51 protein-coding genes, 3 tRNA genes and 1 other RNA gene (2 of these 55 running past the window's edge) are annotated in these 56,246 nt (G+C 64.0%); 35 read left to right on the top strand and 20 right to left on the bottom strand.

Annotation, left to right across the window (positions count from 1 at the left end; genetic code table 11):
- Nucleotides 1-479 carry the 3' portion of a diguanylate cyclase gene (locus tag WBP07_RS08185; protein WP_395395412.1) on the top strand. 229 nt of this gene lie to the left of the window's left edge, so 479 of the gene's 708 nt are visible here — the last part of the coding sequence; the start codon falls outside the window, past its left edge; it ends in the stop codon at nt 477-479.
- A 72-nt stretch (nt 480-551) separates the two neighbouring features.
- On the opposite strand, the gene glmU is transcribed toward WBP07_RS08185, so the two are convergent.
- The gene (glmU, locus tag WBP07_RS08180; protein WP_395395410.1) at nt 552-1,928 is read right to left on the bottom strand and encodes a bifunctional UDP-N-acetylglucosamine diphosphorylase/glucosamine-1-phosphate N-acetyltransferase GlmU; all 1,377 of its coding nucleotides are present in this window, start codon (nt 1,926-1,928) and stop codon (nt 552-554) included.
- A 59-nt stretch (nt 1,929-1,987) separates the two neighbouring features.
- On the opposite strand from glmU, the gene WBP07_RS08175 reads away from it, so the two are divergent.
- On the top strand, nt 1,988-2,710 hold the full coding sequence (locus tag WBP07_RS08175; protein WP_395395409.1) for an HAD hydrolase-like protein: 723 nt from the start codon (nt 1,988-1,990) through the stop codon (nt 2,708-2,710).
- Here WBP07_RS08175 and WBP07_RS08170 read toward each other — a convergent pair.
- Nucleotides 2,683-3,369 (bottom strand): response regulator transcription factor, encoded by a 687-nt coding sequence (locus WBP07_RS08170; protein WP_395395408.1) that lies wholly within the window; start codon nt 3,367-3,369, stop codon nt 2,683-2,685. The genes WBP07_RS08175 and WBP07_RS08170 overlap by 28 nt on opposite strands.
- 229 nt (nt 3,370-3,598) lie before the next feature.
- Between WBP07_RS08170 and WBP07_RS08165 the strand changes: the two genes are divergently transcribed.
- Both WBP07_RS08165 and WBP07_RS08160 read left to right on the top strand, forming a co-directional pair.
- Entirely contained in the window at nt 3,599-6,031 is a 2,433-nt protein-coding gene (locus WBP07_RS08165; protein WP_395395407.1) for a TonB-dependent receptor, read from the top strand.
- Between the two features lie 257 nt (nt 6,032-6,288).
- Nucleotides 6,289-7,167, top strand: a complete 879-nt coding sequence (locus tag WBP07_RS08160) for an oxaloacetate decarboxylase (RefSeq protein ID WP_395395405.1) — start codon at nt 6,289-6,291, stop codon at nt 7,165-7,167.
- Between the two features lie 279 nt (nt 7,168-7,446).
- On the opposite strand, the gene WBP07_RS08155 is transcribed toward WBP07_RS08160, so the two are convergent.
- On the bottom strand, nt 7,447-10,290 hold the full coding sequence (locus tag WBP07_RS08155; RefSeq protein WP_395395404.1) for a M16 family metallopeptidase: 2,844 nt from the start codon (nt 10,288-10,290) through the stop codon (nt 7,447-7,449).
- Nucleotides 10,291-10,429: 139 nt separating this feature from the next.
- Nucleotides 10,430-11,212: a phosphoribosylaminoimidazolesuccinocarboxamide synthase gene (purC, locus tag WBP07_RS08150; protein WP_395395403.1), complete on the bottom strand. Its 783-nt coding sequence runs from the start codon at nt 11,210-11,212 to the stop codon at nt 10,430-10,432.
- Nucleotides 11,213-11,455: 243 nt separating this feature from the next.
- Here purC and WBP07_RS08145 point away from each other — a divergent pair, with 243 nt between their 5' ends.
- Nucleotides 11,456-12,043 (top strand): GNAT family N-acetyltransferase, encoded by a 588-nt coding sequence (locus WBP07_RS08145; protein WP_395395402.1) that lies wholly within the window; start codon nt 11,456-11,458, stop codon nt 12,041-12,043.
- Nucleotides 12,044-12,065: 22 nt separating this feature from the next.
- Here WBP07_RS08145 and WBP07_RS08140 read toward each other — a convergent pair whose 3' ends face one another.
- A complete protein-coding gene (locus tag WBP07_RS08140; RefSeq protein ID WP_395395401.1) occupies nt 12,066-12,539 on the bottom strand; it encodes a low molecular weight protein-tyrosine-phosphatase in 474 nt (157 codons plus the stop codon).
- 259 nt (nt 12,540-12,798) lie between these two features.
- Here WBP07_RS08140 and WBP07_RS08135 point away from each other — a divergent pair, with 259 nt between their 5' ends.
- Genes WBP07_RS08135 through WBP07_RS08125 form a run of 3 tightly spaced genes read left to right on the top strand, consistent with a single transcriptional unit; the run spans nt 12,799 to nt 16,015 of the window.
- A complete protein-coding gene (locus WBP07_RS08135) occupies nt 12,799-14,739 on the top strand; it encodes a pilus assembly protein TadG-related protein (RefSeq protein WP_395395400.1) in 1,941 nt (646 codons plus the stop codon).
- On the top strand, nt 14,736-15,365 hold the full coding sequence (locus tag WBP07_RS08130; RefSeq protein ID WP_395395398.1) for a TadE/TadG family type IV pilus assembly protein: 630 nt from the start codon (nt 14,736-14,738) through the stop codon (nt 15,363-15,365). The genes WBP07_RS08135 and WBP07_RS08130 overlap by 4 nt, the downstream gene beginning before the upstream one ends.
- The gene (locus WBP07_RS08125; RefSeq protein ID WP_395395397.1) at nt 15,362-16,015 is read left to right on the top strand and encodes a TadE/TadG family type IV pilus assembly protein; all 654 of its coding nucleotides are present in this window, start codon (nt 15,362-15,364) and stop codon (nt 16,013-16,015) included. Before WBP07_RS08130 ends, WBP07_RS08125 begins: the two co-directional genes overlap by 4 nt.
- A 178-nt stretch (nt 16,016-16,193) precedes the next feature.
- Here WBP07_RS08125 and WBP07_RS08120 read toward each other — a convergent pair.
- The 4 genes from WBP07_RS08120 to WBP07_RS08105 all read right to left on the bottom strand — a co-directional run bounded on the left by WBP07_RS08120 (nt 16,194) and on the right by WBP07_RS08105 (nt 19,411).
- Nucleotides 16,194-16,270, bottom strand: a tRNA-Pro gene (locus WBP07_RS08120).
- A gap of 56 nt (nt 16,271-16,326) precedes the next feature.
- Nucleotides 16,327-16,402: transfer RNA gene (locus tag WBP07_RS08115), tRNA-Ile, on the bottom strand.
- Between the two features lie 61 nt (nt 16,403-16,463).
- A complete protein-coding gene (locus tag WBP07_RS08110; RefSeq protein WP_395395396.1) occupies nt 16,464-17,468 on the bottom strand; it encodes a polysaccharide deacetylase family protein in 1,005 nt (334 codons plus the stop codon).
- 47 nt (nt 17,469-17,515) lie between these two features.
- Complete coding sequence (locus tag WBP07_RS08105) at nt 17,516-19,411, bottom strand: sensor histidine kinase (RefSeq protein WP_395395395.1); 1,896 nt, start codon at nt 19,409-19,411, stop codon at nt 17,516-17,518.
- Nucleotides 19,412-19,722: 311 nt separating this feature from the next.
- On the opposite strand from WBP07_RS08105, the gene WBP07_RS08100 reads away from it, so the two are divergent.
- Complete coding sequence (locus WBP07_RS08100; RefSeq protein WP_132385696.1) at nt 19,723-20,190, top strand: Lrp/AsnC family transcriptional regulator; 468 nt, start codon at nt 19,723-19,725, stop codon at nt 20,188-20,190.
- 46 nt (nt 20,191-20,236) lie between these two features.
- Here WBP07_RS08100 and aroQ read toward each other — a convergent pair whose 3' ends face one another.
- From aroQ to WBP07_RS08080, 4 genes are all read right to left on the bottom strand, one after another.
- Entirely contained in the window at nt 20,237-20,674 is a 438-nt protein-coding gene (aroQ, locus tag WBP07_RS08095) for a type II 3-dehydroquinate dehydratase (protein ID WP_395395394.1), read from the bottom strand.
- A 184-nt stretch (nt 20,675-20,858) separates the two neighbouring features.
- Complete coding sequence (locus WBP07_RS08090) at nt 20,859-21,272, bottom strand: holin family protein (protein ID WP_395395393.1); 414 nt, start codon at nt 21,270-21,272, stop codon at nt 20,859-20,861.
- A gap of 118 nt (nt 21,273-21,390) precedes the next feature.
- The gene (locus tag WBP07_RS08085) at nt 21,391-21,606 is read right to left on the bottom strand and encodes a hypothetical protein (RefSeq protein WP_395395392.1); all 216 of its coding nucleotides are present in this window, start codon (nt 21,604-21,606) and stop codon (nt 21,391-21,393) included.
- 204 nt (nt 21,607-21,810) lie between these two features.
- Nucleotides 21,811-21,887, bottom strand: a tRNA-Pro gene (locus tag WBP07_RS08080).
- 352 nt (nt 21,888-22,239) lie between these two features.
- On the opposite strand from WBP07_RS08080, the gene yajC reads away from it, so the two are divergent.
- From yajC to secF, 3 genes are read left to right on the top strand one after another with little or no spacing between them, the layout of a single operon-like run.
- Nucleotides 22,240-22,575 (top strand): preprotein translocase subunit YajC, encoded by a 336-nt coding sequence (gene yajC / locus WBP07_RS08075; RefSeq protein ID WP_395395391.1) that lies wholly within the window; start codon nt 22,240-22,242, stop codon nt 22,573-22,575.
- Between the two features lie 37 nt (nt 22,576-22,612).
- Nucleotides 22,613-24,229, top strand: a complete 1,617-nt coding sequence (gene secD, locus WBP07_RS08070) for a protein translocase subunit SecD (RefSeq protein WP_395395389.1) — start codon at nt 22,613-22,615, stop codon at nt 24,227-24,229.
- 13 nt (nt 24,230-24,242) lie between these two features.
- Nucleotides 24,243-25,229, top strand: a complete 987-nt coding sequence (gene secF, locus WBP07_RS08065) for a protein translocase subunit SecF (RefSeq protein WP_395395388.1) — start codon at nt 24,243-24,245, stop codon at nt 25,227-25,229.
- A gap of 83 nt (nt 25,230-25,312) precedes the next feature.
- Here the strand turns inward: secF and WBP07_RS08060 are convergent, their stop codons facing one another.
- On the bottom strand, nt 25,313-25,798 hold the full coding sequence (locus tag WBP07_RS08060) for a DUF6456 domain-containing protein (protein WP_395395386.1): 486 nt from the start codon (nt 25,796-25,798) through the stop codon (nt 25,313-25,315).
- Between the two features lie 108 nt (nt 25,799-25,906).
- Between WBP07_RS08060 and WBP07_RS08055 the strand changes: the two genes are divergently transcribed.
- Complete coding sequence (locus WBP07_RS08055; RefSeq protein WP_395395384.1) at nt 25,907-26,479, top strand: helix-turn-helix domain-containing protein; 573 nt, start codon at nt 25,907-25,909, stop codon at nt 26,477-26,479.
- A 23-nt stretch (nt 26,480-26,502) separates the two neighbouring features.
- Complete coding sequence (locus tag WBP07_RS08050) at nt 26,503-27,738, top strand: glycosyltransferase (RefSeq protein ID WP_395395382.1); 1,236 nt, start codon at nt 26,503-26,505, stop codon at nt 27,736-27,738.
- A 3-nt stretch (nt 27,739-27,741) separates the two neighbouring features.
- On the opposite strand, the gene WBP07_RS08045 is transcribed toward WBP07_RS08050, so the two are convergent.
- Nucleotides 27,742-29,523, bottom strand: a complete 1,782-nt coding sequence (locus tag WBP07_RS08045; RefSeq protein WP_395395380.1) for an ABC-F family ATP-binding cassette domain-containing protein — start codon at nt 29,521-29,523, stop codon at nt 27,742-27,744.
- A 203-nt stretch (nt 29,524-29,726) separates the two neighbouring features.
- Between WBP07_RS08045 and WBP07_RS08040 the strand changes: the two genes are divergently transcribed.
- The 4 genes from WBP07_RS08040 (at nt 29,727) to WBP07_RS08025 (ending at nt 32,643) form a co-directional block, all read left to right on the top strand.
- Nucleotides 29,727-30,035 (top strand): PepSY domain-containing protein, encoded by a 309-nt coding sequence (locus WBP07_RS08040; protein WP_395395378.1) that lies wholly within the window; start codon nt 29,727-29,729, stop codon nt 30,033-30,035.
- 161 nt (nt 30,036-30,196) lie between these two features.
- Complete coding sequence (locus tag WBP07_RS08035) at nt 30,197-30,874, top strand: response regulator transcription factor (RefSeq protein ID WP_132385684.1); 678 nt, start codon at nt 30,197-30,199, stop codon at nt 30,872-30,874.
- 121 nt (nt 30,875-30,995) lie between these two features.
- Nucleotides 30,996-32,312 (top strand): sensor histidine kinase, encoded by a 1,317-nt coding sequence (locus WBP07_RS08030; RefSeq protein ID WP_395395758.1) that lies wholly within the window; start codon nt 30,996-30,998, stop codon nt 32,310-32,312.
- A gap of 127 nt (nt 32,313-32,439) precedes the next feature.
- Nucleotides 32,440-32,643 carry a hypothetical protein gene (locus WBP07_RS08025; protein ID WP_395326869.1) on the top strand — a complete coding sequence of 68 codons (204 nt, stop codon included), beginning with the start codon at nt 32,440-32,442 and terminating at the stop codon, nt 32,641-32,643.
- Nucleotides 32,644-32,726: 83 nt separating this feature from the next.
- Here the strand turns inward: WBP07_RS08025 and WBP07_RS08020 are convergent, their stop codons facing one another.
- On the bottom strand, nt 32,727-33,026 hold the full coding sequence (locus WBP07_RS08020; RefSeq protein WP_395395376.1) for a chorismate mutase: 300 nt from the start codon (nt 33,024-33,026) through the stop codon (nt 32,727-32,729).
- 109 nt (nt 33,027-33,135) lie between these two features.
- On the opposite strand from WBP07_RS08020, the gene WBP07_RS08015 reads away from it, so the two are divergent.
- From WBP07_RS08015 to WBP07_RS08000, 4 genes are all read left to right on the top strand, one after another.
- Nucleotides 33,136-34,152 carry a polyprenyl synthetase family protein gene (locus tag WBP07_RS08015; RefSeq protein ID WP_395395374.1) on the top strand — a complete coding sequence of 339 codons (1,017 nt, stop codon included), beginning with the start codon at nt 33,136-33,138 and terminating at the stop codon, nt 34,150-34,152.
- A 232-nt stretch (nt 34,153-34,384) separates the two neighbouring features.
- Nucleotides 34,385-35,314: a hypothetical protein gene (locus tag WBP07_RS08010; protein ID WP_395395372.1), complete on the top strand. Its 930-nt coding sequence runs from the start codon at nt 34,385-34,387 to the stop codon at nt 35,312-35,314.
- A gap of 37 nt (nt 35,315-35,351) precedes the next feature.
- Nucleotides 35,352-36,437, top strand: coding sequence for a linear amide C-N hydrolase (locus WBP07_RS08005; protein WP_395395371.1), 1,086 nt, complete (start codon nt 35,352-35,354; stop codon nt 36,435-36,437).
- A 137-nt stretch (nt 36,438-36,574) separates the two neighbouring features.
- Complete coding sequence (locus WBP07_RS08000; RefSeq protein ID WP_395395369.1) at nt 36,575-37,336, top strand: hypothetical protein; 762 nt, start codon at nt 36,575-36,577, stop codon at nt 37,334-37,336.
- A 34-nt stretch (nt 37,337-37,370) separates the two neighbouring features.
- Here WBP07_RS08000 and WBP07_RS07995 read toward each other — a convergent pair whose 3' ends face one another.
- Entirely contained in the window at nt 37,371-39,329 is a 1,959-nt protein-coding gene (locus tag WBP07_RS07995) for a putative bifunctional diguanylate cyclase/phosphodiesterase (protein ID WP_395395367.1), read from the bottom strand.
- A 137-nt stretch (nt 39,330-39,466) separates the two neighbouring features.
- On the opposite strand from WBP07_RS07995, the gene hrpB reads away from it, so the two are divergent.
- From hrpB to WBP07_RS07955, 8 genes are all read left to right on the top strand, one after another.
- Nucleotides 39,467-41,920: an ATP-dependent helicase HrpB gene (hrpB, locus tag WBP07_RS07990; RefSeq protein ID WP_395395365.1), complete on the top strand. Its 2,454-nt coding sequence runs from the start codon at nt 39,467-39,469 to the stop codon at nt 41,918-41,920.
- Between the two features lie 45 nt (nt 41,921-41,965).
- Nucleotides 41,966-42,244 carry an ETC complex I subunit gene (locus tag WBP07_RS07985; protein ID WP_395395363.1) on the top strand — a complete coding sequence of 93 codons (279 nt, stop codon included), beginning with the start codon at nt 41,966-41,968 and terminating at the stop codon, nt 42,242-42,244.
- 144 nt (nt 42,245-42,388) lie between these two features.
- Nucleotides 42,389-42,483, top strand: an RNA gene (ffs, locus tag WBP07_RS07980) — signal recognition particle sRNA small type.
- A gap of 126 nt (nt 42,484-42,609) precedes the next feature.
- On the top strand, nt 42,610-44,535 hold the full coding sequence (locus WBP07_RS07975; RefSeq protein ID WP_395395361.1) for a DNA polymerase III subunit gamma/tau: 1,926 nt from the start codon (nt 42,610-42,612) through the stop codon (nt 44,533-44,535).
- Between the two features lies 1 nt (nt 44,536).
- The gene (locus WBP07_RS07970) at nt 44,537-44,872 is read left to right on the top strand and encodes a YbaB/EbfC family nucleoid-associated protein (protein WP_395395359.1); all 336 of its coding nucleotides are present in this window, start codon (nt 44,537-44,539) and stop codon (nt 44,870-44,872) included.
- 361 nt (nt 44,873-45,233) lie between these two features.
- Nucleotides 45,234-47,636 (top strand): endopeptidase La, encoded by a 2,403-nt coding sequence (gene lon, locus WBP07_RS07965; protein ID WP_395395757.1) that lies wholly within the window; start codon nt 45,234-45,236, stop codon nt 47,634-47,636.
- A 220-nt stretch (nt 47,637-47,856) separates the two neighbouring features.
- A complete protein-coding gene (locus WBP07_RS07960) occupies nt 47,857-49,032 on the top strand; it encodes a diguanylate cyclase (RefSeq protein ID WP_395395357.1) in 1,176 nt (391 codons plus the stop codon).
- Between the two features lie 325 nt (nt 49,033-49,357).
- Nucleotides 49,358-50,383: an aspartate-semialdehyde dehydrogenase gene (locus WBP07_RS07955; protein ID WP_395395756.1), complete on the top strand. Its 1,026-nt coding sequence runs from the start codon at nt 49,358-49,360 to the stop codon at nt 50,381-50,383.
- A 94-nt stretch (nt 50,384-50,477) separates the two neighbouring features.
- Here WBP07_RS07955 and WBP07_RS07950 read toward each other — a convergent pair whose 3' ends face one another.
- Nucleotides 50,478-50,729, bottom strand: a complete 252-nt coding sequence (locus WBP07_RS07950) for a hypothetical protein (protein WP_395395355.1) — start codon at nt 50,727-50,729, stop codon at nt 50,478-50,480.
- Between the two features lie 151 nt (nt 50,730-50,880).
- Here WBP07_RS07950 and WBP07_RS07945 point away from each other — a divergent pair, with 151 nt between their 5' ends.
- From WBP07_RS07945 to WBP07_RS07925, 5 genes are all read left to right on the top strand, one after another.
- On the top strand, nt 50,881-51,444 hold the full coding sequence (locus WBP07_RS07945; RefSeq protein ID WP_395395353.1) for a DedA family protein: 564 nt from the start codon (nt 50,881-50,883) through the stop codon (nt 51,442-51,444).
- Nucleotides 51,445-51,505: 61 nt separating this feature from the next.
- Nucleotides 51,506-52,042 carry a DUF1993 family protein gene (locus tag WBP07_RS07940; RefSeq protein ID WP_395395351.1) on the top strand — a complete coding sequence of 179 codons (537 nt, stop codon included), beginning with the start codon at nt 51,506-51,508 and terminating at the stop codon, nt 52,040-52,042.
- Complete coding sequence (locus tag WBP07_RS07935) at nt 52,039-52,485, top strand: GFA family protein (protein WP_395395349.1); 447 nt, start codon at nt 52,039-52,041, stop codon at nt 52,483-52,485. The genes WBP07_RS07940 and WBP07_RS07935 overlap by 4 nt, the downstream gene beginning before the upstream one ends.
- A gap of 94 nt (nt 52,486-52,579) precedes the next feature.
- Nucleotides 52,580-53,278 carry an alpha/beta fold hydrolase gene (locus WBP07_RS07930; protein ID WP_395395755.1) on the top strand — a complete coding sequence of 233 codons (699 nt, stop codon included), beginning with the start codon at nt 52,580-52,582 and terminating at the stop codon, nt 53,276-53,278.
- A 286-nt stretch (nt 53,279-53,564) separates the two neighbouring features.
- Entirely contained in the window at nt 53,565-55,403 is a 1,839-nt protein-coding gene (locus WBP07_RS07925) for a M2 family metallopeptidase (protein WP_395395347.1), read from the top strand.
- Between the two features lie 69 nt (nt 55,404-55,472).
- Here WBP07_RS07925 and WBP07_RS07920 read toward each other — a convergent pair whose 3' ends face one another.
- Both WBP07_RS07920 and WBP07_RS07915 read right to left on the bottom strand, forming a co-directional pair.
- A complete protein-coding gene (locus WBP07_RS07920) occupies nt 55,473-55,874 on the bottom strand; it encodes a hypothetical protein (protein WP_395395345.1) in 402 nt (133 codons plus the stop codon).
- A 219-nt stretch (nt 55,875-56,093) separates the two neighbouring features.
- Nucleotides 56,094-56,246: the 3' portion of a TonB-dependent receptor gene (locus WBP07_RS07915; protein ID WP_395395343.1), read on the bottom strand. It continues 2,664 nt past the right edge of the window; only the last 153 of its 2,817 coding nucleotides appear in the window; its start codon lies beyond the right edge, outside the window — the gene reads right to left on this strand; it ends in the stop codon at nt 56,094-56,096.

Raw genomic sequence — 56,246 nt, 5'->3', positions numbered from 1 at the left:
TGGGCGATGCCCGGCCGCGCCTCTGCCAGTCGGAGAAGACTTCGGCGCATGCCGTGCCGGGTGATGCGGTGATGGTCAGCAGCGCGGTGTGCGACGCTCATTTCGGCAAGGGGTACGCGCTGGTCGACCTTGGCCGTGGCGATCTGGCCGAGACGGAACTGCGCCGGGCCACCGAACTGGCGCCGGACAATGCGCATTACGCCAATGAATATGCGGAACTTTTCAAGTCTCGCCGGCAGTTCCAGGAAAGCTACGACTTGTTCGCGCGGGCATGGTCCGTAGTGGACAAGGATACCAAGGGGCCGGACGCGAGCATTGCCGCGCGTTCCCTGCGGGGCATGGGCTTCAACCTGATCGAGCTTGGCCGACTGGACGAGGCCAAGAAGATGTTCACCCAGTCGCTTTCCTACGATGCGGCCAATGCTGCAGCCAAGACCGAGCTGGACTTCATCGCCCAGCGTCAGGCTATCGGTTCCTGATTTTCTGGCGGTTCCAGGGCCCCTGGTGAGGGCGGTCGCGAAGACTATCGCGGCCGCCCTTACTCACCCGGCTTACTTGCCGCCAGCGGCCTTCTCGGCCTTTTTCTTCTTCATCGCATCGTGGAAGCGGTCGGCCCAGCCGGGCTTGACCAGCTGTTCGCCGCGCACGAGGCGAAGCTCGCCATCGGCAACGTCGCGCGTGACGGTGCTGCCCGCTGCGACGATGGCGTCCGCACCGATCTTTACCGGGGCGACGAGGGCGCTGTTGGATCCGATGAAGGCCCGCTCACCAATCACGGTGCGGTATTTGAAATAGCCGTCATAGTTGCAGGTGATCGTGCCGGCGCCGAGGTTGGCCTTGGCGCCCACGGTGGCGTCGCCCACATACGTCAGATGGTTGGCCTTGGCGCCTTCGCCCAGTTCCGCGTTCTTGATCTCGACGAAGTTGCCGACCTTCGAGCCCTTGCGCAGCAGTGCGCCGGGGCGGAGGCGGGCATAGGGGCCGACGGTGGCACCGGTCTCGATGGTGGCGCCCTCGATGTGGGAGAAGGCGTGGATCGTCACGCCGTCCGCCACGGTCACGCCGGGGGCGAAGATCACGTTGGGCTCCACGGTGACGTCGCGGCCCAGCTTGGTATCCCAGGCGAAGAACACGGTTTCGGGGGCGATCAGCGTCACACCGTCCGCCATGGCCTGCACGCGGCGGCGGGCCTGCCAGCGGCCTTCGGCTTCAGCCAGTTCACCGCGGCTGTTGATGCCGCCCACTTCGTCGGGATCGTCGGTGACGATGACGGCGCAGGTGCGGCCGTCCAGCGTGGCGACATTGACGATATCGACGAGGTAGTACTCGCCTTGGGCATTGTCGTTGCCGACACGGGCCAGCAGGTCGAACAGGTCCGCCGACTTCACCGCCATCAGGCCGGAGTTGCACAGGCGGCAGGCGCGCTGTTCGTCGTTGGCGTCCTTGTATTCGACCATCATGGCGATGCGGCCATCGTCGTGGGCGAGCACGCGGCCATATTGCAGCGGGTCTTCCGGTTCGAAGCCGAGCACGACCACGGCGGGCGCGTCGGGCGCGTGAAGCCGATCGATCATCGCGCGCATCGTTTCGGTGCGGACGAAAGGCACGTCGCCATAGAGAATCAGCACGTCGCCGGAAAAGCCGGTGAGGGCTTCTTCGGCCTGCTGCACGGCGTGGCCGGTGCCAAGCTGCGGATCCTGCACCGCGATCGTCGCGCGGCTGCCCAGCGCCTTTTCAAGCTGTTCGCGGCCATGCCCGGCAACAACCACCTGCCGGGCAGGCGAAAGGGCGGCGGCGCTTTGCAGAAGATGTTCCAGCATCGGCCGACCGGCGACGGGATGAAGGACCTTGTGCAGATCGCTTCTCATGCGGGTGCCCTTGCCGGCGGCGAGGACGACGATTGCGAGCGGATTGGAATTTTCGACCATGTTCATCACTTGCCAGCAAATTGTTGCGGTTTCTACTTCGGCAGGCCACTGAGGGGCGGATGACGCAATTCCCCTTCGACGTGGTCGGCTTCGATCTTGACGGTACTTTGCTCGATACGCTGGGCGATCTGGCGGTGGCGCTCAACCATGCACTGGCGCTGGAGGGACGGCCTCCCATCGCAGTGGACGCGGTGCGCGATCTTGTCGGCGGCGGTGCCAGGAAGATGCTCGCCAAGGGGCTGGAAGTCACCGGTGGCGGCGTTTCGGACGCGCGCCTCAGCGAGCTTCACCACGCGCTGATCGCTTACTACGCGGATCATATCGCCGCGACCACGCAGCTTTATCCGGGCGGTGCGGAAATGCTGACCGGCCTTGCCGCGCGCGGCGTGAAGCTGGCGGTGGTGACCAACAAGCTGGAATCGCTGGCGGTCAAGATCTTCGCGGAACTGGGCCTGTCCGACCGCTTCTTCACCGTGATCGGCGGCGATACGCTGGGCCCCGGCCGCGCCAAGCCGAAGCCGGACCTGATCGAACTGATGCTGGAGCGTGCGGGCAGCACCGACAGGCCGCTCCGCGCCGCTTTCGTGGGCGATACGACTTACGACACCGGGGCCGCGGCGGCGGCCGGTATCCCGTGCATCGCCGTCAGCTTCGGGTTCAACGACAAGCCCGCCCAGGAACTGGGCGCCACCGCGGTGATCGATCATTTCGACGAACTGATCCCGACGCTTGAAGGGCTGGGCCTCGATCTGCCTCAGGCTTCCATGTTGTCGAAGACGTAACCGAACGACCGCACCGTCCGCGGCAGGTGCGGCACCTGCATCGTGCGCAGCTTGCGGCGCAGGCGGCTGACCCATGAATTGACCGTGCGCTCGTCGCAGACCTCCACGCTCTTGCCCAACACTCCGATCAGTTCGCCGCGCGTGAACACGCGGTTGGGATTGCGCGCGAAGTGGTTCAGCAGGCGCTGCTCGTTCGACTGGAGCGGCACCACCAGGCCCTTGTAGCGCGTCAGGTGCGAATCGGGCTGGATCACCAGTTCGCCGATCTGGATCGCCGGCGCTTCCTTGCGCGCCGCCGAAACCGGCTGGTAGATGCGCAGCCGCTGCACGAGCGCCTTGGGGGTGAGCGGGCCGATCAGATAGTCGTCCGCGCCGGCTTCCAGTGCGCGCGCCTGCACGCGCGGATCCGGCTCAGGCAGGATCATGGTGATGTGGAGCGGGTGATCGTTGATACGATCGCGCAGCAGCCCGCAAAGCTGCAGGCCCGACATTTCGGGTAGAAGCCAGTCCACGAAGACCCACGTGGGGCCGCGTAGCGCACGGGCGCATAATTCTGTCGCTTCAACCACTTCCGCCTCGAAGGTGAGGAAGTTGTCGCGGATGGCGCTGACGTGGGCCAGGTCGCCCGAAGTCAGCACGATGTCGCCGGATTTGATCATTACATCCTGCAATTCGATGGAAATGATCTGGCCACATAGTGGCACTAGGCCCGCCACACACGTGTCAAATTTTTCATGTTTGGCCTGTCACATTCCGGTCAAGAAAATCACAAGAAAGCAACACGGTTCTGACCTGACGCGTGCCTAGTCAGCCCCCTGCCGCCCCGATGGGCGGGCCCAAGTGCTGCGACTGCACAAGGGAAATTGAAAAGAATTCAGGGAGTTTCCAATGATTCGCCACGCCATCCGTCTGGCGGCCACTTGCAGCATCGTTGCGCTGGCCCAGATGCCCGTTGCCGCGTTCGCAGCAGACGCCGCACCGGAGGCCGCCGCCGCCGACAGCGGTGAATCGGCCCCCATCATCGTCACCGCCACCAAGCGCGAAACCGATCTTCAGAAGACCCCGATCGCGATCGCCGTGGTTTCCAGCGCCGACCTCGAAAAGCAGCACGTCCAGAGCCTGATCGACCTTGCCAGCGGCTCCGTGCCTTCGCTGCGCGTCGCCACGTTCGAAGCGCGCCAGTCTGCCCTTACCGTCGGCATCCGCGGCATCGTGCCGTTCGACGCCAACCAGACCGCGCGCGACCAGGGCGTGGGCGTCTACCTCGACGGCGTCTACCTCGGCCGCCAGCAGGGCCTGAACGCCGCGCTGTTCGACGTGCAGCGCATCGAAGTCCTGCGCGGTCCGCAGGGAACGCTGTTCGGCCGCAACACCGAAGGCGGCGCGCTCTCGATCGTGACCAAGGCGCCCACCGGCGAATTCGGTGGCCGCGTGGAAGCCGGCATCGGCAACTACGGCCAGCGCACCGGCGAAGCGCACATCGACTTCCCCGAATTCAACCACATCTCGATCAAGGTCGACGGCGTCTACCAGCACCAGGACGCCACGGTTAAGAACCCGCTCGATAGCGAAAAGGGCTGGAACTACTACGACCGCGTCGGCGGCCGCATCCAGGCTCAGTGGAAGCCGGTCGATGGCTTCACGGCGAACATCTCGTTCGACAAGTCGCGTGACGACAACACGCCGATGTACAGCCAACTGATCAACTATAACCCGAACAACTACACGGTTTCCACGCTGGCGCAGATTGCGGCCAACGGCGGAAAGGCGCTGCCGGGAACCATCTCGCCGCTTTCTCCGCTGGTCCAGGTGACCGGTGACAAGCGCGTGAAGACGGCCGCTGTCGGCGTGCCCCAGCAGGTCAGCACCGACCGTACGCAGGGCATCATGGGCAACCTCAGCTACGATCTGAACTCGGCCCTGACGCTGCGTTCGATCACCGCATGGCGCCAGGTCGACACCGACCAGTACGACAACTCGGGCGGCCCGGAGCGTACCGTGTTCCTGCCGAACGCCAAGTTCAGCCGCTACTCGCTGTCGTTCCTCGACCAGCACCAGTTCAGCCAGGAATTGCAGCTCGTCGGAAGCCTGCCGCAGGTCGACTTCGTCGCCGGCGCCTACTACTTCAACGAGCATGCCAGCGAATACGCGGCAACGCCCAGCTCGAACCTGTGGAACGCGGACGGCACCGGCTACACCGTGCTCAGCCCGATCGTGACCGGCGCGGTGACCTCGAGCAACCAGGGCTGGGATAACAGCTCGCTGTTCATCCAGCGCGACAGCTACGCCAAGGCGCAGAGCATCGCCGCCTTTGCGCAGGCCACCTACACTCCGGCTGGCCTCGACCAGATCCATCTGACCGCCGGCGGCCGCTACACGCATGACAAGCGCGACGGTACGCTCGACATGGTGAACGGCGTCACCAAGGATTACACCTTCCACTCGCGCAAGGACCGGTTCGACCCGATGGTCACGCTGGCCTTCGACGCGACCCCGGACATCAACCTCTACGCCAAGTATGCGACCGGCTACCGCGCCGGCGGCGCTAACGACCGTTCGCAGACCTTCTCGGCTTTCGGTCCGGAAACCGTGAAGTCCTATGAAGTCGGCGCCAAGATGATGTTCCTGGATCGCAAGGTTCGCCTGAACCTGGCCGGCTACATCATGGATCGCGACGGCACGCAGGTCGACTTCGACAACGTCAACAACGATCCGACCAGCCCGTACTTCAACCTGCATACGCAGGAGACGCTGAACGCACCGGGCACGACGAAAATCCGCGGCGTCGAAGCCGAACTGAACGTCAATCCGATCGATCACCTGTCGATGGGCGTGTCTTACGCCTACACCTACACCAAGGTGCCGAAGACGCTGAACCCGTTCCTCAGCACCGATACCAACCCGGTCTACCAGAACGTCTTCATTGTCTACACGCCGAAGAACGCGGCTTCGGGCTTCATCGACTACAGCATCCCGGTCGGTGCCGGCGATGAGAGCGTGCAGTTCCACCTGGACGCCGCCTATGCCGATCCGCAGTACAGCTTCGAGGACGAAAGCACGAAGACGCAGAGCAGCTTCATCGTCAATGGTCGCGTCGCCCTTGCCGATATTCCGCTCAACGATGGCGGTTCGAGGCTGACGGTCTCGCTCTGGAGCCGCAACCTGTTCAACGAAACGCACATCTATCGCCGTTCGGCCGCCAACTCGACGTACACGAGGGACCCGAAGACTGGCGCATTGAGCTATGCGGGCGTGCTGGGCGACTACGGCAACTTCAACCCGCCGCGCACGTTCGGCGTGGAAGGCACCGTCCACTTCTGATCTCCGACTTGGGCAGGCCCTCCCTCAGGGCCTGCCGGCAGGACCTGCCTGCATTCCTGCACGCGGCGAGACTTCGGTCCCGCCGCGTGTTTTTTTGCGGGGGCGATCAACGCACCTTTGCGGGGGCGATCAACGCACCTTTGCGGGGGCGATCAACGCCCTGGCGATCCTCCCCGTGCTTGCCGGTATCGCGCGATCGTGCGAGCCATGCTTCCCATAAACGGCCGGAATGGCTGCGAGGACGGGAGACGAATGCGATGCCGACACCGGGTGAGAAGCTGCGCGCGCTGATCGAGAGCGGGGAGCATTTCGTGGCGGCAGAGGCCTATTCGGCGCTCACCGGTCGCGCCGTCCAGCATGTCGGTTTCAAGGCGGCCTATATGGGCGGGCATGCCTGCTCCGCCTTCCATTACGGCGTGCCGGACAACGGCATCTTCTCGCAAGTGGAGATGATCGATCAGTCCGCCCGCATCGCGCAGGCCATCGATATTCCGCTGATCGTCGATGCCGATACCCTGGGAGAGACGGTGGCCGATGCCTACCACTTCACCCGCCGCTACGCCGCCGCCGGGATCGCCGGCTACCACGTGGAGGACGAGGTCAATCCCAAGCACTCCAAGCATGTGAACGGCCTCTGCTCGATCGAAGACATGCAACTGCGTATCGAGGCGGGCGTCAAGGCGCGGGGCGATTCCGGCCTCGTCATCATCGCGCGCTGCGATGAACTCTATACCAGCGCCAATGGCGGCGGCGGGACCGGTTCGATCGAGGAAGCGGTCCGGCGCGGCCATGCCTATGCAGAGGCGGGGGCGGACGCCATCGTCTTCGCCAGCGCGCCGCCCGAGCAGCAGGTTGAAGTGATCCCGCAGATGAAGATTCCGGTCTGCACGCTGGGCTTCAACCTGCCGAACACCGCGTTCACGCTTTCGACCGGCTGGGGCTGGGTTTCTGCGGCGGTCGGCCATCTGGCCATGGCGCGCGAACTGATGGAGACGGGATCGGTGAAGAGCGCGATGAACGCCTTCGCCAACTTCCCGGAGAAGTACGACCTTATCGATCAAAACCTCTACGACGACCTCATCGTCGAATGGGCCGAACGGACCGGACGTCCAACGCGGCCCAATCACGCGCGCTAGAGTGATGGCAGGCGAGCGCTAGACCTGCCGCGCCGGCTTGTCCGCAGCGATAAGAACAAGGGCAAGGCCAAAACCAAAACCAGGGCCAACCCAATACACCCCGTCATCCCCGCGAAGGCGGGGATCCCGCTTTTCTTCTCTACGCAGCCAACCGGCGCGACCTCGCTTTTGATCGTAAGGTCGAAGAAAAAGCGGGGCCCCCGCCTTCGCGGGGGCGACGAGATTTGTGGACAAATGCTGATTTCCGGCGCGCAGCCTTCCGTCGGTTGCGTCCGGCCCTTACTTCGCCGGCTCCGACACACCCTCGGGCAGCGCCAGCACTTCCAGCCCCTGCGCCGGATCGAGATAGCGGCGGGCCTCCGTCTGCACATCGGCGGCGGTCAGGGCCAGCAGACGGTCGCGCGCGCGGTTGAAGCGGTCGATCCGGTCGGCCTCGGTCTGCGCACGGTCAACCAGCGAGAGCCAGCCACCGTTGCTCTTGAGCGCATTCTGATAGGCCTCCACCAGCGGCTGACGGGCACGCTGCAACACATCGTCACTGATGGGAGCCTTGCGCAGAGCGGCCATCACATCGTCGATGGCCTTGCGCGTCGCGGGCACGTCGGCAACGTCGATCGAGGCGACCACGGCGAACGTGCCGTAGCCCTTCCAGTGGCGCGAGAGAGAAACCCCGGCGGTGGGCGAATAGGCCTTGCCCAGCGCTTCGCGCAGGCTGTCGGTCAGTTCGATGCGGACCACGCGTTCCAGCAATTGCAGTTTCAGCGTTTCGACGGGGTCCGCATCGTCGCGCGTCGGCCAGGTCACGCGCAGCAGCGCCTGGTCCGCAGGGCCGGTGTGCCGGACCACGCGCGGCTTGCGATCGGCCGTGAACGTGCGCGTCGGCTGGTCATCGTAAGGGCGAAAAGCCGGTTCGCGCGCGGGCAGGGCGCCCAGCGTGTCGGCGACCATGGCAATGGCCTTTTCCTCGTCCATGTCGCCGACGATGCCGATCTCGATCGCGCCATGCTCCAGCCGGTCGCCGATGTCGCGGTGCAGCTTGGCGTAAGTGAGGGCGCGGTAATCCTCCACTTTGCCAAGGCTGAAGCGGGGGTCGTTGTCGGAAACGATCGCGCCCAGATCGGCCTGGATTGCGGAGCCCGGCGTTGCGCGCAGGCGGGCGAAGTAGTTGTTGATCTGCTGGCGATACTGCACCTCACCCTCGGGCCGGAAGCCGGGGTCGGTGATCATGGCCGTCAACAGCTGCAACTGTAGTTCCAGATCGCGCGGAGTGGTGCCGGCCTGCGCGACGAAACTGGCCTCTCCCGACGCCATGCCGAAGCCCAGCGTATGGCCGGCCATGATCGTGTCCAGCTCATCCCGGCTGTGCTTTCCAAGGCCGCCCTCGTCGATATAGGGCACCATCTCGGTCGCGCGGGGGTTTTCCCGCGTATCGAGCATGTCGCCGCCATCGATGGAGAGGCTGACGTCGATGCGATCCTTGACGATGTCCGTATGCTTCAGGTTGAGCATCACGCCATTGGCAAAGCGCACTTCACGGATGCCCAGCACGGCATCGTGCGTATCGGAAACGACCGTGCCGGGTTTGCCGAAATCGGTATAAGCAAAGGCGGCGGCAACGCCCTGCTGTTCGGCGGGGATCGGAGCCTGCATCGCCTGCTTCCAGGCATCGCGGAGGGTCTTCTCACCCCCGGCGGGTGCGGTACGCCCTTCGAAACGGATCAGCGGCTTGTCCAGCGCCAGCGCCTCTCGCTTCAATGCGGCCAGCACGGCATCCGGCGTAACCTGCGGCGCGAAGGCGACGAAGCGATCCAGCACCGACTGCGGCGTTCCGGGCACCTGCCGGTCTTCCACCAGCGCCAGCGCGGCGGCGGCCAGCGCGGCATTGCTGCGCGTATTGGCAGACCCGGCGGCATCGACAAGCGCGGCGCGCAGTTGCGCAACCTGCTCGGCGATTTCGGCCTCGCTGAAGCCATGGGCAAGCGCGCGGCGATATTCGCGCGTCGCGGCTGCCAGGCCCGCCGCCCATTGGCCATCCACGCTGTCGATGATGAGGCGCGTCGAACGGGCGGCCTTGAAGACATCGCCCGTGCCGAATCCGGCCCCCCGGAACGGCGGTTCGGCGAAGCGGGAAAGGCGCTGAAGGCGGCGGTTCACGATGTCGTAGCCGATGGAGCGCAGCAGGTTTTCCTGCCGCTGGGCCACGCTGTCAGGCTCGTCCAGCCATTTGCCGTTGCGTTGGATTACCAGCCGTTCGGATAGCGCCGGATCGATCCACACGCCGGTGCGGTCCCGATCTTTCGCGTCGACCGGACCAGCCCCCGGCTGGGGCTCTGCCGTGCGCGGCTGCCAGTTGTCGAACCGGGCGTGGATCGCGGCCTCCACGGCGTCCGCATCGAAATCGCCGATCACCACCAGCGTCGTATGCAGGGGCACGTATTCGCGTTCGTAGAAAGCGCGGATCGATTGCGCGCTGGCGGCGTTCAACGTCTCGGTCGTGCCGATCGGAAACCGGCGGACATAGCGCGACGCGGGGTAGAAGAAGCCTGACGAAGCGACGCTGTTGCGATAGGCGAAGGTGTTGCGATCGCGCATTTCGGAAAAGATGACGCCGCGTTCGCGGTCCACGGCGGCTTGGGAGATCGTAAGCTCGCTGGCGGTCTCGCGCATCAGCATCAGCGCCGTGTCCAGCAGGTGCTGGTCCGCGCGCGGCAGGTCCAGCTTGTAGACGGTCCGCTCGAACGAGGTGGAGGCGTTGGTGTCGGCGCCGAAGGCTAACCCCTCACGCTCCAGCAAAGGCACCATCTGCCCCTCCGGCACATGCGTGGAGCCGTTGAACGCCATGTGCTCCAGGAAATGGGCGAGGCCTTGTTCGGCATCGGTTTCGTCCAGCGAACCGGCGGCGATTTCCATGCGCACCACAGCGGTTCCGGCGGGCGTGGCATTGTGCCGGATCACATAGCGCATGCCGTTGGCAAGCCGGCCGAAACGAAAGTCCGGATCGACCGGCACGTCGCTTTTCTCGAAAGCCCAGCTGGTATCGTCGGGACGCGGAGCAGGGGCCTGCTTCGCAATGGCGGGCGTCGATACCGTAAGGAGGAGTGCGGTAATGAGAATTGTTCGCATGTAACGCTACTGTCCGAGCAGGCTTCTGAAAACAAGGGCGCGGTGTGCGGGGCGGCGCGGCTTTTGTGAAGTTAAAATGCAAGAAAGCCCGGCGCACCTTGCGGTGGCCGGGCTTTCTCGTGCATCGGTTTCCCGACCCTTACTTGCCGCGCAGCTTGCGGTGCTTCGACAGGTCGAGAACTTCGCTGGGCTCGTTGTCGTCCTGCAGCAGGCCAAGGCGACGGGCCACTTCCTGGTAGGCTTCTTCCTCACCACCCAGGTCGCGGCGGAAGCGGTCCTTGTCCAGCTTTTCGCCGGTGTGCATGTCCCACAGGCGGCAGCCGTCGGGGCTGATCTCGTCCGCCAGGATCACGCGGCTGTAGTCGCCATCCCAGATGCGGCCGAATTCAAGCTTGAAGTCGACAAGACGGATATTGATCGCCGCGAACATGCCGCACATGAAGTCGTTCACGCGGATCGCCATCGACGAGATGTCCTGCATCTCTTCGTTGTTGGCCCAGCCGAAGCAGGCGATGTGCTCTTCGGCGATCATCGGATCGCCCAGCGCGTCGTCCTTGAAGTAGTATTCGATCAGCGTGTGGGGCAGCGGCTCACCCTCGGGAATGCCGAGGCGCTTGGAGATCGAACCGGCGGCCACGTTGCGCACCACCACCTCGATCGGAATGATCTCGACCTGACGGACCAGCTGCTCGCGCATGTTGAGGCGGCGGATGAAGTGGTTGGGAACGCCGATGTGGTTCAGGCGCGTGAACACGTACTCGCTGATGCGGTTGTTGATCACGCCCTTGCCCTGGATCGTGCCTTTCTTCTGCGCGTTGAACGCAGTGGCATCGTCCTTGAAGTACTGAATCAGCGTGCCGGGTTCGGGGCCCTCGTAGAGGATCTTGGCCTTGCCCTCGTAGATCTGGCGGCGACGGGACATGCGTGTTCGTCCTTAGATGGGTAAAAGAGCAAGCCCCGGCGCGGCGGCATCGCTATGCGACTGCGCGGCCGGGGCGTTCGAGCGCGCATATAGTTCAATGGGGGGCAAAAGCAAACCGGGTTGACTTCGTGGGCTGCCAAAGCGGGGCAGGGCGTGCCCCGGGGCGGGATTGCGACCGCGCCTGAGGCCGATTATCCTGTTGCGCGGGGCCGATTTTCCAGGCCGCCGAGAGATCCTCTAACGATGACCGTAACGATCCGGGCCCTGACTGGCAGCGAAATTATGGCCGCATTGGACGATCTGGCGCGTCTGCGGATCGCGGTTTTTGCCGAGTGGCCCTACCTTTACGACGGCGATTTCGCCTATGAGCGCGATTACCTTGCCGCCTTTGCGGCGGCCCGCGACGCGGTTCTGGTGGCTGCGTGCGAGGGCGACAGGATCGTCGGCGCCGCAACGGCTTCGCCGCTTTCCGCACAGGAGGCCGCCTTGAGTGCTCCCGTCGAACGCGCCGGACACGACCCGTCCAGATTGTTCTATTTTGGCGAATCGGTGCTGCTGCCGGCATGGCGCGGGCAAGGGATCGGTCACGCCTTCTTCGATCACCGGGAAGCGCAGGCCCGCCGCTGCGGCGCCGGTGGCGCGATTTTCGCGTCCGTTGTCCGTCCTGCGGACCATGGGGACCAGCCGGCCGACTATCGCGCGCTGGATGCCTTCTGGGACAAGCGAGGGTACCGGCCGATACCCGGGCTGACCTGTACGCTCAGCTGGAAGGACCATCGCGAGGCGGCCGAGAGCGTCAAGCCGCTGCAATACTGGATGCGCGATCTCTAGAGCGTTTTCCAATCAGGTGGGATCACCTGATGACTCGGATTGCCGAGACCAGATTGTGCGCCGCTGTGCTTACCTGATCCCAGGTGGCGACGAACCCTTCCGGCCCGCCGAAATAGGGATCGTCCACATCGCGTCCCTCCAGCCCCGGCACATGATCCAGCAGCATGGACAGCCGCGCATGCGGTGATGCGGGAGCGAGCTTGCGCAGGTTGGTGAAATTGCTGCGGTCCATCGCGATGACATGGTCGAAACGCGCGAAGTCCGCCGCGCTGACCTGCCTTGCGCGATAGCCTGAAATGTCGATCCCGTGGCGCAGCGCCTCTGCCTGCGCGCGTGGGTCAGGGCCGTTGCCGATATGCCAGGATCCGGTTCCCGCCGAATCGATCGCGAGGTCCAGTCCGGCCGCCGCCGCTTCATGACGCATCGCCGCTTCGGCGAGGGGCGATCGGCAGATGTTGCCAAGGCAGACGAAGAGGAAGGACGGGTAGGAGGGCATGGCTACGGCCTAGCGCCGGGCATTGCACGGCTCAACGAGGAAATCCCCGCAGGCGATGGCATGCCTCCTCTGCGGGTTGCAATTCCGCGCCGAAGCGGGGCCGGAGGATCAGGTCATTCACGGTTAATTTGGCGTTTCCCGCACTTGGGAAGACTTCGTGGAGGGTGGGTTGAATAGACCGGCGAAGGGTTTCTTAAGTAATCTCATCTAAGGAACTCCTTGAATCCCGTGAGTTCCCTCCAGCACGACTGGTCCAGCGATGCGTCATCAGAAAAGCCCGATACAACGCCTGCCGGAAAGGCTGCTGCGGGATACCGCCGGCAACATTCTGCCGCTGGCGGCGATAGGCATGGTCGTGGCCGCTGCCGTCGTGGGTTCGGGTATCGACCTGAGCCGCAACTACAAGGTGCGAAACCAGCTCCAGGCGGCGTGCGACGCGGCCGTGCTGGCCGGGCGCCGCACGGTTACGACGGCGGGCTTCGACACGGCATCGCAAACGGCCGCCAACAACTATTTTGCCACCAACTTCGACAGTTCCTCGCAGGAAACGACGGGTACCTCGTTCCTTGCCTCGTCGGACGATGAAGGCAAGACCGTAACCGGCACAGCCTCGACCACGCTCAACACGCTGGTCATGCGCCTGTTCGGATTCAACAGCTTCAACGTCTCGGTCTCCTGCGCCTCTTCGATGGGTGTGGGCAATGCCGATGTGATGATGGTGCTGGATACCACCGGGTCGATGGGCTCGAACAAGGTCAGCAACGGGCAGACGCGACTTGCCGCGCTGCAGGATGCGATGAAGAGCTTCTACACGACATTGAAAGGCGCCACCGCGAATACCAACGCGCGCGTTCGTTTCGGCTTCGTGCCTTATAGCACCTCGGTGAACGTAGGCAGGCTGCTCTACGATCTCAATCCGAACTATTTGGTCGACAGCTTTGCCTATCAGACGAAGCAGGCGCGTTTCCTTGACTTCACGAGCGCGACTCTGGGTACCTCGTCGACGAACAACGCGACCCCTGGTACTCTGGGGGACGACGTTATGTACAATACGACGAAATACAATAGCCTCAGTAAATGCCAGAAGGCCTTGCCGTCGGCGGGCACCTCTACCAGCACTGGTACAACGACCTCGGCCTATACTTCGGTATCCGGCAGCGATCCGAACATGACCGTTGTTCGCACGATAACCACAAGTCCGGCGCAAACGGTTTATGCGTGCCAGGGGTCCGGCAGTAGTTATTATATCTATTCCCACACGCAGACACAGGGTGCAGTAACCACGCAAAACTGGACCAAAGTCAAGTTTGCAATCGGTGCGCCGACTACAAATTCGACCTTCTATGACTGGATCTGGCAGAAGGCCACGCTGTCGACGAACGTTTACAAGAGCTTCTCCGCTACGCCGATCTATACTGGCAACAAGGGCGCTGCAGTTAGTACGACGTGGGGCGGGTGTATTCGCGAACGCAAAACCTACAATACGTTCAGCTACTCAGTGGCCGGCGGCATGTCGCCATCGAATGCCTACGACGTAGATCTCGACACCACGCCGACCAACGATGACACTCGCTGGGCGCCGCTGTGGCCTGAGGTCGGGTATGAGCGGTATAGCAGCAGTGGCGCGGACACGACGACGTCTCCGACCTCCTACGGCGCGACATCGCCTTCCAGCGCTCCCTGTCCGGCCAAAGCGCAACTGCTGACCGAGATGTCGCAGGCCGATTTCAATACCTATACCAACTCGCTCGTGGCGACCGGCAACACCTACCTCGATATCGGCATGATCTGGGGCGGTCGGATGATTTCGCCCAGTGGGATTTTCTCGACCAACGTCAATACCGCGCCCACCAACGGGGGCGAGGTTGCACGCCACATCATCTTCATGACCGACGGCGTCATGGAGCCGAGCAACTCCGTGAATCAGGCCTGGGGTATCGAATGGTGGGATCGAAACGTTACGACTGATGGCACTACCGACGATGCTAAGCGCCATACCGCCCGCTTCCTGGGGGTGTGCCAGGCGATCAAGGCCAAGGGCGTCCGCGTCTGGGTGATCGCCTTTACCTCGGATTTGTCGGACGATCTGAAGACTTGTGCCTCGACCAACAGCTCCTACGTCGCCAGTGACGCGACGCAGCTGAACACGGCTTTCCAGGAAATCGCCAAGCAGGTCGGCGAACTGAGGCTGACCCAGTGATCCGGCCCGCGCTCCCTGGCGCCGCGACCATCGCCCGGCTGCGCCGCCGGGCGGCAGGGCTGGGTGAAGACCGGTCCGGCGCGACCATCGTCGAATTCGCCATGACCGCGCCGGTGCTGCTGGTGCTGCTGATGGGCATCTTCGACATCGGCCACATGGCCTATGTCAACGCGGTGCTGCACGGCGCCGTCGAGGAAGCGGCGCGCAACGGCACGCTGGAAGCTGTCAGTACCACCGCGCAGGATGATAAGATCCAGGCCATGGTTGCCCGCGTCGCACCCGGAGCCACGGTTTCGTCGACGCGCAGCAGTTACTACGACTTCACCGACATCGCGCGGCCCGAAGTTTGGAACGACCTGAATAACAATGGCGTTTGCGACAACGGCGAATCCTACACTGACGAGAACAAGAACGGGCAGTGGGATGCGGACATCGGGAAATCCGGGAACGGCGGGGCCAATGACGTCGTGGTTTACACCGTCAAGGCAACTTACAAGCCTCTGTTCCCGATCCCGGGCCTGACCAATCCCGATCAGACACGCACCTTGACGGCAGTCTCCGTCAGGAAAAACCAGCCATATGCGCTCCAGACGAGCTATGGCTCCGCCGCGAAGACCTGCCCATGAAGATGGCCGCTGTCACTGTGCGCTTCAGGCGCTTCGTTTGCTTAGCACGGCGGCTTCGCGCCGATCGCAGCGGCGTCTCGATGATGGAATTCGCGCTGATCCTGCCGATCCTGCTGACGTTCGGGCTCTATGGCACTGAACTCGCCTACATGGCGGTGGTGAAGATGGAGGTGGCCCAGCTTTCGACGGCGGTAGCCGACAACGCATCGCGCCTGGGCCAGACCGACAACAGCGCAGTCACGCCGACCGTGACGGAAACCCAGATCAATTCGGTCATGTCCGGCGCGCTCACGCAGGGGAACGCCTTCAACTTCAACGGCAATGGACGCATCATCCTGTCCAGCCTCGAAAAGAATTCCTCCGGAAACCAGTACATTCACTGGCAGCGCTGCCGCGGCAACCTGGCGAGGACTTCTGCATATGGCGTGGAAGGCACAACGCTTACGGGGATGGGCAAGACCGGCCATCTGATTACCGCGACTACCAATTCGGCGGTCATGTATGTGGAAGTCTATTTTGCCTACCAGCCGCTGTTCGGTACCATGTTCGTGAAGAATACCGTGTTCTATCAGGAATCGGCATTTCTCATTCGCGACGATCGCAGCCTTAGCGGTGTGACCGGGACCGGCAAGCAGTCCAACTGTATCTGATGCTGTTCCGAGCCCGTCTGCTGGCGGGCATTCGGCGCAACAGCAATGGCGATTGAGCGGCAGTGATCCGCTGCGAGAGAGAGGGCTGCCGCAGTTCCGCCCTCAGGCAGCCGTTTCGCGTGGCGCCTCGGTCGCGCCGAAGGCAGACCGCATCTGAAAGAATTTTCGTGAAAGAAGTTGGTCGGGGAGACAGGATTCGAACCTGCGACATCTTGCTCCCAAAGCAAGCGCGCTACCGGGCTGCGCCACTCCCCGACCCTTCGGTCGTCGATGTTTGCGGTTGGATCCCCGCGTGAGGCCCAACCTGACAGTGGTGGGCCCGGCAGGATTCGAACCCGCGACCTAGCCGTTATGAGCGGCCAGCTCTAACCGCTGAGCTACAGGCCCCAACCGTTACCGGCGTCATCGACATCGCCGGCTGGGAAGCCCGTTAGCTTGGTGTGTCGCACTAGGCAAGCGCTACAGCGTCCATGATTTCACCAACGCTGGTAGAACGTACCCCTCGACGCGCCAAATGCGTGAAAAGTTGGCGCCACCAGTCGTATAATGCCTCGATATCCTTGATATTCTGGACATAAGGCGTGTGGCCGGGCGCCAGCGAAGGACTGTGGAAAGAAAATACCAGCACGGGCAAACCGTCGTCGATCGCGATGTCTACGCCCCGCAGCGCTTCCTCCACATTGATTCCCTCAGGCGTCAGCGCAATGCGTTCGAGCAGGCCCATCCGGGCGAGCACGCCGCGCAACTGCGGCGCGCGCCAGAGGTGAGGGTAGATCACATTGCCCATTTGCCGCAGCGGTCCCCAGTAGACGGTGGTCAGCGGCAATTCGAGCAGGCGCTGCGCTGGATCGATCCAGTAGGGGCGAAGCGGATGCTCACGATAATTCGGACCGCCGGCACTGCTGTAGTCGAAACGCGCGCGCACCGACGAATCGATGGCTATGCCGAACTCGGTGAGGATTTCGTGCGTGCGCGGACCCAGGCCGTAGCGGCCCGCGCGGTAGATGCGCGGGGCAGTGCCGAACGCCTCGACAATGCGGGCATGGAGGCGCGCGAACTTTTCGCGCTCGAGTTCGAAGGGCAGGTTGCCCGCATAGGAATTGAATTCGTTGACGTCTTCATCGAACGGCGGGCTGACCCAGGGGTGCAGTTGCACGCCCACTTCCGCGCGGCCGGCGCTGACTGCGGCGCCGATCGCTTCCGGAGCGCGCGGCGATTCGGCAACGGGATAGTCGACGAGGTAGATCGGCTTGACGCCGAAGCCCTCGCAGAAATCCTGGAACTGGCGCAGCGCCGAAACGGCGACGGTGCTGTAACCGTCCCGATCGAGCGGCGCGTCCCAGTCGAACTCTTCCTCGGTATCGACGGTGACGATGAAGCGCTGACCGAAATCTTCCCGAAAACGGGCGAAGGCCTCGGATTCGGGCGGCTGAAGGATATTGGGCCCCGGCAAGACTGAACTCTCCCCCACTCGGGTCGCATCCGGCTGGGCGACTGAAATCAGAGCGCGTGGCTCTGCGATGAATGGCTATGATCTGCGTCTATCGCGGTCAATCCGGGAAGGCGCAGCACCAGGCGTTCGCCGCAGCGCTTCAGGCTGCCGCCTGCCGCCGTGGCTTCCGCCGCGGCAAGGCGCAGCGTGAAGCCGATGCCGAACATGCCGGTGGACAGGGCATGGCCCCGCTCGCCTGTAGGCGCTTCGTTGAAATGCTCGTCCGTCCGCGTGACGAGGGAGGCGGGCAGGTCGACGCAAAGGACAGCGGCGCCGTCGTTGCCGTAGCTGGAACGGTCCCAGTCCACTGTCAGCATCTCGTCGAATGCAGTCGATCCGGCCAGTGCCGCGAACAGGCGCCAGACAAGGCGTTCGGCCTCGGTCCGGTCCAGCGGAATGGGCAGCGAGGGGGCTTCGGAAATATCGGGAAGCGTGAAGCCACTGCGGCGCGGCTCGGTCCAGGCCTTTAGGCGATTGACCGTTTCGGTAAGAACGACGGCCAGATCGCATTCCCCAGTTTCCAGCCCGAGTGCGCCGGTTTCCAGCCTTACCAGCCGATCCAGTTCCTCGAACCCGGCAAGGATATGTGCGCAGTCCCCGGCGATGGCGGCGGCGAGTGCGCGATATTCGTGCGGCGCCGGGCCATAGAGCTGCTGCTGGATGATTTCCGCCGCGACCTGGATGGCATTGGCGGGCGTGCGCAGTTCGTGGAGGATCTGGCGCAGGCGGTCGGCCTCGCCATGGCCCTGCACGGCGGCGCCGACGGCGGAGAGCACGGCGGGACGGCGCAGGCGGCCGACATATCCGATGAAGCGGCCACCGGCAGGATCGAAGCGTGGCACCGCGTCGACTTGCCAGATCCCTTGCACGGCCTGCGCGCCGCTGATCTCCACTTGCGCGGCGCGCAGCGGCAGGCGGTGACGCATCGCAGAGGCGATCCCGGCGGAAACATCCATCTTTGCCGCGCCGATGCCCGACAAGCCCGACAGGTCGAGCCCGATCAGCGAGGGGGCGTGGATCCCGTCAGCCCACGACACCCGGCCTTCGCCGTCAGTGCTGAAATCGATGGCCGCCGGTGCGCTCGGCTGGGAGGGCATCGTATCGCCAAGCGGCAGACGGGGCGTGTCACCCATCGCATCATGGCCGGAATGGCCGTTGCCCTGCGCTTCGCGGGCCTTGCGAAACTCCTCGATGCGGCGGACGATGGCACCGATGCCTGCTGCGGTATTGGTGGGCGGCGGGGCGACGCCCAGCGAGGCGGCTGCCTGTCCGAATTCGGCGAAAGGCGCAATCTGCGCAGCGCGGATCGGCGTGACCTGATCGGGTTCTGCGATATCCGGTTGCGGCGCCGCAGCGGGCTGTTCCGGCGACGTGGGGATAGGCGTTGCCGTGACCGTCGGTGCGGGAATGGGCTCCGCTCTCGCTGCCTCTACTTCCAGAAGATCGTCGAGTTCCAGTGCCTCTGCCGGCGGAAGCGCGCGATCCTGCACGCCCAGTTGTTCCAGCAGGGCATCGACCTTGGCGCCAAGATCCCGGCGGTGGCGCAATATGCCGCGCGCACGCACGGGCAGGGCGGGGATGAGAGTCAACCAGGTGTCTTCGGCCAGCAGGGCGGTGCGCACGGCGGCGGTGGCCACTTGCGGTTCCGCTTCGGCAAGGCGCGCGACTAGCCGGGGATTGCTGAGCGGCTGGAGCGGCTGGGCAAGCAGGCGTGCACGTTCGGAGGCGGGGATCAGCTTGTCCAGCTCACGCAGCTGCGCGAATCCGGCCGCAACGGCCCAGGAACGGGCATTGGCGGGAAGCCGGCCGAGAATATCGACAAGCTGCCGATACTGGATGCGCGCCAAAGCCTCGCCCGTAGTCGGCAGTCGCAATACCGTGGCAAGACGATCGTCGAAATGCATCAATGCTCCAAACCGGCCTCTGACCGCTCATCCGCCAATGAGCTGTCGGGCCTCAAAATTCCACTGCTTCATCCCCCGAGACCGGCCTTAAAGCAAATGACTTAAGGAGAGGTCACCAGGCAATGCGTTTCGCTGTGCCGGAAGCGGGTCATAGCACTCTCCAATCTGTGCAGACAGGGCCAGCCGACGGATTCTAGGCGTTGCAATGCCGGACGATTACGTTAAGGGATAATAATATTACAGGGGCGCTTGCGTTTTCGAGTGGAAGTTACAGCCGGACGACGCCGGTGTGCCCGCAAGGAAAGATTTGCATGATCAATCTCGATGAAATCGACCGTCGCCTGCTGGCGGAGCTTCAGAGCGAAGGTCGAATTACCAACGTCGAACTGGCGCAGCGCGTAGGGCTGACCGCGCCGCCGTGTCTGCGCCGCGTGCGCAGCCTTGAGGAATCGGGCATCATCCAGGGCTATCACGCCGACCTCGATGCTTCGAAACTGGGCTTTACCATCACCGTGTTCGCGCTGGTCAGCCTCAAGAGTCAGGCCGAGGAATCGCTGCGCGCCTTCGAAGACCATATGAAGGGTCTGCCGGAAGTACGCGAATGCCACATGCTCAACGGTGAGATCGACTTCATCTTGAAGATCGTCAGCCGCGACCTGCAGAGCTTCCAGGAATTCCTTACCAGCAAGCTGACGCCCGCGCCCAACGTGGACAGCGTCAAGACCTCGCTGACGATCCGCACTGCCAAGAACGTGCCCGGAGTGCCGCTGGAGGGGTAAAGCGCTTTCGCGTATCACCCCTCGCGCCCCGAATCGAACAGACCTCTTACAGTCCCGCCGCCGCTTCGAGCGCAACGATATAGCTTTGCGCGCCGAAGCCGGCCACGGTGCCCTTCGCGGCCATGCCAACCCATGACTTGTGGCGGAATTCCTCGCGCAAGTGGGGGTTGGAGAGGTGTACTTCGATCACCGGCACCTTGATCGCGCGGATCGCGTCGTGAAGGGCGATGGATGTGTGGGTGTAGGCGCCGGCGTTCAGCAGGACGGCATGCGCGCCCTTGTCCTCGGCTTCATGCAGCCAGTCGACCAGATGGCCTTCATGGTTCGACTGGCGCATGTCTATCTCGCAATCCAGGGCTTCGCCGCGCTCGACGAGCATGGCGCCGATATCGTCCAGCGTCTGCGATCCGTAGATGCCAGGCTCGCGCAGACCCAGTCGATTGAGGTTGGGGCCGTTGAGCACGTAGACCAGCCTGGATGCCATTTCGCGAAAGACCTCATGATATCATCGGCGCGCGGGAGGCGCGCTCGGGCCGGGACCGTCTAGCGCAACTGCGCGTGGGCTGCCAAGCGGCCGGCGGCCTTTGCGGTCGCCAGGGTCGGTCCGTTCGCCGAAGGTTTCTGCAAGATTGAATTCTTGCCCTTGCAGGAAGTCCCCGTGCGCAGCGTCAGCGATCGGAACCCTTGGTCTTGCCCCATTGGCGCATGGCGGAATAGCCAAGGTAGCCGGTGCCGAAGAGGGCGTAGAGCGGCTCAGGAATGCCGTTGAGGTAGGCGCTCATGCTTTCCGCGATGGCGCGGGCGGTCGCGGGGCTGAAGGCGCCGATCAGGCCCATCGGCAGCGACCACAGAAGCAGTACATAGATAACGTAGAGGAAGCTGGGGCGGGCGCGGCTGGTCCAGGGATCGGCCGCGTTTGCTTCGGCGACGATGGCGGAAAGGCTGGTCTGGAGCATATCCAGCTCCTGCGTGTTCTGCAGCTTCAGCAGTTCCAGCTTGGCGCGATCGCGTGCTTCGGGGTCGGGAATGACCTTGTCGATGATCCGGGTGACGGGGGCGATGATCGAATCGAGCAGTGGCATGGGCAGGCACTCCATTGCGGATTGTTGCCTGCAACCAGATAACCAAATCGGTTCGTGTAGGAAAACGAGGGCGTTTCGGCGATCGGCGCGCGATTGCTTCCCTCAAGCTCCCAGTGGATCAGACGTCCGCCGGGATGGGCCGATCGAGGTAGGTGGTCTCTCCCTGCCGGCGGGCTTCCCAGGCGTTCGTACGCTCGCGAGCGTAGGCCTTCTGCACACGAACCCTGCTGATGCCGTATCGTGCAGCAAGTTCGCCAAAGGTCGCACCATCGATCACGGCGACATAAATCGCTGCGTTTCGTTCTTCGTTGGGACTTGGATTCGCAGAGGGCATCGACGTTCTCCCGCTTTCTGTCCGTGCTTGCGTGGGATCCGGCGCAAGCGATTCGCTCTTGGCAGCCTATCAAGCCGGGGTGCGAACCCAAATCCGGTCGCGGTGATCGGCCAAATCCGTGATCGGCCAAATCCGTGATCGGAATGTGGCGGCTGAAACGAAAAACGCCGTCTCCTGCGCGAAGCAGGAGACGGCGTTTTTAATTGGTCGGGACGAGAGGATTCGAACCTCCGACCCCCACACCCCCAGTGTGATGCGCTACCAGGCTGCGCTACGTCCCGACCGGAGCGCGGCCTATAGGCAGGTCATTCGGATAGCGCAAGCGTCCTTTCATCACTTTCTTCGCTCTCGCCGTGGATAGGCCGGTGGATAGTTTTCGCAGCCGCCCGATTGCACGACCGAAGGGGTTGAAGTGTCTGAGAAGAGGGCCATCTGCCCCTTGCCGCCGGGGGGCTGGGGGCGTCGGCCCCTGCCATGTGCCCGCAAGGGCGCGCGTTGCCAGCCTTCCGCTTTATTGCTAACCGCGCCCATCCGGTGAAATCCGGCGATGGTTTTCGGGGCGGGGCGTGCGGCACATACGATGCAACGCGCGATCCGCGTCGGGACGAAACGACAAGAAGGCCCTTCATCTCAATGCAAAGCTCGATTCTCAACCAGCTTGCCGCCTCCGTGCCTGCCGGCGCCCCGCCGGCCTGGATCCAGTACCTGCCCTTCGTGGCGATGGCGGCGATCTTCTGGTTCCTCATCATGCGTCCGCAGATGAAGCAGCAGAAGGAACACCGGAACAAGCTTTCCGAGCTCAAGAAGGGCGACGAAGTGCTGACCGGCGGCGGTTTCGTCGGCAAGGTCCTTCGCGTCGACGACAACTATGTCGAGATCGAGATCGCGCAGGGCGTGAAGGTGAAGGCCGTGAAGTCGACCATCGTCGACGTCATCCCGCCCGCAGGCTCCAAGCCCGCCAACGACTGAGGCTTCGGCCCACATCAATTGAGAGAAGCCTGAGGCTATGCTCGAATTTCCAACCTGGAAGAAGGCCTGGTACTGGGCGCTGACGCTGTTTTTCTGCGCCTGCGCCCTGCCTTCGCTGGTATCGCTGTCGCCGAACCTGACCTGGCCCAGCGCACTGCCCGCACCCAAGATCAATCTCGGCCTCGACCTTGCGGGCGGCAGCCGTCTGTTGCTTGAAGCCAATCGCGACCAGGTCGCCCAGCAGCGTCTGGAAGGCATGGAAGAATCCGTGCGCACCCGTCTGGGCCAGGCCCAGCCGGTGATCGCCATCGGCGACGTTTCCAGCTCGGGCGGCAAGCTCAGCTTCACCGTGCGCGATCCCGCGCAAGTGGACGCCGCGCGCGAGGCGATCCTGCCACTGACTTCCGGCGCCGGCCTTACCGGCCAGCGTGACTGGGACATCACGGTTCAGGACGGCAACCGCTTCATCCTGGTGCCGACGCAGGCCGGTATCGACCTTGCGATCAGCAACGCGATGGAAACCGCCGTTGAAGTCGTACGCAAGCGTATCGACGCGCTGGGCACGAAGGAGCCCGACATTCGCCGTCTGGGCGGCACCCGCATCGACGTGCAGGTGCCCGGTCTTCAGGATCCGCAGGCGCTTAAGAACCTGCTGGGCCAGACCGCCAAGCTTGAATTCAAGATGGTGGACGAAACCGCCGCCCCCAGCGATCTGGTCAAGGGCATCGTCCCGCCGGGTTCGGAGATCGTTCCCTGGGCCGACCCCAAGGAACCGGGCGCGCAGGGTGTGCCCGTGATCGCAGTGAAGCGTCTGGGCGGCATCAAGGGCGACGAGCTGACCGATGCCAAGCAGGGCTTCGAACAGAAGACCAATGCCCCGGTCGTCTCGATCACGTTCAACCAGCAGGGCGGCGAGAAGTTCGCCAAGCTGACGACCGAGAACGTGGGCAAGCGCTTCGCCATCATTCTTGACGGCAAGGTGCTTTCGGCACCCAGCATCCGCGAGCCCATTCTGGGCGGTGGTGCGCAGATCTCGGGCAGCTTCACCGTCCAGTCGGCGACGCAACTTGCGATCGCACTGCGTTCGGGCGCGCTGCCGGTCGATCTGACCGTGGTTGAGGAACGCACCGTCGGGCCGGACCTTGGCGCCGATTCGATCCAGAAGGGTATCGTCGCCATGGGCGTCGGCACCGTTCTGCTGATGCTGTTCATCTTCCTGACCTATGGCCGCTTCGGCGCCTATGCGAACCTTGCCCTGATCTTCAACGTGCTGATGATCCTGGGCATCATGTCGTTGCTGGGCACCACGCTTACCCTGCCGGGCATCGCCGGCTTCGTGCTGACGATCGGCGCTGCCGTCGACGCCAACGTGCTGATCAACGAGCGTATCCGCGAGGAACGCCATCGCGGCCGCCGCGTCGTGCAGTCGGTGGAACTGGGCTACAAGGAAGCGAGCCGCGCGATCTTCGATGCCAACATCACCAATGCCATTTCGGCCGTGCTGATGTTCGCCTTCGGCTCGGGCCCGGTTCGCGGTTTCGCGGTCGTCCTCATGATCGGTATCGCCACGTCGGTGTTCACGGCCGTGACGATGAGCCGGATGTGGGTTGCGGGCTGGCTGCGTCGCACCCGTCCCAGCGACCTGAACGTATAAAGGTACCAGGCGCATGAAGCTCCTAAAGCTCATTCCCGATAATACGAACATCCACTTCCTGCGCTGGCAGTGGCCGTTCTTCATCACCAACCTGCTGGCGATGGCCGCGTCGATCGTGCTGTTGTTCACGCACGGGCTGAACCTGGGCGTCGACTTCGTCGCCGGCCAGATGATCCGCGTGACGTTCGAACAGAGCGCCACTGCGCCCGTCTCCGCCCTGCGCAAGAGCGTCGATTCGCTGGGCTTCGGCGAACCCACGATCCAGACCTTCGGCAAGCCGAACGAAGTGTCGATCCGCATGAAGCTGCCGGAAGGCGCGGCCGACAATCCGAAGCTGGCCGACGGCATGGCCCGCAAGATCACCGAGAAGGTGCGCCACGACTTCGCCGATGCCCGCGTCGACGGTGTCGATTCGGTTTCGGGCAAGGTCTCGGGCGAGCTGTTCCACACCGGCATGCTGGCCCTTGGCCTGGCGATGATCTGTATCTCGATCTACATCTGGATCCGCTTCGAATGGCAGTTCGCGGCCGGCGCGTTGTTCGCGTTGGTGCAGGACATCCTGCTGACCGTGGGCATGTTCTCGCTGACGCAGATGGAGTTCGACCTCAACATCGTCGCCGCACTGCTGACGCTGCTCGGTTACTCGCTGAACGACAAGATCGTGGTCTACGACCGCATCCGCGAGAACATGAAGAAGTACCGGCGCATGCCGATGAACGAACTGCTCGACCTCTCGGTGAACGAGACGCTGTCGCGCACGGTCGCCACGTCGCTGTCGGTGCTGATCATGCTGGTCTCGCTGCTGCTGCTGGGCCCCGAAGTGATCTTCGGCTTCACCGCTGCGATTACGCTGGGCATCTTCATCGGTACCTACAGCTCGATCTTCATGTCCGCGCCGATCCTGATCTGGCTGGGCGTAAAGTCGGATTCCTTCGTGAAGGCCGAGAGCGAGATCGATCGCCAGGAACGCCTTGCGCGGGAGCGCAGCGCGCGTCCCTGATGCGCGTTCCGGCCTGACGCCTGCTTGAAAAAGGAAAAGGGGCCATTCCCGGCAGGGAGTGGCCCCTTTTTCGTGCCCGCCGCTTATTTGGGAAGCCGGTGGTAGTCCGCGACCCGGTCGAGCGCGAGGCCCAGCACCAGCTTGCCGCTGCGGACCGGCCAGCCCAGGGCTTTTTCGGCGATGGGCAGGCTTTCACCCGCGCAGACCACGCGCCACAGCACGTCTTCCAGGCCGGGCCCGGCTGCCGCGATGGCGCCGTCGAAGCGGGCCTTGGCCGCGATCTGGCGTTCGCCGGGGGTAAGCTCCGCCTGACCGCCGCCGATCCGCACCGGCTCCCATCGCATTGTCACGCGGGGAGAGAGCTGGGCACGTTCCCAGTCGGCGCGCAACAGTTCGCCGGCGGCGAAGCGACGATCGCTCAAATGACCGCGGGCGTGGAGCCAGGAGAGCGAGGATTCCGCCACGTTGACCGTCACGGTGCGGCGCCTGCGACGTTCAGACCCGGCACTTGCCGTCGCCGGAGCCGGCCCCTCGCAGGTAAGTTCGCGTTCGACCAGATGCTGCTTCATGGAGGGCTCCCGATGTAGGCCGATGCGCGGCCAGTGTGTGGGACGGAACTTGCCAAAATGGATCGCATGTAGGAAAATGAAAACCTAATTGGTTATCCGGGGTATGCCTTGATCAATCGTATTCGTGACATTCGCCAGCAAAAGGGGCTGACGTTGGCCGATGTGGCGGCCGCCTGCCAGCCACCGACGACCGCGCAGACGATCGGCCGGCTGGAGACGGGCATGCGCACGCTGTCGCTGGGCTGGATGAACCGGATCGCGGCTGCTCTCGACGTCGAGGCGGAACTTGTGCTGCGTAGCGAAACGCGTGAGCCGGCGATGATCGTGGCGGTGCTGACCGAGGCCGGCCCGGAAGCGCCGCATGCCCGGCGAGAGGCTATGCTACCCAGCGAACTGGCGGCCGATGCGCCGTGGTTGGTGCTGGATGTGGAGGCGTCCTTGGGCGAGTACCGCTCCGGGGATCAGGTGTGGATGCGGCAATATCCGCCGGCGCAGGCCGCGCGCCTGCTCAATCGCGATGTGCTGGTGCCGCGCCCGGCCGGTCGCTTTGCCTTCGGACGGCTGATCGATTGCGACGGGGAGCGCGTCGTGCTGTCGGCTCCGGCTGCCGGTCGCGCGCAAGTTACGGTGGAACATCCACAATGGCTGGCGGTTGCGGAGATGCTGGTCAGAAAGCTCTAACTTCTCCCGCGTAGAGGCACCTCATGCGCATCCTTTCGATTGCCACGCTATTTCCCAATCCCGCGAAGCCGTCCTTCGGTATCTTCGTGGGCAACCAGATGCGCGCGGTGGTCGCCAACTGCGCGGTGGATCTTGTGATGGTCAGCCCGGTCGGCGTACCGCCTTGGCCGCTGTCCCGGCGCAAGCCTTACGACGCATTGGCGGCTTTGCCCGAAGCGAGCGACGCCTCTGGCATCGAGGTGCTCTATCCCAAGTTCACGCTGATCCCGAAGATCGGCGGAGACAGCAATCCGGCCTGGATCGCCAAGGCCGTGCTGCCGATGGCGCGCCAGCTTCACGCGGAACAGCCGTTCGATCTGGTGGATGCGCAGTTCTTTTTCCCGGACGGTCCTGCCGCCGCGATCGTCGCGCGCGAATTGGGGCTGCCGCTGACGATCAAGTCGCGCGGGGCGGACATCCACTATTGGGGCCAGCGCCCGGCCGCCTTGAAGCAGATGCTTGCAGCCGCGCATCAGGCCGCAGGATTGCTGGCGGTGAGCGAGGCGTTGCGCGCGGACATGATCGCGCTGGGCATGCCGGCGGACCGCATCGCCGTGCACTATACCGGCCTTGACCGGGAACGGTTCCATCCCATCGAGCGTGGAGCGGCCCGCGCGCTGGTGTCTGCTTTGCCCGATCTGGGCGTCTGGTCGGAAGGGCCGCTGGTGGTGACGCCCGGATCGCTGATCCCGCGCAAGGGGCAGCGACTGGTGATCGAGGCGATCGCCCAATTGCCCGACGTGCGTCTGGCGCTGGCCGGCGTGGGCGAGGATGAGCGCGCCTTGCGCACGCTGGCACGTTCTCTGGGCGTGGCGGACCGGGTGCAGTTTCTGGGGCAAGTCGGGCACGATCTGCTGCCGCACCTGCTGTGCGCGGCCGATGTGCTGGTTCTGCCTTCCGCCAGCGAGGGGCTGGCCAATGTCTGGATCGAGGGACTGGCCTGCGGCACACCCATCGTCATCCCCGATATCGGCGGTGCCCGCGAAGTGGTGCAGAACCCGAGTGCGGGTCGTCTTGCTGAGCGGACGCCGGAAGCCATCGCCGCCGCCGTGCGCGACATTCTGGACGATCCGCCCGATCAGGAGCAGGTTTCGGCCAATGTCGCGCGCTTTTCATGGGGCGTGAACGCGCAGAATCTCGTGCGCTTCTGGCGCGCCGTGCTCGATGGCAGTCCCGTAAGCGGAGAGCAGGAGGTTCAGGACGCCGCGAAGGCGTCCTGATTCTTATCCCTCAACCTGTTCGGCCAGTTCCAGCCAGCGTTCCTCGGCGGCGTCCTTCTCGCCGCGCGCCTTGTCGATGGCGGCGGTGAGGCTGGCGAACTTGCCGGGATCACGCGTGTAGAGCGCGGGATCGGCCAGCGCCGCTTCGTCGCGTACGATAATGGCTTCCAGTTCCTCGATCTTCTTGGGCAGCAGCTCGTAGTCGCGCTGGTCCTTGTAGGACAGCTTGCCCTTCTTCGGCGGCGGGGGAGGGGGCGGCGCGGCGCCTTCCGCCTTTGCCTTCTTGCCTGCGCTGGTGCGTTGGCGCCGCTTGGCTTCCCAGTCGGCATAGCCGCCCGCGATCACGTCGATATGGCCCGACCCGTCGAGGCCCAGCGTGACGTTGACCGTGCGATCGAGGAAGTCACGATCGTGGCTGACGATCAGCACCGTGCCATCGTAATCCGCGATCACTTCCTGAAGCAGATCGAGCGTTTCGAGGTCGAGGTCGTTGGTCGGTTCGTCCAGCACCAGCAGGTTTGAGGTGCGGGCGAACTCGCGCGCGAACAGCAGGCGCGAACGCTCGCCGCCCGAAAGCGTGCCGACTTTTGCTTCGACAAGGCCGGGATCGAACAGGAAGTCCTTGAGATAACCCTGGATGTGCTTGCGCACGCCGACCACGTCGATCCAGTCGCCGCCCTCTGCCAGCACGTCGCGGATGCGCATTTCCGGGTTCATCCGGCTGCGCTGCTGATCGATCACGGTGGCGTCCAGCGTCGCCGCGCGCGTAACCGTGCCCTGATCGGGCTGGATTTCGCCCATCAGGATCTTCAGCAAGGTGGTCTTGCCGGATCCGTTGGCGCCGACCACGCCAATGCGGTCGCCGCGCTGGATGCGCAAGTTGAAGTCCTTGATGATCGTGCGGTCTCCGAATTTCTTCGTGACGTGTTCGGCAACGATCACCGACTTGGTCTTGCTGTCGTCCGCCACGACGGCCAGCTTGGCCGCGCCTTGCGGGCCCATCATCGAGGCGCGCTGGGCACGCATTTCCCAAAGCTTGGCAAGGCGGCCCTGGTTGCGCTTGCGCCGCGCGGTCACGCCGCGTTCCAGCCAGTGGGCCTCGATCTTCAGCTTGGCGTCCAGCTTGGCGGCGGCGCGCGCTTCCTCTGCGTAGACTTCGTCTTCCCACGCCTCGTAGCCGCCAAAGCCGATGTCGCGGCGGCGCAGGCCCCCACGATCGAGCCAGAGCGTCGCATTGGTCAGGCGCGTCAGGAAAGTACGGTCGTGGCTGATGACCACGAAGGCGCCGTTGTAGCGTTGAAGCCAGGATTCCAGCCAATCGATCGCGGCAAGGTCCAAGTGGTTGGTCGGCTCGTCCAGCAGCAGCAGGTCCGGCTCGCTGGCGAGGGCGCGGCAGAGCGCGGCGCGGCGGCGCTCACCGCCCGACGCGCTCTTAGCTTCGCGCGAAAGGTCCACGCCCAGCTGATCGGCGATGGCCTCCACTTCGTGACGCGGCGGCGCGTCGTCGCCGTGGATCGCGAAATCGAGCAGGGTGTCGAAGCCGGTGAAGAACGGATCCTGCTCCAACGTCACCACGCGGGTGCCGGGCTGGACGGAGCGCGTGCCCTTGTCCGCATCCACCGTTCCCGCGATCAGCTTGAGCAGCGTGGTCTTGCCCGCGCCGTTACGGCCTATCAGGGCCAGCCGGTCGCGCGGGGCGATGTTGATGTCGAGGTCTTTGAAGAGCCAGCCGGAGCCCTGGATGAGGCCGAGGCCTTCCCAGCTTAGGATCGGTGCAATTGCCATGATGCTGGCGCCCTACAGGCAGGGGCGGGGGGCTGGCAAGCGGCCTGATCCTGTGTGTGGCAGCAAGAGGCGCCGAAAGATTGGCGTGGGATTCGTGCAACACATTTCAGCCGGCGCCCCGTTGCTGCCACATTCAGGACTTGTTCAAGCCCCGGTGCTTAGGCACGCAAGGCACTATGAAACGCTTCGTCCCATTCCCTGCTGTGCACACCGCGTCTCTGACCGCGATCGTCGTTGCCGCCTTTGCGCTGGTGACGCCCACGCTTTGCGCGCACGCCGCCGATCCGGGGGGCGAGCAGGGCGAGGCGCGCCGGGAACGCAAGGCGGGCAACATCCTCTCGATCCGCCAGATCGAGCAACTGGTACTGCCGCGGATGAGCGCGATGCAGTACCTGGGCCCGGAATACGATCCCGCCGCCATGGCGTACCGGCTTAAGTTCATCCAGAATGGCAAGGTGTTTTTCGTCGACGTCGATGCCCGCACCGGCCGCGTGATCGGGCAGTCGCGCTGACAGGGCCTTCGGAGCCCCCAGTATTAGATCGAAACATGCGGAAACATATGGGCCGATCCGGCGGGCAGGGCCGGATCGCTTGACGCTTCAGGGCTTTCATCCCATTTGCTTCATTCAATTGCGCCGCCCAATCCGGGCACCTCACCGAGGGAGAGATCGATTTGCGCATCCTGATCGTCGAGGATGAACCCACGCTCGGCAACCAGCTGAAGACCACGCTCGAACAGACCGGCTATGCCGTCGACCTTTCGACGGATGGCGAGGACGGGCATTTCCTTGGCTCTACCGAGGATTACGACGCCGTGATCCTGGACCTCGGCCTGCCGGAGATCGATGGTCTCACCGTGCTGGGCATGTGGCGCCGCGAAGGGCGCGATTTCCCGGTTCTGGTGCTGACCGCGCGCGATTCCTGGTCCGACAAGGTGGCCGGGCTCGATGCCGGTGCCGACGACTATCTGGCCAAGCCGTTCCAGACCGAGGAACTGATCGCCCGCCTGCGCGCGCTGATCCGCCGTGCATCTGGCAATACCTCCAGCGAACTGACCGCCGGCGACGTCCGCCTCGACACGCGTTCGGGCCGCGTCACCCTGGCGGGTGAGCCGGTGAAGATGACGGCGCAGGAATACAAGCTGCTGTCCTACCTGATGCACCACAAGGGCAAGGTGGTCAGCCGCACCGAACTGATCGAGCATATCTACGATCAGGATTTCGACCGCGATTCGAACACAATCGAAGTCTTCGTCACCCGCATCCGCAAGAAGTTGGGCGCGGATGTGATCACGACGATCCGTGGCCTTGGCTACAGCCTCGACGATCCGGCCGAACCCGGCCGCGGTTGAGGCCGCCGTGGCCGCAACGCCACCGGGCGCGGGGCCGGCAGGGATAGCCGCCGAACCCGCGGGTGATACCGCGCATACCAGCTTCCCGCATGAGGCGCCGACCGGTTCGCTTGGGCGGCGCATGATGCTGATCGCGGCGGGGTGGATTTCCATCCTGCTGCTGGTCGGCGGGCTGGCGCTCGACCATACGCTGACCGGGCTGGTTACGCGGAATTTCGACGAACAGCTTGGCTACATGCTGACCGGCATGATCGGCTCGGCCGAAATCGGCCCGGATGGAGAGGTGTTCTTCATTCGGCCGCTGGGCGATCAGCGCTTTTTGGAGCCGAATTCCGGGCTCTATTGGCAAATTCGCGGCAAGGGGCACGAGGATTTCCCCTCGCGCTCGCTGTGGGATCGCAGCCTGAACGTGCCCGAGAGTCATTTCGACGCGCAGCCGCATGTCTACGATTCGGAGCAGTTCGCGGGCGAGCGTCTGCGCGTGATGGAACGGTCGATCATCCTGCCGGGCAGCAATACCAAATGGATGTTCACGGTCGCCGCCAGTCGCGCCGATCTGGATGACCAGATCAAGATGATCCGTGCGATCCTGGTCTACAGCTTCGTGGCCCTGGGTTTCGGCCTGTTGCTGATGGCGGGCATGCAGACCTGGTATGGCCTGTTCCCGCTGCGCCACGTGCGGCGGGCCATCCAGAAGTTGCGCACCACCGGTTCGGCGCGGGTGCATGACCGGCTGCCGCGCGAAGTGGAGCCGCTGGTGGAGGAGCTGAACGCGCTGCTAGCCCATAACGAGCGGCAGGCGGAGGAAGCGCGCACCCATGCAGGCAATCTCGCCCATGCGCTGAAGACCCCGCTGACCGTGGTGATGAACGCGGCGACGGCCAAGGCGCCCGATCTGGCCGATACGGTGATTCGCGAGGCGGCGGTAATGCGCCGCCAGGTCGATCATCATCTCGCGCGGGCGAGGGCGGTGGGCCGCCGCGCCGTGGGCCAGTCCCGCGCCGATGTCTGGCCCAGCCTTGAGGCAGTGCTGCGCGCGGTGGAGCGGCTCTACGATCAGGCCCGCTTCGATCTGGACGGCAATCACGATGCTGTGGTGGCGCTGGAAAAGCAGGACCTTGAGGAAATCCTTGGCAACCTGATCGAGAACGCGGCCAAGTACGGCGGCGGCAGCGTCTTCGTCACGGTCGACGTGGAGCGCGATTCGCGCCTTTGCGAAATCTGGATCGAGGATGACGGCATGGGCATCCCCGAGGTCGAGCGCATCCGCATTTTCGATCGCGGGGCGCGGCTGGATACCGGCAAGCCGGGCACCGGCCTTGGCCTGGCGATCGTGCGCGACGTGGTGGAAATCTACGGCGGCACCGTGGAACTGGACGAGAGCGAGGATCTGGGCGGCCTCTTGGTCAGGCTGTGCCTGCCCCGTGCGATCGCCTGAAGCTGCTATTGCCTATCGCCTGACATAATTCAGGCTCAAAATCCGGTGGAACCGGCGTCGACGGCTGTTGCGGAAGCGGCCGTTCGCCCCCATGGCCCGGGCGTTAGTTATCGAGGAGATCCCCCCAATGACCGATTCCGTTACGATCACGCTGTCGCCCGATGAGATCGAAATGATCGTTGATGCTCTTGAAGCCGATCTGGAAGGCTACGTCGAAGCCGCGAAGGAAGCGCGCGAGGACGGCAACAAGGAAGACCTTGAGACTTTCGCCGAAGCGGCCACGCGTATCCAGGCGCTGATGACGCGCCTTCAGGACCTCGTCGAGGACTGAGCGATCGGGGCGGGGTGACGCATGATGCGCGGCCCCGCCCGATATCGAAATGAGTTTAAGGAACGGCGGAAACGCCGGACCGATCAGCCGGCCTTGGCGCGCTCGTGGTGGCGGATCACTTCATCGATGATGAAGCGGATGAATTTCTCGCCGAAGTCGGGATCGAGCTGCGCGTCTTCCGCCAGCTTGCGCAGGCGTACGATCTGGCGCTCCTCACGGCCCGGATCCGAAGCCGGCAGGTCGTGCTCCGCCTTGTAGGCGCCCACGGCCTGGGTAATCCGAAATCGCTCGGCCAGCATATGGATCAGCGCGGCATCGATATTGTCGATGCTCGCACGGAAAGAGGCGAGGACGGGGTCGGCTGCGGGCGTGGTCTCGGTCATCGGATCGGTCCGCTAGCACGCTTGCGGCGGCTGTTCTACCCGTCAGTTTGCCCGCTCCATGCCATTCTCTCTTGCGTAAATGCCTGCAAACGCGCAATGCGCCGGAACGATGAGTGCCGATGTCATTCCCCTGCGCACGCGCGGATCGCAGCCTTCCCTGGCCCCTATGCTGGCGCTGACCGCGCCGGGCATGAACAGCGTCAACGCGGTCATTCTCGATCGAATGCAAAGCGAGATCCCGCTGATACCGGCGCTGGCCGGCCACCTGATTTCGGGTGGAGGCAAGCGCATGCGCCCGATGCTGATGGTCGCCGCCGCAGAGCTGTGCGGCTATCAGGGCGCGCGCCACCACAAGCTGGCCGCTGCCGTGGAATTCCTCCACACCGCTACCCTGCTGCATGACGATGTGGTCGACGGTTCCGACATGCGTCGGGGCAAGGCCGCCGCGAACATCGTCTTCGGCAATCCGGCAACGGTGCTGGTGGGCGACTTCCTGTTCACGCGCGCTTTCGAACTGATGGTGGAAGACGGCAGCCTGAAGGTTCTCAAGATCTTCTCCAAGGCCAGTTCGATCATCGCCGAGGGCGAAGTCGACCAGCTGACCGCCCAGCGCAGGATCGAGACGAGCGAGGAGCACTACCTCCAGATCATCGGTTCGAAGACTGCCGCACTGTTTGCCGCCGCCACCCGCATCCCGGCCATCGTCGCCGAGAAGAGCGAGGCGGAGGAGCAGGCGCTCGATTCCTACGGCCGCAACCTGGGCATTGCCTTCCAGTTGGTGGACGATGCCATCGACTACGATTCGGAAGCCTCCGAATCGGGCAAGGACAAGGGCGACGACTTCCGCGAGGGCAAGATGACCCTGCCGGTCATCCTGGCCTATGCGCGCGGCAATGCGGAAGAGCGCAAGTTCTGGGAAGAAGCCATCGCCGGCTTCCGCACCGAGGACGAGGATCTTGCCCACGCCGTCGAGCTCATCAACCGCCACGGTTGCGTGGAGGCCACGCGTGAGCGGGCCCGCCTCTATGCGCAGCGGGCGATCGATGCCTTGTCGATCTTCCCCGCCGGCGCGGCGCGCGATGCCATGTGCGAAGCTGTCGAATTCGCGGTGGCACGCCGCTACTGAGCGGACCGGCAGCATCAAATACAGCGGGCGGCGCGCCGGTTCATCCGGGGCGCCGTTTGTGTATGTGGGCTCTTGGTACGGGCCTGTCGGAAAGCGTGTTTACTATTCGACTTTAAGTCGTTTGCGGCAAGGCTGTCGCATGAAATGAGACGATCCGAAATCTATTCGGTTGATATCTAGGGAAAGATAACTAGCCTTCGCTCCATTACGTGTTCCTGTGAAGGAGACGTCGATGGTCTGTTTGCGTCACGCCATGTTGCCGTGTTTCGCTGCCGGATTGGCCGCGCTGGTTCCTTATCCGCTTCAGGCACGCGAAGATCTCGCTTCATCGGTGGATGCGGTATCTGCGGCAGATACTGTGGAAGCGGCGGCTGATGGCGGCGGGCAGGACGATGGATCTGCCGTTGCCGAAACCGCAAACGCTGCTCCCTTGCCAGGCCGAAAGGGCACGCATTGGACGGTGATCGTCAGTCCATATGTCTGGGGCGCCTCTTTGGGCGGCGATCTGGGCCTGGCGGGGCTTCAGGGCAATGTGCACTTGCCGTTCGGCGATATCTTCAGCCATCTCGACATTGCCGCGATGGGCAATGTGGAATTCATCAGCGGCCGCTGGGGCGGCTATATCGATGCGCAGCATGTCAAAACTTCGCAGACGGAGCAGGTCCTCTCGCTGCCGGTCGACCTTTCGATCCATACGACGCGCGTGGCCGGCGGCTTCTATTACAAGGCCTGGAGCATCCCGCTCTCGGGCGAGACGGCGTTCGGCGTGCCGCGCAACATCTCGTTCGAACCCACGGTGGGTCTGCGCTGGACCAATCTCAAGGCCGATGCCGATGTCGAGCCGCTGGGGCTGGGAACCTCCAAGAAAGCCGATTGGGTCGATCCCTTCGCGGGCATGCGCATCAATGCGGACCTTTCCAGCCGCTGGAATCTGTTCGTTGAGGGTGACGCCGGTGGCTTCGGCGCCGGATCGGACATCAGTGTGAATGCGTTGGCCCTGCTGGGTTATCGCACGCATCTGTTCGGCCAGCGCACGATCCTGCGCGCGGGATATCGCTTCATCTACGAAGACTACGATCAGGAAGACTTTACCGGTCGCGGCCGCTTCATCTGGCACATGAAGCAGCATGGTCCACTGCTGGGATTGTCGATGTTCTTCTGATTTTGCCTGCCGTCATCGCGAAAAGGAGTCGCCCTCAATGTCCGTATCGCGCGCCGCTTCCAAGTTCGTCCGGTCGATTTCCGTCCTGGCATTGCCGGGAATGCTTATGGCAGGCGTCGCCGCCGATGCCTGTACCCGTGCCGTCTATCTGGGCCCCGATGGGAACATCATCACTGCCCGATCGATGGACTGGAAGAGCGATATTCTCTCCAACATGTGGATCCTGCCGCGCGGCATCGCGCGCAGCGGGGAGGCCGGGCCCAATTCGATCAAGTGGACATCGAGGTACGGCAGCGTGGTCGTCAGCGGCTACGACGTTTCGACCACGGACGGCGTCAACGAGAAGGGGCTGGAGGCGAACCTGCTCTGGCTGGCCGAATCCGAATATCCGCACTTTGACGCCACGAGCAAACCGGGGCTGACGATCGCCGCCTGGGCACAATACACGCTCGACAATTTCGCGACGGTGGCAGAGGCAGTGGCGGCGCTTCAGAAGGAGCCGTTCACGATCGTCACCGACAATGTGCCGGGCGAAGAGGACAAGCTGACCACGGTCCACCTCTCGCTGTCGGACGCCACGGGGGACAGCGCGATCATCGAATATATCGGCGGCAAGCAGGTCATCCACCATTCGCGCGACTATCAGGTGATGACCAATTCGCCGACGTTCGACCACCAACTGGCGCTCAATGCCTATTGGAAGGATATCGGCGGCACAGTGATGTTGCCGGGCACCAATCGGGCGGCGGATCGATTTGCCCGTGCATCTTTCTACATCAATGCCATTCCCAAGGCGGAGGACCCGAACAAGGCGCTTGCCGCCGTCTTCAGCGTGATCCGCAACGCATCCGTGCCCTACGGGATCACCACGCCGGGTCAGCCGAACATCTCTTCCACCCGCTGGCGCACGGTTTTCGACCATAAGCGCCAGCTCTATTTCTTCGAATCGGCGCTGACGCCGAACACCTTCTGGGTGGATCTGAAGAAGCTCGATTTCTCGAAGGAGACGGGCAAGGTGAAGACGCTCGATCTCGGCCCAAATCAGGACCATACGTTTTCCGGCGAAGTGTCCGGCGATTTTGTCGAGCACGCGCCGTTCAAATTCCTGGGCCTGCCGGGCTGAAGCCGGTGGAAATCGCGGGAAGGGAGCGGTTTCGAAGACACGGGCTGCGCCATTCCGGCAACACCGGCGCGCTGCAATAAAATGGCAACAAGCCTGCAATTGCGGCGCACCTTCCGCGCGTCTATCCAGACGCCGCCATGTCCCTCGAATCCGAGCTGGCGCCCTCCGGCTATCAGCCCGGGTCGCCCCGCCAGCGCCTAGTCTCCTCGCTGCTTTCGGCAGCCATTCTGGTGATCGCGCTATTGCTGGCGATCACCCAGACGGGGCTTGTCCCGGCGCTGATCAAGAAGACGTCCTCGCTCACGACATTCGATGTCGTTAATCACGAGAAGGAGCAGGGCGGCGATACGCCTGAAAAACCCAAGCAACAGCAGGCCAAGCACACCGAACACAAAGTGTCGGTGCCGGTCATCACGCCCGACAAGCCGGTGGAGAAACCGGCCACTGCGAAGAAGCAGGCATTCACGTTCCTGCACATGTCCAGCAACGACTTCGCCGCGGCGGACATCGGCAACATGAAGGGCCAGTCGGCCGCATCGGGCGATTCGGCGCCCGGCGGTTCGGGCGGCGTCTATGGCCCGGGCGAAGGGCCGGGCGGCGTCGTGCTTTACAACGCGGCATGGCACAAGGAACCGACCGACGCCCAGCTTGCGGGCTATCTGCCCAACCACGGTCCGCAGACCGGTTGGGGTGAGATTGCCTGCCAGACGCAGCCGGGCTTCAAGGTCGACAATTGCCAGATCCTGGCCGAATCGCCGCGCGGATCGGGCTTCGGCCGTGCGGTGCTGAACGCGGCGTGGCAGTTCGAGGTCCAGCCGCCGCGCATCAATGGCAAAGCCCAGATCGGCAGCTGGGTAAGGATTCGCATCACGTACGGCGTGCGCGGCATTTCGCTCTGAGGCTTGGCCTCTCGCGGCGCGAAGGCTGGTTCCCTCACGCCGCGCTGAAGGCGCTGCGATCTTCCTTGGCGTAACGGTCGAGCAGCTTCGGCAGGGCCATCGGCATGCCCAGATGATAGCCCTGTGCCAGCGTGAAGCCGGCGATCCGGGCGCTGAGCATCTGTTCTTCGGTCTCGATTCCCTCGATCACGCAGTCCAGCGAGAGTGAGCGGGCCAGGTTGCGGATGGCCGCGATCAGGCGGCGGCCACGCGTCTCATCCAGGCGCGGGGCAAAGCTGCGATCGATCTTCACCATGTCGAGCGGAAGCTGGTGGAGCGAGGAAAGGCTGGAATAGCCGGTGCCGAAATCGTCCAGCGCGACCCGCGCGCCGATCTCGCGAAGGCCCTCCAGCGCATCCCGCGCGCTGTCGAACTTGGCGATCAGAGAGGTTTCGGTGATCTCGAAGATCAACCGCGACGGGCTGCCGCCGGACCGTTCGGTCAGCGCGATCAGCGCGGCCACTGTCTCGGCATCGGCGATGTCCTGCCCGGAAAGATTGAAGCACACGTGCATCGTATCCGGCAGGCGGACGAGCGCGGCCAGGGCCTGCATGAACAGCGCCAGCGTCACTTCGCGCGCACGGCCGATGCGTTCCGCCGATGCGATCAGCATTTCCGGAGCGACCGGGCCCAGCGTGGGCGATGTCCAGCGGGCAAGGCATTCGACGCCCATCGGCATCCGGTTCTCGGTGGCGACGATCGGCTGGTAGACCATCGACAGTTCGCGTGAGAGGTCCGCCGTCTGCAAGGCCGCGTCCAGCGCCTGCTCGGTGCGGATCAGGTGCTCAAGCTCGCTGGAAAAGCGCACGCACTGGCCGCGCTTCTCGTTCTTGGCGTGGTAGAGGGCGAAGTCGGCACGGTCGAACAAGGTGTGCGGATCGCGTCCGGCAGCCGGGAATTCGGCCAGTCCGGCCGAACAGCCGACGGCGACCACGATGTCCCCGATGCGGGCAGGGCGCCGGATCTCGGCGCAGAGCGCCTGTGCGATCGGCTCCGCCTCATCAGGCGGGCCCTTGAAGATCAGCCCGAACTCGTCGCCGCCAAGGCGCGCGACCACGGTGTTTTCGGGGCAGGCGGCCAGCATGCGCTCACCCAGCACCTGTAACAGCCGGTCGCCTTGCGCATGGCCATATGTATCGTTGACCGGCTTGAAGCGGTCGAGGTCGATCAGGCCGACGCAGAAGACTTCGCCAGGGCCGGCATTGGCCAGCATCGATTCGAGGCACCCGAAGAAATGCCGGCGGTTGGGCAGGCCGGTCAGCGCGTCGGTCTCGGCAAGGCGGGCATTCTCCGCCCCCAGCACATGCGCCTGCTTGCGCTCGCTGGCGAGGGCGCGTTGCGTGGTTTCCAGCGCCACGAACGAATCGTAGGTGTCGCGCAGGATCTTCAGGATCACGGTCGCTACCAGTGCGATGTTCAGGGCGATCGCGACGCGCACCACCGATCCCATGGCCACACTGTATGCCAGGAACACGCTGAGCACCGTTACGCAGATAAGCAAGGCAGCGGTCGGCAGGAAGGTGAGGCAGAACACGCAGCCCAGCACCGTCACCGCCACGAAGATGGCGACATGGCCATGCTCGTAAGGCCCGCCGTAATGGTCCAGCATCAGTGCCCAGGCCACGAAAGTGAGCGAAAGCACGACGGCCAGCCAAGTGGTGCGTCGCATCCGGTATCGGGCGATGTCGCTATCGAAATCGGCCGGCCCGGTAGGGCGCAGCCAAGCCAGCATGCGGATCAGGCATACCGCGATCAGAATCGCCGGAACCGTCAGCGCCAGATAGGACGGCGCCAATGCCCGATGGGTATAGGCCAGAATCCCCGCATTGACCGAAAGAAGGCCGTAAAGCGGCGGAATCCTCTCACGCAGGCGCAGGTACTGCGCCACGGGCAAGGGGTATTGCCCGGCGCGGTGAAACTTGTTGGGGGTGTTATCGGCTTCTTGCAACGTCATGAACTCCGACAGCCACGGTTAGTTACCAATCGTTGATGAAGAGTGGATGGCCGTAAAAACTTCCGCCGAAATGGCGATATGCGCCCGGGCGTTGGACGGACTGGTGAAGGCGGGCATTGGCTCCTAAGGAAGCGCGGGTGAGTGAACTTCCGATCCACGCCGTGCTTCCCGAACTGCTGGCCGCCTTGCGCGATGGCCCGCGGGCCGTGCTGATTGCCCCGCCTGGCGCGGGCAAGACGACCGCGCTGGCACCCGCGCTGCTGGGGGAGCCATGGTGCACCGGCACCGTCATCCTGCTCTCGCCCCGCCGCGTTGCCGCGCGTGCCGCTGCCGAGCGCATGGCGGCGCAACTGGGCGAGCAGGCGGGCGATACCATCGGTTATGTTACCCGTCTCGACGTCAAGCGATCGGCCCGCACGCGGGTGGTCGTGATGACCGAGGCGATTTTCGTGGCAAGTATTCTCACCGATCCGGAGCTTTCCGGAGTTTCGGCCGTGCTTTTCGACGAAGCGCACGAACGGCACCTAGACAGCGACCTGGGACTGGCGCTGGCGGTGGAGGCCGGCGAAGTGCTGCGCGAAGACCTACGCATCGTTGTCATGTCCGCGACGATCGACGGCACGCGATTCGCTCGGTTGCTGGGCGATGCGACACCGGTGATCGAGAGCGAGGGCAAGGCCTGGCCGCTGGCTCTCCGCTGGCTGGGCGGATCGCCGGATTTGCGGATAGAGGATGCCGTGACTGCCGCCGTCCTCACCGCATGGCGCGAGCAGGAGGGCGATATCCTGGCCTTCCTTCCCGGCGTGCGAGAGATCGAGCGCGTCGCGGAAAGGCTGGCGGAGCGCTTGCCGAAGGCGCTGGTCCTGCCGCTTCACGGCCAGTGCGATCCGGCAGCGCAGCGCGCAGCGATTCGCCGCGATGGAGAGGGGCGCCGCCGCATCGTGCTGGCAACGGCAATTGCCGAGACGTCGCTGACACTGGACGGCGTTTCCGTCGTCGTCGACGCGGGCCTTTCGCGCCGGGCCGAGTTCGACAAGGCAGCCGGCGTCACTCGATTGGTTACGCATCGTGCGAGTCGCGCCTCCGCCGCCCAGCGCGCCGGTCGTGCCGCGCGTCAGGGCCCGGGCGTTGCCTATCGCCTGTGGGAAGAGGCCGCGCATCCCGGAAGGCCGGAGTTCGATCCGCCGGAAATGCTGACCAGCGATCTGGCTCCGCTGACGCTGTCGCTGGCGCAATGGGGGGCGGGCGATCCGGCGGCGATGGCATGGCTCGATTCGCCGCCCGCGCCTGCGCTGGATGCGGCGCAGCGCCAGTTGGAAGCGTTGGGCGCGCTCGACGGCGACGGGCGAATCACCGATTTCGGCCGCAAGGTCGCCAGCCTGCCGATGGATCCGGCGCAGGCGGCGATGATTTTGCATGCCGCCGAACTGGGCGCGGCTGGTCCGGCGGCGAAGCTGGCTCTGCTTTTGCAGGAACGCGGGCTTGGCGGGCGGAGCGAGGATCTTTCGCAGCGCCTCTCACGTTGGGATGGCGATCGTTCGCCGCGTGCCGAATCGTCGCGCAAGCTGGCCGCCGGCTGGGCGAAGCGCGCACGTTCGCTGGTGCAGGCATCCGATCAGGGTGGGGATGTTCCCGCCGGCGTCCTGCTGGCGCTGGGCAGGCCGGACATGCTGGCGCGGCGACGCGATGCAAATGGCGAAAACTGGCTGTCGGCCGGGGGCAGGGGCTACGTGCTAGACCCGGCATCGCCATTGGCGACGCGCGAGTGGATGGTGATTGGCGACGCGCAAGGGCAGGCGCGGGGCGCGCGGATCCTGTCGGGTGCGACGCTCGAATCGGCTGAGGTAGAGCAATGGCTGTCCGATCGAATCGAGCGGCGCTCGGTTCTACGCTGGAACGAATCGGAAGGCCGCGTGGAAGCGCGGCTGGAGCGCCGCATCGGTGCGATCACGCTGGCCTCCGGCCCTGATCCCTCGCCTGATCCAGCGGCGATCGCGGCATTCCTGCTGGAACGCGTGCGTGAGAAGGGGCTGGATCTCGTGCCGTTTGGCAAGGGCGCGCAGGCTTTGCTGCGCCGGGCGCGCTATGCGGGGATCGGGGCGCTTTCCGAACAATCGCTGTTGGCCGATCTCGACGATTGGCTGGGTCCACTATTGGGCCGCAGGCTGGACGCGATCGACAAGGCCGCGCTGGGCGATGCGCTGCGCAACCGCATGACGTGGGACGATCAGCAGGCGCTGGAAAAGCTGGCTCCGCCGGAATTCCGCAGCCCGGCCGGGACCAGCCATGCCATCGACTATGAGGATGAGGGCGGCCCCAGCGTGGAAGTGCGCGTGCAGGCCCTGTTCGGGCTGGACCGTCATCCCAGCTTCGGCCAGCCGCCGCAGCCGCTTTTGCTCAAGCTGACATCGCCTGCCGGTCGTCCGATCCAGACCACGCGTGACTTGCCGGGATTCTGGCGCGGATCGTGGCGTGACGTACAACGCGACATGAAGGGGCGCTATCCCCGGCACCGTTGGCCGGATGAGCCGTGGACGGAAGATCCCAGTCTGAAGACAAGAAATGCATTCGAAGCATCGCGCGGCAAATGATTTGCGCTTGATTCTCTCCCCGATTCGACGGCAAAGCGCATTCCCATGAGTGCACGCATCTATCAGCGCCCGAAGAACGCCATGCAGTCCGGCAAGGCACTGCTGGACGAGTGGGTCCTCGAATTCGTTCCCGCAGAGGCGAAGAAGCCCGACCCCCTGATGGGCTGGGCCGGTTCCGGCGACACGCAGCAGCAGGTTACGCTGAAGTTCCCGACCGTGGACGAAGCGAAGGCCTATGCCGCGCGCTACGGCATCGAAGCCGAAGTGCACGCCACGCCGCCGCGCCGCCTGAAGATCCAGGCTTACGCTGACAACTTTCGTTGATCTCACGCGCGTATAGCGCATCGTTTTTCCTGCAATCGGCCCGCGTTTCCTTGGTGGAATCGCGGGCCGATGCCGTTTCCGGCCGATGCGATTTTCCTGCGCTGCAGGGCTGGACAAACCGTCACGCCGCCGCCATATGCCCGGCCGGGAGTCGGGTGGACGTTTGCGTTCGCCAACTTGGTCAGGTCCGGAAGGAAGCAGCCACAACGGATTGCGGCGGGTCGCTCGGCTCCTTTTTCACACATCGCGAAATTCCCCCTTGGAGGGGCCCAATGCCGCCGGATCGCGGCATTTTTTGTGCGCGGCTGTGGAGCAAATCGCTTTCCTCCTGACATTCTCGCCCCCAGCCCCTAGTTTGGCCGGCGATGGACGATTCACGCGACATGTTCGGCGACAGCCCGCCCTGGAACGAAGGGGACGAGGAAGAGGCCGCACCGACTTCGGCCGAAATGGAAGCCGCCGGTCAGGTGTCGATGTTCGGTGATCCCGAGCCGACGCCTGAACCTGAGCCTGAAACTGCGGAAGAAGCTGCGCCCGAACCGGAAGCGGAGCCTGTACCCGAACCCGTTGCTCCGAAGGCTGAGACTGCACCGGTTGCAGCGCCGCCGCCGGCTCCGGCCGCACCCAAGGCTGCCGCACCTGCGGCACCCGCCGCGCAGCCCTACCGCGTGCTGGCGCGCAAGTACCGTCCGCAGAGCTTCGGCGAACTGATCGGGCAGGAGGCGATGGTCCAGACCCTGGCCAACGCCATCAAGCGCGATCGGCTGGCCCATGCCTTCCTGATGACCGGCGTGCGCGGGGTGGGCAAGACCTCCACCGCGCGCCTGATCGCCAAGGCACTCAACTGCATCGGCCCGGACGGACAGGGCGGTCCCACCATCGATCCTTGCGGCCAGTGCGAGCCGTGCCGGGCGATTGCCGAAGGCCGCCATATCGACGTGATCGAGATGGACGCCGCCTCGCACACCGGCGTCGACGACGTGCGCGAGATTATCGAGGCCGTGCGCTACGCCGCCGTCTCGGCGCGCTACAAGATCTACATCATCGACGAAGTCCACATGCTGTCTCGCAATGCATTCAATGCCTTGCTGAAGACTCTTGAGGAACCGCCTGCGCATGTGAAGTTCCTCTTCGCAACAACCGAGGTGGACAAACTGCCGGTCACGGTGCTGTCGCGCTGCCAGCGTTTCGACTTGCGCCGTATTCCCGCGCCGATGCTGGCGGAGCACTTCGCCAAGGTCTGCGGCCTAGAAGGCGTGGAGGCCGAGGGCGAGGCACTGGCGATGGTCGCCGCCGCTGCCGAAGGGTCGGTGCGTGACGGTCTTTCGATTCTCGACCAGGCGATCGCGCATGCCGATCTGGACGGTGAAGGCCAGGTCCGCGCCGAGACGGTGCGGGATATGCTGGGCCTGTCCGACAAGAGCGTGCAGCGCAATGTCATCGCCGCGATCCTCGACGGCAAGGGGCAGGATCTGCTGGAGCTTGTGGCGCACCAGTTCGCACTGGGCGTGGAACCTATCGCGATCCTGCGCGGGCTGATGGACCTGATTCACCGTGTTGCCGTGGCGCAAGTCGCCGGTTCTGCACATGACGTCCATTCGGCGGAGGAGCGTGCGGCGATCGAGGGCTGGGCCAAGGCGCTGAAAGCCGGGCAGGTTCATCGTATCTGGCAGCTTCTGCTGAAGGGGCATGACGAAGTGAAGTCCGCGCCCGATCCGTTGGTGGCGGCGCAGATGGCGCTGCTGCGGATCATGCACGCGGCGGACATGCCCGATCCGGGCTCGCTGGTGAAGAAGCTGGAAGACCTGGCTGCGCGTGCGCCGATGGCCGCGCCTGCCGCCGATGGCGCGCCTGCGCCGGCTGGCTCCGCGCCGGCCGCCGTCGCTTCGCCCGCGATGACGACCAAGCGCTGGGAAGAACTGGTCGAGGATGTCGAGCATGCGGGCGAACTGTCCACCGCGAACACCATGCGCATGCAGGTTCGCGTGGTCGAACTGGGGGCAAGTCTGCTCCGTTATTCGCAGCCGCCGGGCTTCAGCGAGGATATTGCGGGTGTCCTGCGCGCCAGCCTGTCCAAGGCCACCGGCGAACGCTGGGAAGTGTTCAAGGTCAGCGAAGAGGGCTCGCCGACGCTCGTCGAACTGGCCGAAGCCAGGAAAAACGCCGATAGCGATGCGGTAAACCAGCATCCGCTGGTGGTGGCGACCAAGGCCGCGTTCCCGCAGGCCGAAGTGATCGAGGATGAACGCCCGCTTGCCGTTGGCGGCGGTGCGCGCAATTGGAGACGTTGAGATGAAGTCCATGGAAGAGATGATCCAGGCGGCGCAGCAGGCCGCCGAGACCATCCAGAAGCAGATGAACGAGACCCAGAACAAGCTGGATTCGCTGGAAGTCGAAGGGCTTTCGGGCGGTGGTCTCGTCAAGATCCGCTGCTCGGCCAAGGGCCGTGTCATTGGCGTGGCGATCGATGACAGCCTGATGGTTCCGGGTGAGAAGCAGATGCTGGAGGACCTCGTCGCCGCCGCCTACAACGACGCGCGCGTCAAGGCGGACTCGGTCGCGAACGAGGAACTGGCCAAGGCCCAGCAGGGCATGGGCCTGCCGCCGGGCTTCAAGCTGCCGTTCTGATCTGGCGCCACGGTCCGCGGATTTACGTACCGCGGACCGTGGCCAGATCATGATTGATAGCGCCCCGGGAGCGTGTCGCGATTGTTGCGCGGCCGTTCGCGGGGCGTCGTCTTTTGGCGGGTTCGATGGTGCCGCTGCAGTGCCGGGCGGCGGGGCGTCCCATTTCCGGAACACCTTTTCGCTGCGAAACTTTACCTTCGTTGCGAAATTTCTACCGGGTAAATAAGGATTACCGTGGAGGCGAAAGGCAAGCGCTTCCACAGTCTTTCGCGGCTATTCCATTGCGTGTTTCGCGATTGACCCCATATCTATCGCCAATGGCTGGGAGTCCGAAAGGGCTTCCGCTCGTATAGAATTGGATATGCTCTTGAACCTGCTTCCGTTGCTGCCTCTGCGCGATATCGTCGTGTTTCCCGGCATGGTCGTCCCGTTGTTCGTCGGTCGCGAGAAATCGGTGGCCGCGTTGGAAGCGGCGATGGCGGGAGAGAAGGATATTTTCCTGCTCGCCCAGCTCGACCCCGGCTGTGACGATCCCGAGCGTGACGACCTTTACGATACCGGCGTGATCGCCAGCGTCCTGCAACTGCTCAAGCTGCCCGATGGCACCGTCCGCGTGCTGGTCGAAGGGCAGGAGCGCGCGCGCCTGAGCAGCCTTCAGGCCGAGCAGAGCGCCGAGGGCGAGATGCTGGTCGCCGAAGTCGAGCGGATCGATGCCGAGACCGCCGAGGGCACAGAAGTCTCCGCGATGATGCGCTCCGTCGTCGAACAGTTCGGCGAATATGCGAAGCTCAACAAGAAGCTGTCGCAGGATGCCGGCGAACAGCTTGGCGATATCGACGATGCCGCGCGCCTGGCCGATACCGTGGCCGCGCAGCTTTCGGCCAAGGTGGCCGACAAGCAGGCCGTGTTGTCCGAACCCGATCCGCTGAAGCGGCTTGAGATGGTCTATTCCTTCATGGAAGGCGAACTCGGCGTGCTTCAGGTGGAGCGCAAGATCCGTGGCCGCGTGAAGCGGCAGATGGAAAAGACCCAGCGCGAATATTACCTGAACGAACAGCTCAAGGCGATCCAGTCGGAGCTGGGCGGCAGCGATGGCGAAGAAGCCAACGAACTGGCCGAGCTTCAGGAAAAGATCGAAAAGACCAAGCTCTCCAAGGAAGCGCGCGAAAAGGCGACCGCCGAACTGAAGAAGCTGAAGTCGATGCAGCCGATGAGCGCCGAGGCGACCGTCGTGCGTAACTATCTGGACGTGCTGCTGGGCCTGCCCTGGGGCAAGAAGAGCAAGCTGAAGCGCGACATTTCCGAAGCGCAGACGGTGCTCGATGCCGATCATTATGCGCTCGACAAGGTCAAGGACCGTATCGTCGAGTATCTGGCCGTGCAGGCCCGCACCAACAAGCTGAAGGGGCCGATCCTGTGCCTCGTCGGTCCTCCGGGCGTCGGTAAGACCTCGCTCGGCAAGTCGATCGCCAAGGCGACCGGGCGCGAATTCATTCGCCAGTCGCTAGGCGGTGTGCGGGACGAGGCCGAGATTCGCGGCCACCGCCGCACCTACATCGGCTCGCTGCCGGGCAAGATCGTGACGAACCTGCGCAAGTCGGGCAAGTCTAACCCGCTGTTCCTGCTCGACGAGATCGACAAGCTGGGTCAGGACTTCCGCGGTGATCCGGCTTCGGCATTGCTCGAAGTGCTCGATCCCGAACAGAACGCGAAGTTCCAGGATCACTACCTGGAACTGGACATCGACCTGTCGGACGTGATGTTCGTCTGCACGGCGAACAGCCTGAACCTGCCGCAGCCGCTGCTGGACCGCATGGAGATCATCCGCCTCGAAGGTTACACCGAGGACGAGAAGGTCGAGATCGCGGAACGGCACCTGGTCCGCAAGCAGGTGGAGGCGCATGGCCTGAAGAAGGGTGAGTTCACCCTGACGCAGGGCGGCCTTCGCGACCTGATCCGCTACTACACGCGTGAAGCCGGCGTGCGTACGCTGGAGCGTGAGATCGCCAAGCTGGCGCGCAAGTCGCTCCGCCAGATCCTTGAGGGCAAGACCAAGGAAGTGGTGATCACGCCTGAAAACCTGGCCGATTTCGCCGGTGTGCGGAAGTTCCGTCACGGCGTGGGCGAGGAAGAGCATCAGGTGGGCGCCGTTACCGGCCTCGCCTGGACCGAAGTGGGCGGCGAATTGCTGACGATCGAAAGCGTGACCGTGCCCGGCAAGGGGGCGATCAAGGCGACCGGCAAGCTGGGCGAAGTGATGAACGAGTCGATCCAGACCGCGTTCAGCTTCGTGCGCGCCCGCTCGCCCGCCTATGGCATCAAGCCTTCGGTCTTCAACAAGAAGGACATCCACATCCACCTGCCCGAAGGCGCGGTGCCCAAGGATGGGCCCTCGGCCGGTATCGGCATGGTCACTTCGATCGTCTCGACCCTGACCGGCGTTCCGGTGCGCAAGGACGTTGCCATGACGGGCGAAGTCACGCTGCGCGGCCGCGTGCTGCCGATCGGCGGATTGAAGGAGAAGCTGCTGGCGGCGCTGCGTGGCGGCATCACCACGGTGCTGATCCCGGAAGAGAACCGCAAGGACCTGGCCGAGATTCCCGAAAACGTGAAGCAGGGGCTGGAGATCATCCCGGTCAGCCATGTCGACGAAGTGCTGGCGAAGGCGCTGGTCGATTCGTTGACCGCGATCGAGTGGACCGAGGCAGACGAATTGGCCGCCGCTCCGCCGCAGACCCCGGCGCCGTCGGCCACCGCGCACTGAGCGGACTGAATCACTGAAAGGAAAAAGGGCGTCGGTTGTGCCGGCGCCCTTTTTCTTTGGCCGATCGATTTTTTCGAAGCGGGTGAAGTTCTTGCAGGCCGGGAGCCGGGGAAGTCGGCTTTCGCGGCGGGATGCGGTCATTAATTGATGGGAAATTTCCAGATTGCAGGTAAAGGGCCGCCTATCTTCGGTACCTGCGATGCGGTTTGATCTCCCCACTTTGTACTTCCTTGCCATAGGCACCTTGGCGCTCAGTGCGGTCATGACGCTTTGGGAGCGTCACGCCCGGCCGATGCGCAGGAAGGAGCTTGGCGTGCTTGCCGCCGGCTATGCGGTGCTGGCGGCCGGATGCGCATTGGCGATGGGGCGCAGCTTGTTCGCCGGATACCTTGGTGCAGGCCTGGCCAACATGGTGGTGATGGCCGGATACCTCCTGATTTTTCAGGGCGCGGCTCGCCTGGCCGGGCGCAGGCGCGGCAGGATTTCGCTGGCAATTCTGGCTTTTCAGGCGCTGATCTGGATCGCCGTCGGCGATCGCTGGCAAGGGATCATCTGGAACTATCTCAGCGCATTTCCCATCGCACTGGTCAGCGGCCTGACAGCATGGGAACTGTGGTCGAACGATCGTTTCCGTCCCCTCCGATCGCACCGGATCGCGGTGGGCTTCGCAGCCATGCACTGCCTCTTCTATCTGGGAAGGGTGTGTGTGCTTCCCCTGACGGTTCAGAGTTTCGGGCCGCAGCTGCTTGCGATCTCCAGCGTCTTCACGATGTACGAAGGCGTGCTGTACTCGGTGGGCTTGCCGATGGCGCTGATGGCGCTTGTGCGGGAGGAAGCACACGACCTGCTGCTGCAAACCTCGCGCACAGATTACCTGACCGGTCTGGGTAACCGTCGCTGGTTCTTCGAAGAGGCCGAGCGCCATATTGACGATGCGCCCGAAGATGCGGGCACCTTTCTGCTGGCCTTCGATCTCGATCACTTCAAGGTCATCAACGATCGGTTTGGCCACGCGACCGGTGATGCGGTGCTCAAGCGGTTTGCGGGCTTCGTCCGGCGCGTTGTCGGGCGGGACGCAATTCTAGCGCGAATCGGCGGTGAGGAATTTGCGGCCTTGCTGTCCTGCAAGACCGACGCGGCGGCTTTGGCGATCGCGCAGCGCGTGGTGAGCGGATTTGCGGAAATGGTCGTCGATCGGGCCGACGGGGCGGATGTCCGGGCGACGGTCAGTATCGGCATTGCCGAACTGGGGTGCGATGGCAACGACCTTGCGGCTCTTCTGTCGGCCGCCGATGCGGCGCTGTACAAGGCGAAACTGGGCGGCCGCAACCGGGTCGTTTCTGCAGAGCGCCCGCCCACCGAAGGGATAGCTCGCGGTATTCAGGCGCGGCGTTAGAGTTCCAGGGCAGGGACAGGCCTTCGTCAGCGGGCCGTTGGACTCCGGTTGGTGGTCGATATCCTTCTGAAAACGCCAGCCGTTCCGGCGCAGGAAGGACGCGCCCTTGGCTTGCCTGAACCGGGCCAGGATGGCGAGGCAGTGTCGTCCGCATGACGGTTATTCCGTTTCTCCATCCGCGTTGAAACGGTAATTTTCGGTCGAAATACAATCTCTATGCGCAAGCGGTTTGCGCAGTCTCTTGCCATGCCGCCACTCTGCCTGTAACGGGCCGCTTCCCGCGCCGCGTTCTTGCCGCGTGGGGATTTGCATGAAGGATCTTGAAATGGGTTACCGGGTTGCCGTCGTCGGCGCGACCGGAAATGTCGGCCGCGAAATGCTCAACATCCTCGCCGAGCGTGAGTTTCCCTGCGATGAGATCGCAGCGGTAGCTTCGTCGCGTTCGACCGGGACCGAGATTGAATTCGGCGAAACCGGCAAAATGCTCAAAGTAAAGAACATCGAGCACTTCGATTTCACCGGTTGGGATATTGCGCTGTTCGCCGCGGGTTCCGAGCCGACGAAGATTTACGCGCCGAAGGCCGCTGCCGCGGGCTGCGTCGTGATCGACAACTCGTCGCTCTATCGCATGGACCCGGACGTGCCGCTGATCGTGCCGGAAGTGAACCCGGAAGCGATCGACGGTTACAAGGCGCGCAACATCATCGCCAACCCCAACTGCTCCACCGCGCAGATGGTCGTGGCGCTGAAGCCGTTGCACGACAAGGCGACGATCAAGCGCGTGGTCGTATCGACCTACCAGTCGGTTTCCGGCGCGGGCAAGGCGGGTCTGGACGAACTGTTCGAACAGAGCCGTGCGATCTTCGTGGGCGACCAGGTCGAAAAGCGCAAGTTCACCAAGCAGATCGCCTTCAACGTGATCCCGCACATCGACGTCTTTCTTGACGATGGTTCCACCAAGGAAGAGTGGAAGATGATCGTCGAGACCAAGAAGATCCTCGATCCCAAGATCAAGGTGCAGGCCACTTGCGTGCGCGTGCCGGTCTTCGTGGGCCACTCGGAATCGCTGAACATCGAGTTCGAGAACGAGATCTCGGCCGAGGAAGCGCAGGACATCCTTCGCGAGGCGCCGGGCATCATGCTCGTCGACAAGCGTGAGGACGGTGGTTACGTCACCCCGATCGAAGCCGTGGGCGACAGCGCCACTTACGTCAGCCGCGTGCGCGAGGACCCGACCGTCGAGAACGGCCTGGCGCTGTGGTGCGTTTCCGACAACCTGCGCAAGGGCGCCGCGCTGAACGCGGTGCAGATCGCCGAACTGCTGGGCCGCCGTCACCTCAAGAAGGGCTGATGCGGCAGGCTTCGGCCTGAACCGAACACGAAAAGGGTCCGCGAGGCACATGCTTCGCGGACCCTTTTCGTTTTCCGGCTGTTCAGGTGTCTTGTCAGCCTGGGGACAAGCCGGCGCGGTGCCATCGAACCGCCCGCTCTTCGTTGACGGGGGCCGCCGCGGCCGGAGAGATCAGCAGGCGCTGGATCATGACCGTTCCGTCGCGCGGGGTGTCGCAGGTCTTGTGGTCTGCCTGGCCCGGCGCCAGCACGGCCATCAAGGCGACGGGCAGGTCATCACCCGGCGCGAAACTGGCGAGCGAAAGTCCTATCCCTGTCGTGGCAGCAAGCTTGAGAGAACGCATCATGGCGAAACTCTATGGATTGCGGTTGCGTTATCCATTTCTACCAAGTCTGGTGAAGGCCATCAACAGAAACGCGCTGCAAAGGGAAAGGCGGTTACTTCATGTTTTTCCATCGCGACCATGGGGAGCGGGTGCGGCGCGGGAGATTGCGTGAATGAACGTTGAGCATCTGATCGCACAATATGGTCTAGCGGCGCTGTTCCTGGGGGCGGGATTCGAAGGAGAAACGGTCACCGTGATCGGCGGCCTGATGGCGCATCGCGGGTTACTGGCATTCTGGCCGGCGGTGATGGTGGCTTCGGCGGGATCGTTCGTGGCGGATCAGCTGTTCTTCATGATCGGGCGGCGGTTCCGCGGGCACGGACTGGTCCGCAAGGCGCAGGCGAAACCCGCTTTCGCCAAGGCGCTTGAGACCTTCGAACGCTACCCGGTGGCCTTCACGTTTTCCTTCCGGTTCCTTTACGGGTTGCGCACGGTCAGCCCGATGGCGATCGGCACAACAAGGCTGGCGGCATCGAAATTCGTTGCCATCAATGCGGTGGCGGCGGCGGTGTGGGGGCTGGTTTTCGTTTCGCTCGGCTACTGGTGCGGGCAGGCGATGCAGGCGATGTTCGGCCGCATCCATGCGTTGGAACCGCTGATCGGCGGCGTCGTCGCGGCGGCGGTGGTGATTGGCATCGCGGTCCATTTCGTGCTCAAGCGCCGCCAAGGTGGATGACGGCTTGTTCCGGCGGCGTCGCGGTTCCATCTAGGTCTCCCAGCACGAGAGGGAGGTCCCCATGTCCGATATCGATGCCGCGCCGGCGCTGAAGCTGATCGCCAGCCGCCTGAAGACTTTGTCCGCCATGCTCGACAAGGCCGAAGGCCTGTGGGTGGGGCGGGATCTGGACGCGCTCGCCGCCGCACGCGTCGCGCCGGACATGCATCCGCTGGCCTGGCAGATCGCCGCCACGGCGACCCAATCGGAACTGTTCCTCGGCTGGTGCCGGGGCGAGGATCGGCCCAATTCCGTAACCGCGCCCAGTGGCTGGGGCGAGGCCCGGGCGCTGCTTGCCAAGGCGCTTGCCGATGTGGAGGCAGCCGGTACGGCGCAGCATGGCATGCCGGAGAAGCGCCATATCCGCCTGGAGGCCATCGGCATGTGCCTGGACCTTCCGGGCCAGCGCTATCTGGACGACTGGATCCTGCCCAACCTCTACTTCCATCTGATCACGGCTTACGCGATCCTCAGGATGCAGGGGCTGGAGTTCGGCAAGGCGGACTTCATGGCGCATGTTGCCGGAGACATTCGCCCCATCGCCCCGTTGCCGGCATGACGCAGGTGATGACGGGCGGCTGCCAATGCGGCCGCATCCGCTACACGGCGGAGGTCGATCCGGAGAAGGCCTATCTCTGCCACTGCAAGATGTGCCGCCGGGCCACCGGGAACGTCTCCACCGCGTTCATCAATCCGCCGCTCGACAAAGTGACGTGGCATCACGAGCCGGACTGGTATCAGTCCTCCCCCATCGCACGGCGGCCGTTCTGTTCGCATTGCGGTACGCCGCTGGGGTTCGCGTTCCTGGAAGGCGCGACGAACATCGACCTGACGGTGGGCAGTTTCGACGATCCCACGCCGTTCCGGCCCGAACACAACTACGCGACGGAATCCCTGCTGCCGGCATGGGCTGACGTAACGCATCTGCCCGGCTACACGAGCGCCGAGAATCCCAATGTGATCGATCGCTGGAAGGCGGCCGGCATGGAGCCGCCCGAATGATCGATCGCCCCGTAAAGCAGGCGAATTGGCAGTGAGCGAAGCGAAGACCGAATATCTGGAAGGTTATGCGGGCACCCGGCTGGCGGTGCATGTCATGGGCGATCACGGCGCGCGGCCGCTGCTGCTGCTCCATGGGCTGTTCTCCAGCGCAGACGTGAATTGGATCAAGTATGGCAATGCGAAGATCCTGGCAGATGCCGGGTTCGAGGTGTTCATGCCCGATTTGCGCGCGCACGGGCAGAGCGGGGCGCCGCACGATGCCGATGCCTACCCGGGCGACGTGCTGGTGCGCGATCTGAAGGCGACGGTGGAGCAGCTTGGGCTTTCCGATTTCGACCTCGGCGGTTTCTCGCTGGGCGCGCGTACTGCGGTGCGCGGCGTGCTGGCAGGGCTCACACCGCGCAAGCTGATCCTGGGCGGCATGGGGCTGACCGGTCTATCCGGCTGGGCGCGGCGTTCGGCACATTTCGTGGACGCTATTGACCGTTTCGGCAGCATCGAGCGGGGCGACAAGGCGTTCGTTGCGCAGGCTTTCATGAAGTCCATGAAGATCGACCGGGTGGCCGCGCGGCTGCTGCTGCAATCGGTGGACGATACGCCCGCCGATGCCATCGCGCAGATTGCGATGTCGACGCTCTGCGTTTGCGGCAAGGACGATCATGACAATGGCTCCGCGCCGGAACTGGCGGCGGCGCTGCCCGATGGGCACTATGTCGAGACGCCGGGCAATCACATGTCCTCGGTGACGTTCAAGGACATGGGCCGGGCCATGGCGGCGTTCCTGCTGGATTGAGGGCGAGGGGGGGAACTCTCCCCTGCCTCCATAAAACCCGTCATCCCCGCGCAGGCGGGGATCCCGCTTGTTTTTGCGGACGTAGCGCGAAGGAAGCGGGCCCCCGCCTTCGCGGGGGCGACGATGATTTGTAGGCGGGGAGGGGGCGCCCGCGACAAAGCATCTCGCGTAAGATTGTATGCCCGCCGGGAAATTATCCGGCATCCGTAGCCCTACACGGTTGATCTCGCGGCAGGCACGGCTAGTCTCCGGCGGCATCAGAACATACGAAGAGGGCACCCCCCACATGAAATTCGCAACCACGGCGCGTGCGGCGCTGGCCGCCGGGCTTTGCTTCGGCCTTGCCGTTCCGGCGTTCGCCGAAGAAGCCAAGACCGATTACCCGGTCACCGCCGCCGGCGCCGCGCAGTTCATCGCCGATGCCGAGAAGGACCTGTTCCCCGCCTCGGTCGACAATGCTCGCGCCAACTGGGTGAACTACACCTACATCACCGATGATACCGACGCGCTGGCGGCGCAGTCGAACGCGGCGATCACCGAGAAGCAGGTGGCCTACGCGGTCGATGCCGCGAAGTTCGCGAACATTCCGAACCTCGATCCCGACGTTGCCCGCAAGCTTTCCATCTTGCGCCAGGGCATCGTTCTGCCTGCGCCGACCAAGCTGGGTGCAGCGGATGAGCTGAGCACGATCTCCACCCGCCTTGCCTCCACCTATGGCAAGGGTCGCGGCACGCTGGACGGCAAGGAAATCAACGGCTCCGACATCGAGGCCGCTATGGGCGATCTGTCGCACACCCCGGCCGAATTCGCAGAGATGTGGACCAGCTGGCACAACAATGTCGGCGCGCCGATGAAGGGCGATTACGTCAAGATGGTCGGCATCGCCAACCAGGGCGCTAAAGAACTCGGCTATGCCGACGTTGGCGCGATGTGGCGTTCGGGCTACGACATGTCGCCGGAGCAGTTCTCCGCCGAAACCCAGCGCCTGTGGGAAGAAGTGAAGCCGCTGTATCTCGCGCTGCACACGTACGTCCGCCACAAGCTCAATGAGAAGTACGGCGATGCCGTGCAGCCCAAGACCGGCCCGATCCGCGCCGACTTGTTGGGCAACATGTGGGCGCAGGAATGGGGCAACGTCTATCCGCTGGTGGCTCCGGCCGGTGCGGGCGATCTTGGCTATGACATCGGCGCGCTGCTGAAGGCCAAGGGCAAGACGCCCATCGACATGGTGAAGTATGGTGAGGGCTTCTATTCCTCGCTCGGCTTCGCGCCGCTGCCGGAGACGTTCTGGAAGCGCTCGATGATCACCAAGCCGGCCGATCGCGAAGTGATCTGCCACGCGTCGGCTTGGGATATCGACAACAAGGACGATATCCGCATCAAGATGTGCACCAAGGTGAATTCGGAGGACTTCGTCACCATTCACCACGAACTGGGCCACAACTACTACCAGCGCGCCTACAACCAGCAGCCCTACCTCTACCTCAACGGCGCCAACGACGGGTTCCACGAGGCGATTGGCGACTTCATCGCGCTGTCGATTACGCCGCAGTACCTCGTGCAGATTGGGCTGCTCGATAAGGACAAGGTACCCAGCGCCGACAAGGATATCGGCCTGCTGCTGCGCCAGGCGATGGACAAGGTGGCGTTCCTGCCGTTCGGCCTGCTGGTGGACCGCTATCGCTGGGGCATCTTCGACGGTTCGATCCAGCCGGCGGACTACAACAAGGCCTGGACCAAGATGCGCCTGGACTATCAGGGCATCGTGCCGCCTTCGGCCCGTCCTGACGACGCTTTCGACGCGGGCGCCAAGTTCCACGTGCCGGGCAACACCCCCTACACGCGCTACTTCCTGGCGCGCATCTTCCAGTTCCAGTTCTACGAAGCCGCGTGCAAGCAGGCCGGCTGGAAGGGCCCGCTCCACCGCTGCAGCTTCTACGGCAACAAGAAGGTGGGCGAGAATCTGGACCGCATGCTGAAGATGGGCATGTCCAAGCCCTGGCCGGAAGCGCTGAAAGCCTTCACCGGCAGCGACAAGCTGAGCGCCAAGCCGATGCTGGCCTACTTCGCGCCGCTGCAGAAGTGGCTGGACGAACAGAACAAGGGCGAGAAGGCCGGCTGGTAACGGCCAGATCGCCCGATTGCCGGAATGAAAAGGGGGCTCTCCGCCACTAGGTGGAGGGCCCCTTTCTTTTTACTGAAGCCCGGGCATCCACTTCGGCGGATTGTCGCTGGCGGCGGCGTTGGTCAGCGATCCGATCCACAGCGACTTGTGCCCGGAACGCGGCAGAATATGCCCGGAAAAGCTGAATGTGACGAAGCGCGGATGCTTGGCTAGCAGCGCGGCAAGCGCCCCGTTGGCATCGCGCGAGAGTTCGAAGCGATTGCGGCCGGTATGATCGTCGCAACCGGGCGCCTGGAGCGACAGGCCATCGACGCCGGCCACCAGCACGCCCTGTCCCTGAACGGGCCCCGATGTGGAGGTGTTGACGTTCCAGCAGGCCCCAAGGTTTGTGGCGGGCTTCAGTTCGGAACAGCCACCGGCTGTCAGCAGAAGCGCAGGGGCAAGAAAAAGTCCGGCACGGGCAGCTTTCATAAGCAGTTTTGTCCTCTTCCCAACTCATCGGCCAACTTTCGCGGCCGTTCTTTTTTGGAGAGGATGACTTGCCTTGCCCCATCTGGCAACCGGGCCGATCGAAAACGGACTTCCAGAGCACTGGCGATGATGGTCGCTCGCTGCGCTCATGCGAACCGAGGCTGATTTTCCAAGGAAAAAGGGAGCCGGTTTGACCCGGCCCCCTTTCCCGTGACGAAATCAGAAATCGACAGTGATGCCGGTGAAGAAAGTCCGGCCGTAGACGTCGTAGGTCGTCGGGTAGGTGTTGGCCTGTTCCTGGTTGTCGCCAAGGATCGGCGGCTTGCGGTTGAACATGTTGTTCATGCCGATGTTCCAGGTGAAGCGCTTGGA

The organism is Novosphingobium oxfordense (assembly GCF_044029435.1).
Classification (GTDB): Bacteria; Pseudomonadota; Alphaproteobacteria; order Sphingomonadales; family Sphingomonadaceae; genus Novosphingobium.
This window is presented reverse-complemented; position numbering and strand designations above follow the sequence as displayed.

Excerpts from the sequence above, each read along its gene's own strand:
- WBP07_RS08030 (WP_395395758.1), top strand. The coding sequence starts at position 30,996 with ATGATGCTGATCGCGGCGGGGTGGATTTCCATCCTGCTGCTGGTCGGC.
- WBP07_RS07955 (WP_395395756.1), top strand. The coding sequence starts at position 49,358 with ATGGGTTACCGGGTTGCCGTCGTCGGCGCGACCGGAAATGTCGGCCGC.
- WBP07_RS08090 (WP_395395393.1), bottom strand. The coding sequence starts at position 21,272 with ATGCCACTGCTCGATTCGATCATCGCCCCCGTCACCCGGATCATCGAC.
- WBP07_RS08085 (WP_395395392.1), bottom strand. The coding sequence starts at position 21,606 with ATGCCCTCTGCGAATCCAAGTCCCAACGAAGAACGAAACGCAGCGATT.
- WBP07_RS07925 (WP_395395347.1), top strand. The coding sequence starts at position 53,565 with ATGAAATTCGCAACCACGGCGCGTGCGGCGCTGGCCGCCGGGCTTTGC.
- WBP07_RS07970 (WP_395395359.1), top strand. The coding sequence starts at position 44,537 with ATGAAGTCCATGGAAGAGATGATCCAGGCGGCGCAGCAGGCCGCCGAG.
- WBP07_RS08010 (WP_395395372.1), top strand. The coding sequence starts at position 34,385 with ATGGTCTGTTTGCGTCACGCCATGTTGCCGTGTTTCGCTGCCGGATTG.
- WBP07_RS08135 (WP_395395400.1), top strand. The coding sequence starts at position 12,799 with ATGCGTCATCAGAAAAGCCCGATACAACGCCTGCCGGAAAGGCTGCTG.
- WBP07_RS08175 (WP_395395409.1), top strand. The coding sequence starts at position 1,988 with ATGACGCAATTCCCCTTCGACGTGGTCGGCTTCGATCTTGACGGTACT.
- purC (WP_395395403.1), bottom strand. The coding sequence starts at position 11,212 with ATGTCCCGTCGCCGCCAGATCTACGAGGGCAAGGCCAAGATCCTCTAC.
- glmU (WP_395395410.1), bottom strand. The coding sequence starts at position 1,928 with ATGGTCGAAAATTCCAATCCGCTCGCAATCGTCGTCCTCGCCGCCGGC.
- WBP07_RS07940 (WP_395395351.1), top strand. The coding sequence starts at position 51,506 with ATGTCCGATATCGATGCCGCGCCGGCGCTGAAGCTGATCGCCAGCCGC.
- WBP07_RS08165 (WP_395395407.1), top strand. The coding sequence starts at position 3,599 with ATGATTCGCCACGCCATCCGTCTGGCGGCCACTTGCAGCATCGTTGCG.
- WBP07_RS08160 (WP_395395405.1), top strand. The coding sequence starts at position 6,289 with ATGCCGACACCGGGTGAGAAGCTGCGCGCGCTGATCGAGAGCGGGGAG.
- yajC (WP_395395391.1), top strand. The coding sequence starts at position 22,240 with ATGCAAAGCTCGATTCTCAACCAGCTTGCCGCCTCCGTGCCTGCCGGC.
- secF (WP_395395388.1), top strand. The coding sequence starts at position 24,243 with ATGAAGCTCCTAAAGCTCATTCCCGATAATACGAACATCCACTTCCTG.
- WBP07_RS08105 (WP_395395395.1), bottom strand. The coding sequence starts at position 19,411 with ATGCATTTCGACGATCGTCTTGCCACGGTATTGCGACTGCCGACTACG.
- WBP07_RS08155 (WP_395395404.1), bottom strand. The coding sequence starts at position 10,290 with ATGCGAACAATTCTCATTACCGCACTCCTCCTTACGGTATCGACGCCC.
- WBP07_RS08005 (WP_395395371.1), top strand. The coding sequence starts at position 35,352 with ATGTCCGTATCGCGCGCCGCTTCCAAGTTCGTCCGGTCGATTTCCGTC.
- WBP07_RS08025 (WP_395326869.1), top strand. The coding sequence starts at position 32,440 with ATGACCGATTCCGTTACGATCACGCTGTCGCCCGATGAGATCGAAATG.
- WBP07_RS08145 (WP_395395402.1), top strand. The coding sequence starts at position 11,456 with ATGACCGTAACGATCCGGGCCCTGACTGGCAGCGAAATTATGGCCGCA.
- WBP07_RS08000 (WP_395395369.1), top strand. The coding sequence starts at position 36,575 with ATGTCCCTCGAATCCGAGCTGGCGCCCTCCGGCTATCAGCCCGGGTCG.
- WBP07_RS08100 (WP_132385696.1), top strand. The coding sequence starts at position 19,723 with ATGATCAATCTCGATGAAATCGACCGTCGCCTGCTGGCGGAGCTTCAG.
- WBP07_RS08020 (WP_395395376.1), bottom strand. The coding sequence starts at position 33,026 with ATGACCGAGACCACGCCCGCAGCCGACCCCGTCCTCGCCTCTTTCCGT.
- WBP07_RS07930 (WP_395395755.1), top strand. The coding sequence starts at position 52,580 with ATGGGCGATCACGGCGCGCGGCCGCTGCTGCTGCTCCATGGGCTGTTC.
- WBP07_RS07985 (WP_395395363.1), top strand. The coding sequence starts at position 41,966 with ATGAGTGCACGCATCTATCAGCGCCCGAAGAACGCCATGCAGTCCGGC.
- WBP07_RS07935 (WP_395395349.1), top strand. The coding sequence starts at position 52,039 with ATGACGCAGGTGATGACGGGCGGCTGCCAATGCGGCCGCATCCGCTAC.
- WBP07_RS08060 (WP_395395386.1), bottom strand. The coding sequence starts at position 25,798 with ATGAAGCAGCATCTGGTCGAACGCGAACTTACCTGCGAGGGGCCGGCT.
- WBP07_RS07920 (WP_395395345.1), bottom strand. The coding sequence starts at position 55,874 with ATGAAAGCTGCCCGTGCCGGACTTTTTCTTGCCCCTGCGCTTCTGCTG.
- WBP07_RS08050 (WP_395395382.1), top strand. The coding sequence starts at position 26,503 with ATGCGCATCCTTTCGATTGCCACGCTATTTCCCAATCCCGCGAAGCCG.
- WBP07_RS08015 (WP_395395374.1), top strand. The coding sequence starts at position 33,136 with ATGAGTGCCGATGTCATTCCCCTGCGCACGCGCGGATCGCAGCCTTCC.
- lon (WP_395395757.1), top strand. The coding sequence starts at position 45,234 with ATGCTCTTGAACCTGCTTCCGTTGCTGCCTCTGCGCGATATCGTCGTG.
- WBP07_RS08170 (WP_395395408.1), bottom strand. The coding sequence starts at position 3,369 with ATGATCAAATCCGGCGACATCGTGCTGACTTCGGGCGACCTGGCCCAC.
- WBP07_RS08045 (WP_395395380.1), bottom strand. The coding sequence starts at position 29,523 with ATGGCAATTGCACCGATCCTAAGCTGGGAAGGCCTCGGCCTCATCCAG.
- WBP07_RS07995 (WP_395395367.1), bottom strand. The coding sequence starts at position 39,329 with ATGACGTTGCAAGAAGCCGATAACACCCCCAACAAGTTTCACCGCGCC.
- WBP07_RS07945 (WP_395395353.1), top strand. The coding sequence starts at position 50,881 with ATGAACGTTGAGCATCTGATCGCACAATATGGTCTAGCGGCGCTGTTC.
- WBP07_RS08125 (WP_395395397.1), top strand. The coding sequence starts at position 15,362 with ATGAAGATGGCCGCTGTCACTGTGCGCTTCAGGCGCTTCGTTTGCTTA.
- secD (WP_395395389.1), top strand. The coding sequence starts at position 22,613 with ATGCTCGAATTTCCAACCTGGAAGAAGGCCTGGTACTGGGCGCTGACG.
- WBP07_RS08140 (WP_395395401.1), bottom strand. The coding sequence starts at position 12,539 with ATGCCCTCCTACCCGTCCTTCCTCTTCGTCTGCCTTGGCAACATCTGC.
- WBP07_RS07950 (WP_395395355.1), bottom strand. The coding sequence starts at position 50,729 with ATGATGCGTTCTCTCAAGCTTGCTGCCACGACAGGGATAGGACTTTCG.
- aroQ (WP_395395394.1), bottom strand. The coding sequence starts at position 20,674 with ATGGCATCCAGGCTGGTCTACGTGCTCAACGGCCCCAACCTCAATCGA.
- WBP07_RS07975 (WP_395395361.1), top strand. The coding sequence starts at position 42,610 with ATGGACGATTCACGCGACATGTTCGGCGACAGCCCGCCCTGGAACGAA.